Raw genomic sequence first — 57,671 nt, 5'->3', positions numbered from 1 at the left:
TTAGTGGAAGTTTGAGTTTGAGTCGGATATCTGCTACGGATATCACGCCGCTTTGTCCGTCTGCTACCAGTGCTTGTAGTGGGGGATCGACCTTGGGGGTAGAGGCCCATGTATATCAGGGGACGCTCAATTTGCCTACGGCTTGTAATGATTGGGTGTTGTCTACATCCTCATGTTGTCGCAACAATGCGATCACGAACTTGAGTGGGCCAGGCAGCAACTCCATTTATGTAGAGACGACCTTGGACAATACAGTGAGTCCTTGTAACAGTTCGCCTGTATTTGCTAGTGATCCCACGCCATTTAGTTGTACGGGGCAGCAGGTTACTTTTCAGCAATTGGCGAATGATGTAGACAATGATTCTTTAGTTTATTCTTTGACTGATTGTCAGACGGCTGCTGGGACCAATGTAACTTATGGGGGTGGATTTAGTGGGGCATCTCCTTTGGATGTGCCGATTAGCTTAGATCCAGCTACGGGAGAGATTAGCTTTACGGCTAATAATCCACAGATTGCGGTTATTTGTGTATTGGTAGAAGAATATCGAAATGGGGTAAAAGTGGGCGAGATTGTCCGCGATATGCAGTTTGTTATACAGAACTGTAACAACCAATTGCCTACGGTATCGGGTTTGGATGGAAGTACAACAGTATTTGACACTGTACTTTGTGCAAACAGTCCACTTTGTTTTGACATTTTGGGAAATGATGCCAACCTAGGAGATAACATCACGATGAGTGTGACCAATGCGATTCCTGGGGCCAGCTTTACGCAGCAGATGGTCAATGGAGAATTGGTAGGTACCTTTTGTTGGACGCCTACAGATGCTGATGTGGGGAGTCATACTTTTGCTTTATTGATTGAGGATGATGCTTGTCCTTTGCCTGGGCAGAATAGTAAGGCCTATACCATTAACATTTTGCCCAACCCCAATGACCCGGTCAATGCGGGGGCAGATGTACAGTTATGTTTGGGCGATACCACTAGTTTGACGGCTAGCACAACTACTTCAGCGGCTAATATAGATTACTTTGAGTGGACGCCTGATTTTACATTGGGAACGCCGAATCAGGCGAGCACAACGGCTTTTCCGACAGGGAATACTAATTATACGGTTATCTTACATTATGTAGATGGATGTAGTTCATCGGATCAGGTACAGGTTGATATTTTGGATGCTCCATTGGCGGGGATTACGCCAGCATATGCTTCAGTTTGTTCTGGGGCAAATTTCTTATTGACAGGAAAAACAGATGCTTCGGGTTATATCTTTGAGTGGTTTGATCCTTCAATGAATTCATTAGGTGCAGGAACTGTTTCTGCTGATGTATCTACGATTTCGGTTAGTGTGCCTGCGGCAGCGGGTATTTATGAATATACCTTAGCGGTAACTAATCCTTTAACAGGTTGTGTGCGTACAACAACTGCTCAGTTGGAAGTGGGGACCCCTCCTGTGATTGCTAACTGTGTAAACATTTATGTATCGCCTACGGGCACGGCTGCTGCTGCGGGAACGCAGGCAGATCCTACTTCATTGGAGAATGCCTTGAGTCTTGCTGCTTGTAACAATAGTGTTCTAAAGTTGGCGGTAGGTACATATAATATAGACAATCCTCTTTTCTTGAGTAGTTTTATGACTGTAGAGGGGGGATTTGATCCAGCAAATGCTTGGGAAAAAACTTCATTTGCTGGAGCAACGACGATTAATAGAACCACGGCAAATCCTGAGGGGGCTGTGGGATCTCAGCGTTTGGTTGCATTTTATGGAAATAGCAATACGGGTTTCCGTTTGCAAGATTTAACTATTACAACCGATGATGCGAACCAGCCGGGTATGTCTACTTATGGGGTGCATTTGACGGCTTGTTCAGATTATGATATTGTTCGGACGCAAATTCGTGCAGGTAATGCTGGTGATGGAGCTGATGGAGCTGATGGAGCTGACGGAGTTAATGGAGGCAATGGTGGAAATGGAGTAGATGGAGATGATGATGGTTGTGTTCAGCATAATGGAGGTGCTGCTGGATCTTCGGCTTGTTGTCCTGGTGGACAAGGAGGAGGAAATGGTCAGGCAGATTGTGGAAGTCGAGATGGTCAGAACGGAGCGCCTGGTGGCTGTGGAGCTGCAGCAGGTGGTGCGGGTAAAAATAATCAGTGTGATTTTTCTGGTTGTAGTAATGATAGTGATGGTAGCTGTTCTGGAAAAGAAATGGATGGTTGTGATGGAGCCAATGGGGTGAATGGTGTAGCGGGTACTAATGGGGTGAATGGTAGCTTGGGCAGTCACACTGGTGGTTTTTTTGTTACTGGTGCATCTGGAACCAATGGTACTGCGGGTACAAATGGTACTGGCGGTGGCGGTGGTGGCGGTGGCGCTGCTGAAGAAGGTTCTTTCTGTAACAATGGATCGGGTTCGTCTGGTGGCGGCGGCGGCGGCGGTGGCTGCGGCGGAGAAGCTGGTATTGGAGGAACTTCTGGAGGTGCTTCTTTTGGTCTATATCTCTATTTGAATGGTGCAAATGGTCGTTTGAGTCAAAGTAATGTTTTGGCAGGTTCTGCTGGTGCTGCTGGTTTGGGTGGTAACGGTGGTGCTGCTGGAACAGGTGGCGCTGGAGGAACTGGTGGTGCAACTGCTTGTAGCATTGGCGGTGGCGGAGATGGCGGAGATGGCGGAAACGGTGGCCTTGGTGGAGATGGTGGAGATGGTTTTCCTGGCGAGGCTGCTGCTATTCATCTAGCGGGTGGTTCTGCTTTAGCGACTAGTGTGGCTAATTTTGATCTTCTTAATCAGCCCGTCATTTTGGCCCAAAATGTAAACTGTATCAATACGCCAATGAGCTTTGAAGCTCTAGCGGCTTCTACAGGTACAGGGGTAACGAACTGGAACTTTGATCCTATTACAGGGGCTGCAACTCCAGTAACGAGCACAGATAACCCTGCTAACTTGGTTTACACTAACTTGGATCGTTATACAGTGGAACATGCTGGGGACAGCTACGAAGGATTTCACAATGTATCTTTCTTGGTTACTCGTCCAGAGATTGTAGTTGCTGGAGCTACTGCTTTGAGCACCGACACCTTCCAACTTTGCCAAGGAGATTTTGCAAGCTTTGAGAGTTTACAAAATGCGGATGTGTATAACTGGGAGTTTAACGGAGCAATTCCTAACCCAGGCAATGTAGCGTCTACATCCTTTACGCAGTTTAATGTAGCGGGCTTTTATACCATTACGCTATCTATTTTTACGGATTGTTGTGGATTATCTACAGAGGATACAGTTTATCTATATGTAGATCCAGTACCTGTGGTTACGGGTTCTGGCGATGTGGCTATTTGTAGTGGAGAAAGCACTACTTTGACGCTAACAGGCTTAACCGCTACGGATAGTGTAGTTTGGAGTCCGAATACTGGAATTTTGACGAGTACGGCCAATAGTATTACTGTAGCGCCAGCCACTACACAGAGTTATACGGCTACTATTGTATCTGTAGTGGATCATAGTGGAGTACAAGTGCTTAGTTGTCCTCAATCCGTAGATTTTGAAGTAACGGTTGATGCGAATCCAGTTATCAACTTTACGAATACGGATCCGCTTTGTAATAACAATGGTCAAATTGATGCGACGGCTACGGGCGGAACGCTATATGACTTTAGTTGGTCTACAGGGCAGAATAATGCTGGGGTGAGTACTTCAAGCCTATTGACTATTCCAACAGGAGTCTACTACCTAACTGTAACAGAGACCAGCACAGGTTGTACAACTGTAGATAGTAGTTACCTTTACCCTGCGCCTACGGCACCGATTGTCTTTTTGCAATCTAGTACACAAGCGGGTTGTTCTGCCAATGATGGTAGTGCGACGGTTGCTGGAACAGGTGGAGCTGCGCCTTATAGTTTCCTTTGGTCTAATGGAGGAACAACTGCGAGCCAAAGTAATCTTGCTCCTGGCAACTACTGTGTAACCATGACGGATAACAATGGGTGTGTATCTTCTATTTGTTTAGATATTGTTCGTCCAGACCAATTACAGATGGCTGTTGTCTCGCAAACTGGGCCTGCTTGTGGTACCCTAGGCGCTATCGAGGTAGAGGCCTTAGGAGGAACTGCAACTTATACTTACGATTGGTCAAATGGAGCAACAACAGCGGCTATTACTGGTCTAGCTGCAGGTACTTATGATGTGACTATTACAGATGCCAATGGTTGTACTGCAGATACAAGTTTAAATATCACAGCTAGTAATAACCCACCTGTGCTAGACCTTAATGAGGTAAGCGCTATTGCTTGTCATGGGGACAGCGCTACTTTAGCTACAGGAACAACACAGGGGACTGCCCCTTATACTTACACTTGGACAGGAGGGTCTTCTTTCTTGTTTAGTACTTCTGCAGATACTGTATATAATGCAGCTGCAGGAACATATGATTTGATAGTAGAAGATGCTGCAGGTTGTAGAGATACCGCTAATATTGTAGTGAGTGAACCTGCTTCTCTAGCTGTGAGCATTGTAGCAGCGGATGTCAATTGTAATGCAGGAAATGATGGTAGTTTAACGCCAACTGTTACTGGTGGTACTGCTCCTTACACTTACCTTTGGGATGACGCCAGTGCACAGACAACGGCTATGGCTAGTAGCTTGACTGTTGGTACTTATTGTGTGACTATTACAGATGCGAATGGTTGTAGCATTGTTGATTGTGGAACAGTGAGTGAACCTGCTCAAGCCTTAGGAGCTACTTTAACAGTGACTGATGCTAGCTGTAATGGGTTTGCAGATGGGGCAATTGCTGCTGCAGGAACAGGAGGAACAGCTCCTTATACTTATCTTTGGAATGATCCAGCTACACAAATTACGGCTACAGCAACGAGTTTAGTTGCAGGGAGCTATTGTGTTACGGTGACAGATAATAATGGTTGTGTCTTTACTGATTGTGGAATAGTCGCTGAGCCTACAGCAATACAAACAGTGATGGCTGGAACAGATCTAAACTGTGCTGGAGATAATAGTGGTACGGCTACAGTAACTGTAAGTAATGGTACACTTCCTTACACTTATGAGTGGGATGATGCTTTGACCCAAACTACAGCAACAGCTACAAGCTTAGCTGCGGGTACTTATACGGTAACTGTAACTGATGGAAATGCTTGCTCAGTCACTGATCAGCAAGTCATTACAGAGCCTGTCGTTTTAACAGCAACAGCAGCTGCAACAGATGTTAACTGTAATGCTGGAACAGATGGTACAGCAAGTGTAGTTGTGGCAGGCGGAACAACGCCCTATACTTATGAGTGGGATGATGCTTTGACCCAAACTACAGCAACAGCTACAGGTTTAGTTGCAGGTACTTATACAGTAACTGTAACAGATGGGAACGCTTGTTCCATGACAGCAACAACTACAGTTAATGAACCAACTGCCTTGTCCGCAACAACTTCTACTACGGCTGTCAATTGCTTCGCAGGAAATGATGGTGATGCAACTGTAGTAGTAACCGGGGGAACTGCTCCTTATATTTATCAATGGGATGATGCTGCGGCCCAAACTACCGCAACTGCAGCAGGTCTTGTTGCAGGAACCTACAACGTAACGATTACAGATGATCATGCCTGTGCCCTGGTGGCGACAGCAGTAGTTACTGAACCAGCTGCAGCCTTAATCGCTACGCTATCGGCAAATGATGCTGCTTGTGCGGGAACGGCAACAGGACAAGCAGGAGCTGTAGCTACAGATGGAACTGCCCCTTACAGCTATCTTTGGTCTGATGGCCAGACTACAGCTATTGCAACAAACTTGTTAGGGGGCAATTATTGTGTAACGGTAACAGATAATAATGGCTGTACTTTTACGGATTGTATTCTAGTCAATGACCCACTGCCAATTCAGTTGACCGCAACCGTTGACGCAGTCAGTTGCCATGCCGGTACAGATGGAGAAATTATATTGAATGCATCGGCTGGAACAGCGCCATATACCTATAATTGGAGTAATGGTGTGAATACAGCAACTAATAGCAACCTCAGTGCTGGGACGTATTGTGTAACGGTAACAGATAATAATGGCTGTACTGTTGATAGCTGTTTTGTGATTACAGAGCCTGCTGTTTTAGCAACCGCAGCCATGCTTGCAACGAACCCTAGCTGTTTTGCTGGAGCGGATGGAACTCTAGAAGCTACAGTAACAGGAGGTACTCAACCTTATAGCTATCTTTGGTCTGATAACCAAACGACAAACCCCGCAACTAATCTTGTTGCAGGAGCTTATACGGTGACAATTACAGATGCTAATGGTTGTGTAGTTGTAGATAATGGTACGCTTGTAGACCCAGCTCCCATTCAAATTAACTTTATAACTGTAGATGTAACTTGTTTTGGTGGAACAGATGGAAGTGCTAGTGCTTCTGCTGTTGGTGGGGTAACTCCTTATAGCTATAGTTGGTCTAATGGTGCAACAACTAGCCAAATTACAAACCTAGCAGCAGGTAGTTATGATTTGACCCTAACTGATGCTACAGGTTGTACAAATACCGCTTCGGTAGCTGTAGGGCAACCTACAACTGCAGTACAAGCGAATATCTTATCAATTACACAGCCTGGTTGTGCTGGAGATAGCACAGGGATGATTGATGCAGATGCACAAGGCGGCACGCCTAACTATACCTTCTCTTGGTCTACAGGGGAAACAACAGAGGACCTCTTTAATCTGGGAGCAGGTACCTATACGCTTTTGGCTACAGATAGCCGTGGATGTTCAGATACTGCAGTAGCTGTACTGTATCAGCCCGCAGCAATCGTACTCAACGTCCAACAATACTCCAATTACAATGGAGCAGCGATTAGCTGTCCAGGAGCCTCGGATGGAGGGGCACAGGTGACGGCCAGTGGAGGCGTATCGCCTTATGTATATGCATGGTCTGGTCCACAGGCGCAGAATGGTACACTTGCGACGAACTTGGCGGCAGGGACTTATGCGGTAACGGTGACGGATGCCTCTGGCTGTACGGCAATAGATAGTATTAGTTTGGCGGATCCTGTACCTTTGGATGCGACAATCCAGCAGGTGAATGTCTTTTGTGCCAATGATTGTGATGGACAGATTATCGCTACGGCCGTATCTGGCACAGGAACGCTAGGTGTTAATGGCTATGAATACCGAATATTAGGTCCTGGTCAAACGGGTAATGTATTCAGTAGCAATAATAACTTTACGGGCCTTTGTGCAGGGACTTACACGGTAGAGGTTCGTGATGGGAATAACTGTGTGTTGCCTGTATCGGTAACGATTACGGAGCCAACAGCCATACAGTTGAGTCTGAGTGATACAGATGTGTCTTGTTCAGGAGGTAGCGATGGAACGGCTACGGTAAGTGCAACAGGCGGAACGGCTCCATATAGCTACAACTGGGATAATGGGATGACTGCTGCGACGATTACAGGCCTATTGGCGGGTACTTATGAAGTGACGGTAACGGATGCGAATGGCTGTGATATGGTATCGACTACAGAAGTAGAAGAGCCAGCAGCGTTAACAGCGAGTATGAGTGGGAATGAACCTAGCTGTAATGGAAGTACAGATGGAACTGTAGCCGTAATGGTTCAAGGAGGTACGCTTCCTTACACTTACTTCTGGTCAGATGGCCAAGGAACGGCTACGGCCGTGGGCTTGTCAGCGGGCACACATAGTGTGACGGTAACAGATGGGAATGCTTGTCAGCTTGTAGAAAGCTATGTTCTAGGCGAGCCTACATTGCTGACAACCAGCATTACGACTAATGCGGCAGCCTGTGCTGGAGCGAATAGTGGAAGTGCAACAGCGGTACCGACAGGAGGCACGGCCCCATATACTTACCTTTGGTCAGATGGTCAAACGACAGCGACTGCGACGAACTTGGCGCCAGGTGCTTATTCGGTAGTGGTTGTGGATAGCCAAGGCTGTTCGGTAACGGATCAGGTTTTATTGCAAAATCCCGATCCAGTAGTATTGAGCTTTGTCTCAAGTGTGAATCCGAGCTGTCATGGAGATATGGATGGAAGTGCAACGGTAGTTGCTACAGGAGGGGCAGCCCCCTATAGCTATGCTTGGCCCAATGGCGAGATGACAGCTAGTGCTACAAGTTTAGCAGGCGGACAGCATACGGTAACGGCTACAGATGCGAATGGTTGTAGTACGACCTTAACGGTGAACTTGGTAGAGCCCGCGCTCTTGGTTGTCGATACGATTCGGACGACAGGGGTGAATTGTAAAGGGGGCTCAGATGGTACAGCGACGGCCTTCTTGACAGGGGGAACGCTACCTTATAGCTTTGCATGGTCCAATGGCATGACGGGTCAAAGTATTAGCGGTTTGGCCGCAGGTACTTATGTGTTGACGGTAACGGATGCGAATGGTTGTCAGACGCTTAGTCAGGTGATTGTCATGGAGCCAACAAGTGCTTTAGTAGCGACATTGAATACAGCAGATGCCCTATGTTTTGGAGGTGCTTCTGGTCAAATTACGGCCATTGTGAGTGGGGGTACGCCCAATAGTAATGGAGACTATACTTATGCTTGGTCGAATGGAGCGAGTACAGATGTAAACTCGAACTTGAGTATAGGAACCTATAGTGTGACAATCACGGATGGGAATGGCTGTTCCGTGGTCCGTACAGCAACAGTGAACGAGAGTTCAGGAATCACGAGCCAGATCGTGAATGTAACGGATGCCAGTTGTGCAGGTAGCGCAGATGGAAGTGCACAGGTAACAGCTTCAGGGGGAACAGGGACCTTGAGCTATCAGTGGTCAGATCCCTTGGGTCAGACGACGAATGTAGCGACGGGTCTATCTGCAGGGACTTATTATGTGAGTGTAACGGATCTGAATGGCTGTACGCAGGTAGATACGGCTGTAGTGGGAGAGGCCTTGGCCTTGAGCATTACGGTAGCGATAGAAGATGCCTCTTGTTATGGAGAGTCTACAGGTTCTATAAGCATAACGAACTCGAATGAGCCTTTGCAGGCGAGCTATTGGAGTAATGGCGTTGTAGGAACGAGCATTACGAATGTAGCGGCAGGCGAGTACGAAGTAGTGGTCCAGTCGATCAATGGTTGTGTGGATAGCTTTAGCTATGTGGTAGGCGAGCCTTCGGAATTGTCGGTGAGCTTGAACCAAGTACGGGCAGTAGATTGCTACAATAACAGTACAGGCGCCTTAGGTTCTACAGTAGAAGGCGGAATATCACCTTATGTTTATATCTGGTCGAATGGGTTGGCAACGCCAAGCTTAGACAGCATAGCTGCGGGCAACTATACGCTTAATGTGGAAGATGCGAATGGCTGTAAGGCAGATACGAGCATCAATTTGGCGAATCCGACGGAAGTAGGTATTGGCAACCTCAGTATTAGAGGCGTAGCCTGTGTGGATGATGCGAACGGAAGTATCCAAGTAGATGGAATTGGTGGCTCGACCCTATTGGGGGGCTACACTTACAGTTTGGATAGTGTAAACTTTACAGGAGGCAATCTTTTTGTTGGTTTGGAGTCGGGAATTTATCCTTTGTATATCCGAGACAATAATGGTTGTATGTATGATACGCTAGTAACAGTAGAGGCGGCAGATCCATTCTTCCTGACGAGCTTTGGTCCAGCCTTAGATTCAGGCGAAGTGGAGTATGTGTTGGAGTATGGAGATACGTTGACGCTATTTGCAGACTTGAATGATACGACTGGGGCGATTTGGGCTTGGACAGAGATTAACTCTGGGGCATTGGTGGATAGCAGTTTGACGACTTCACTGACGCCTTATGATGCAGGCATTTATCAGTTTACGGCCACGAATGCTTCGGGCTGTGTTCAGGATAGCTCGATTGTGGTGAAGATGGTTAAACCTAGAAATGCAGCAGCCCCTACGGCCTTTACGCCGAACAGTGACGGGAATAATGATCGTTTCTTTATTCAAGGAGATGAGAAAGTCGCTAAGGTTTTGGTGTTTAGAGTGTATGACCGCTGGGGCGAATTGGTGTATGAAGGTTTAGACCTTGATCCCAATGATCCTCAACAGGGTTGGGATGGTAGCTTTAAGGGCAAACCAATGAACTCTGGGGTTTATGCTTGGTACGCTGAGGTGATTTACATTGATAATGAATCGGAAATTATTCACGGTTCAGTGAATTTGCTTCGCTAGTTAGCGGAAGGAATTAAATAGATAAAGGGCTGTCGGATTTTCCGACAGCCCTTTTTTTTTGAGGATGCGCCCGAAGGGGGCATGCCATGCTGGGCGCTTTGGCCCTTGGGCCAAAGGAGTCCAGCCCCCAGGCGGAGGCTGCGGAAGGGAAGGCCAAGCTTGAAATGGAATATATTGAGGGGCAGACTAGGCTAAAAGCAGGGGAGGAGGTGGCTGCCGCCTACCGCCGGCCGGGCTGCGCTTGGCGCGAGCCTGCGAAGCTTGAAGGCGCTTTAGCGGCTTTTAGCTGAGCAGTGGGGCGGATTGGCCTAGGGGCCTGTAGGGGTGGCCGCAGGCCAGACCGAGGCGCAAAGCGCCGCAGGGCCGAGCAGGCTTGCGAGCCCCGAAAGGGCCCGGCCGCCAAAGGCGGCAGGCCCCAAAAAAAAGGAGTCAGAAAGAGAAAAGCTGTAAGTTCTTGCTATCTCTTATCTATCTTTGAGCCATGGGAAAGAAAAAAATATATTGCACAGTTACCAATGATCTTTTGCAAGATCAGCGTATGCATCGGATTTGTAGTAGTTTGCAGGCAGAAGGCTATGCCCTAACTTTAGTGGGGCGAAAGCAAAAGGATTCTTTGCCTTTGCCCAATAGACCTTATTCGCAGAAGCGCTTGAACTGCTTTTTTCAGGCAGGCAAATTCTTTTATTTAGAGTATCAGTTGCGCTTATTTTTCTTTTTGCTCTTTCAGCAGTTTGATATCCTTTGTTCGGTAGATTTAGATAGTTTGCCAGCGGGACACGCTGCGGCTCGACTAAAAGGCAAGCGCTTAGTTTTTGATGCCCATGAGTATTTTGAAGAAATGCCAGAGGTGGTCCGACGCCCAAAAATACGGGCTATTTGGGCCTGGATAGCCCGCTATTATATTCCAAAAGTTGATTTAGCCTATACCGTTTGTCAAAGTTTGGCAGATTTATTTGAAGCGCAACACGGCAAGCCCTTTGGCGTAATTCGCAACCTGCCTTTGGCCCAAGATAAAACAATAGAAGCAGCCGCTTATCCAACAGCTGGTCCCTTGATTCTCATTTATCAAGGGATGTTGAACGAAGGCCGAGGCCTAGAAGAGCTCCTGCAGGCTTTACCCAATTTTTCGGCCCAAGAGGTACAGCTTTGGCTTTTGGGAAAGGGCGATAAAATGGCAAGTTTGCAAGAACAAGCGCAAAGTCTTAACTTGGGGGAACAGCTCAAATTTTGGGGCTTTTTAGCCCCTGAAGAACTACATAAAATAACTCCTCAAGCTCATTTGGGCCTCAATTTACTCAAACATCAGGGACAGAGTTATTACTTTTCTTTGGCCAATAAGTTTTTTGATTACGTTCAAGCAGAAAAGCCTAGTCTCAATATGGCTTTTCCCGAATACCAACGACATTTAGCAGATTATGAAGTGGCCCTCTTACTCGAAGAGTTGAGCCCCTCCGCTATTAGCAAGGCTATTCGAGAGCTGCTAGAGAATCCTGAACGCTATCAACAATTGCAGGCCAATTGCCGTTTGGCTAAACAAGATTGGATCTGGGAAAAGGAAGCCCAAAAGTTATTAACCTATTACGAAGCGCTCTAATGCGCACTATCTACCAACACCCTTAGTGCTACTTTTATGGCTCGAATACAGCCCCTTCTGACAATACTATTTTTCAGTTTTACCACGGTTGCCAGCTTTGGACAGTCAATTGAAGATATTCAAAAGCGTCAAACTGCTCTCGACTGGGAGGGCGCTGAGGCGCAAGCGAAAGATGCTTTGCAAGCCCTAGAAGGCCCAGATCGCCTAGCTTATCTAGAAACCTTGGGCAACTTACCCTTGCCCAATAGACTTCCCTTTTGGCAAGAAGGCCTTAGGCTAATTGACAGCCTTAGTGATGGAGATAGTTTGCAAGTACTCTGGCGCTGGAAAACAGGCCAAACCCTTGCCTCAGAAGATATTGAAGCCGCTTTGCCTTATTGGGAAGGTCTAGAAAATACCACTTATTGGGGCCAAATTTTATTGCAACTAGCCGAAAAACGCCCAAGCTCTCCCATTTATCTCGAACAGGCAATCCAGTTCCTAAGCCGAGAAAAACATGCCCTTTTATTGGCTAAAGCCTATTTCTTAGAGCTGCAACGAACGGCCCAACCCTTTCGGAAAAAGTATTTGGCCGAAAAATCCTTGGAGCTATTGGCTGATCTGGGCCAACAAACCGAAAGCCTATTGCTAGAGGCCGAAATTTTAGCCCTGCAAGCCAGTTGGGAACCCGCAAAATCAGCTTTGTTATCCCTACAAGTGAGCCGCCAAAAACTCGAACAGGCCTGGGGCCAATTGCGCCCTTATAGCCCTTTGCGCAAACCGCTGCTCCAACTAGCCCAACAAATTTGGGAACAATCGGTGGCGCTTTATCAACAACAGTATAGCCAAGAGGCCCAAGCCCAATATTTTGAGCAGGGCTTGCGCCTAGCCCTAGAAACCCGAATCTGGAAGAAAAGAGCCATCCTTTGGCCCAATAGAGCCGATATTCGAGCCGATAGCCTGCTGCTAGAAGGACAAACAACTCCCAATTTAGCTATTTGGCAGGCCCGCTTAGCCGAGGAATCACCCAGCCGATATGCCGCAAGCTACGCCCCGCTGCCTACATTTAGCCTGGCCCAATTGCGCAGCAAACTCAGCGCAGGGGAAGAATTTTTACTCTATTATACGGCCGAAGAAGAAAGCTACCTTTTGGCCGCTGATGCCGAACAATTATTAGGCTTCTGGAAGCTGGGCCGGACCGAAGACCTTCGACAAGCAACGACTCAGTTAGCCGCCCTGCTGGCCCAAAAAACAGAGCAACCCGATAAGGTCTATTTGCAACAAGCACACAGCTTTTATAAGCGCTTTTTGGCCCTAGGACTAACCGAAACAAAATCAAAACTACAACTTTATTTGGATGGCCCGCTTTGGCAATTGCCTTTCGAGGCCCTTTTGCGCCAACCCGTTACCGAGGAAAAAAGCTATGCCGAGCTGCCTTATCTCTTTAAAGAACAGGAACTCAGCTATCAGTTTTTACCCATTGATAGCAGTCTGCAAAAAGCCAGCTTTGGCAAAAATGTGCTGGCCATCGATCAACGAGCTCCCGCTATGGGACTCTTGCCCAGCTCTGGTTTTGATGTGCTTTTCCAACGCTTTAGAGGCTCTTTTTACCGAGCAAAAGAAGGCAAATTGTCTGACTTTAAGCGCCTAGGAAGCTCCGCAGAATATAGCCTGATCCACCTGGCTTTGGCCCAAGAAAATATAGAAAGTCCCTACCTTTTTGGCAAAGATAGCCTTTCCGCTTGGGCGCTCAGCCAGCTGCCCCTCAAAACGGCTTTGCTCTATTTTGTGGCTTTGCCCGAACGCCAAGCCACTGCCGAAGAACTCATTTTCTGGCGCAATGGCTTTGCCCAGAATGGCCTTTCCTCACTTTTACTGAGCCGCTGGCCCAAATCTCCCGAAGCCGAGGAGGCTTTCCTCTCTATTTTTTACGATTTATTGGCCAAGGGCTACCATAAGGAAGAGGCTTTCCGCGAGGCACAACTCAGCCTACTTTTAGACCCCCAATGGGCCGCTCCTCACTACTGGAGCGCCTATCTCTACCTAGGCGATCGCCAAACTATGGCCCTAGGCAAAAGAAGCTTTTTTGAGCAATATTGGCTCTATTCTATTCTGGCTAGCTTCAGTTTGTTGGCCCTCCTGATCTTTGTTTGGCGCATCAATCGCATAGATTTAGGCCGAAATACAACGGTCAACGATTAGTTTATTTTTCTTTTTTTGGGGCCCGCGGCCAGCATAGCTGGCCGCCGCTATGCTTCGCGGCTCGCTATTCGCTCGGCCCTGCGGCGCTTTGCCGCCTAGGTCTGGCCTGCGGCCACCGCTGCGCAGCGCTGGGCCGCTCATCTTTTGTTCTTTCTTTTGGCCCTCTTCTTCGGCCTCCAAAAGGATCAAAACCCTAGGTTTTGATCCTTTTTTTATGCCTATTTGTTAATGAAAAGTTAAGTTACTGACTTAATGAACTTATTACTCAATAGCAATGAGCTAGGTTTTTACTAGCTCGACCTAGTATTTGCCAAGCTCGAGCTAGGTTTTTACTAGCTCGACCTAGTATTTGCCAAGCTCGAGCTAGGTTTTTATTAGCTCGACCTAGCATTTGTCAAGCTCGAGCTAGGTTTTTATTAGCTTGACCTAGCATTTGTCAAGCTCGAGCTAGGTTTTTATTAGCTTGACCTAGCATTTGCCAAGCTCGAGCTAGGTTTTTATTAGCTTGACCTAGCATTTGTTAAGCTCGAGCTAGGTTTTTGTTAGCTCGACCTAGCATTTGTCAAGCTCGAGCTAGGTTTTTACTGAGACTGTTCAGGATTTTGTGTATTAGAATAAAATTTGGGCCTTTTAATTTTATGAGGGTTTTAACCCTCATTCATACATCATTGCGCAGCAATACCACATATGGCTGTAGGTTTTAACCTACAGTTATTTAGGGGTATGTCCCTAAGTGCAGGAAAGGGCACACACAAAATTTTACACGGCATTGGCTGAGGGATGGAAAAGGGTGGCCCGCAGGGCCAGACCGAGCAAAAAAGCGCAGCATTTTTTGCGAAGGGCCGAGCAGGCCTGCGAGCCCTGACACAGCCCGACCCGAGCGAAGCGAGTGGGCAGCCCCAAAAAAACATAAAAAAAGTCCTGTCCAACCGAAGTTAGACAGGACTGCACTGTATTCACTACTTACTAAAATACTACTTATTCATCCAGCTGAGGGCTTGTTGCACAAAGTTGGTTAAGTCTGCGCCTTTGAGCATACCTTGTTGCAATTGGGCCAATTGATACAATTGTTTGGCTTTATCGGCATCTTTGCTTTCCAAAATGCTGCTAATTAGCGGGTGGTTGCTATTGACCACTAGGTTGAAAAACTCGGGCATATTGTTATTGCCGCCTTGGAGCATAGACATCTCCTGCATACGGCGCATAAACTCTGGTCGAGTAATCATGAGCGGGAAGCTGTCGGGAGAGAGGGCCTCGAGTTGGATATTCACTTGGCTGTTGCTCACGGCCGTGCGGAAAATCTCTTCGACCTCTTTGCTTTGTTCCTCATTGAGGATAGATTCCTGCTCTTCGTCTTTTTGGATCAATTTGTCGATGCTATCGCTATCTACGCGTACAAAGCGGGTATTTTCTAGCTCTTGCTCCAACTTTTGGATAAAGTGCGTATCGATTACGCTATCAAATTGGAGGACATCGTAGCCAGCTTGTTTAGCCGTTTGGATGTAAGCATCTTGGGCTTCTACTTGGTTGGCATAAAGGTAAATGAGCTGGCCATTTTTATCGGTTTGTTGCTCTTTAACGAGTTTTTTATACTCCTCGAGTGTAGAGAGTTTGCCCTCTGTGTTTTGCAAGAGCATAAACTTGCTTGCTTTTTTGGCAAACTTATCTTCGGAGATATAGCCATACTTAATGAAGATGTTCATATTCTCCCATTTGTCCTCAAAGGTTTGGCGTTCTTTGCGGAAAATCTCGTGGAGTTTATCGGCCACCTTTTTGGTGATATAGTCCGTAATTTTCTTTACGTTGCGATCACTTTGTAGGTAAGAGCGAGAAACGTTTAGGGGAATATCGGGAGAGTCGATCACGCCATGCAAGAGGGTGAGGAACTCGGGAACAATCTCTTTTACCTCATCGGTAACATAGACCTGATTGGCATAGAGTTGAATTTTATTGCGTTGTACTTCCATTTGGTTGCCCAATTTGGGGAAGTACAAAATACCGGTTAGGTCAAAGGGGTAATCGATATTGAGGTGGACCCAGAACAGAGGGGGCTCGCTAGTGGGGTAAAGCTCATTATAGAACGCCTTATAATCCTCTTCGCTAAGCTCATTGGGTTGTTTTTTCCAGGCTGGGCGAGGATTATTGATGATATTGGGAACCGTCTTCGTTTCGTAAGTGGGTTCGTCCTCTTCATTTTCCTTGGGCAGTTCGATTTGCTCTTCACGAGTTCCGAATTGGATTTCGATGGGCAAGAACTTACAGTATTTATCGAGTAGGCCTTGGATGCGTGCTTCTTGGGCAAACTCGTCATCTTCTTCATTGAGGTAAAGGATCACTTCGGTACCGCGATCTGTTTTTTCGATATCCTCTAGGGTATATTCGGGATCGCCTTCGCAGCTCCATTGAACGGCTTTGGCGCCTTCTTTATAAGAGAGGGTGCGAACTTCTACTTTTTTGGCCACCATAAAGGCCGAATAAAAGCCAAGGCCAAAATGGCCGATAATGCTGGCTTCGTCTTGGTATTGCTCCAAAAACTCTTTAGCTGAAGAGAAAGCGACTTGGTTGAGGTACTTCATCACTTCTTCTTCCGTCATACCGATTCCCTGGTCCTTAATGGTTAGGGTTTGGGCTTCGGGATCGGTGATAATTTGGATGCGGGGGTTATCTACCTTGCCGGGGACTTCGCCACGGTTGGCTAGGGTAAGTAACTTAGAGCTAGCATCTACGGCATTGGCGACAAGCTCGCGCAAAAAGATTTCATGATCAGAGTAGAGAAATTTCTTAATAATGGGGAAGATATTCTCGGTTTGTACCGAAATGTTACCTTTCTGCATGTTGTGTTATTTTTTAGTCGATCTAAACAAGTTTATTGATCCGAGTTGGATCTCAGCAGCCCTTTTTCAAAGCTTGTTCCAAGCCTATTTTTGCTGACAGTTTGTCAGTTTTTGTTTTTTTCTGTCAGCGGGTATTGGGCTAAGAGGGCCAAAATTTGGGGGTTGCCTTGGAGTTCTGCATGTTGTCGGATGCTCATTCCGCGTTGGTCTTTATGTTCGGGGTTGGCACCTGCTTCGAGTAATGCTTTAGCGAGTTCTTCATGTCCAAAAGTAACAGCAAAGGTAAGTGCGGTAGCTCCGTTATAATTTTCTTGATCTACTTTTGCACCGCCTTCAATTAAGTAATTTAGGGCTTCGGCATAGCCTTTAAAGCAAACCCCCATCAGGGCGGTATTGCCTGAAGCGTCTTGATGGTCCAAATTGGCTCCAGCGCTAATTAGGTGGGCCAAAATGTCAGTTTGTTCATAATAGGCGGCTAAAATGAGCAAATTATGTCCTCTAGCATTTTGGGCTGTTAATAAATTGGGTTCTTCTTTGAGCAAAGTTTGGAGTTTGGTCAACTCGCCTTGGCGTACGGCTTCAAAGGCGGCTTCTTTTTGGGCCGAAAGAAATTGAGTGCTCAATAAAAACAAGAAAAGATATAGGTACTTTTTCATGGCTAATTAGATTGGAAATAATGGTAAAAAGCAGCCCCTATTGGGGCTGCAGGCATTGGGATAAGATTACTTCATGAAATCTTTTTGGCTAAAGCCTAGGGCTTTGGCTAGGCGCATACCGTATTCTGCATCGGCCTTATAGAAATAGCCGATCATTGTTTTTTGGATATTTTTGTCTTTAACTTGACCGAGGTCGCCTGCTAGGTTGCTAATCAAGTTCTTTTGGTCCTTTTTAGAGAGGCTGCGATAGAACTCGCCAGCTTGGGCAAAGTCATTAGTTTTTGAGATTTTTTGTTGGCCAATTTTAGCTTGTTTGATCATTTGTTGATTGGCTCGGTACTGATTATCATCAGTGAGTTGGGCGCGGCTACTGGGTTGGTAGTTAACATCAGCATTTTCAAAGTTTTGGTTGCGACTGCTGGCGTAGCTATCTGAGTTGTAGTTTTCCACTTGCATTTTGGGGCGATTCACTTCTGATTGCAGGTAGTTGGGGCCTAGGCGGTGGCGATGTGTATCGAAGTAAGAGAACAAGCGGCCTTGGAGCAATTTATCTTCTGAGGGTTCGATACCTGGAATCAAGCTACCTGGAGAAAAGGCGATAGATTCTACTTGTTGAAAATAATTGCGAGGATTTTTATTCAAATACATCGTCCCGATTTTAATCATTTCGATTTTGTCTTCGGGCCAGTGTTTAGTAGCATCTAAGGGCCAAAAATCAAAGCTATGGATATCTTCTGCTTTGATGATTTGCACGTAGAGATCCCAAGCGGGGAAGCGTTCTTCTTCAATATCTTTGAATAGAGAAACGGTAGCATGTTGCCAGTCTTTGGCTTGTTGTTCGGCTGCTTCTTCTACGGTAAGGTTTTTTTCTCCTTGTTTAGAGATCCAAGTATATTTCACATAGACCATTTCTCCCTTTTTATTGATCCATTTGAAGCCGTGTACGCTACTTCCATTCATGTATTGATAGCCTTTTGGAATTCCGTAGTCAGAATAAAGGCGAGTGAGCATATGAGTTGACTCGGGAATATGAGAGAAGAAATCAAAAAAGCGGTTAGGGTCTTGTTTATTGGTTACTGGTGAGGGCTTGAGGGAGTGTACCATATCGGGAAACTTGATGGCGTCTCGGATAAAGAAAATGGGGAGATTATTCCCTACAATATCATAATTGCCCATTTCGGTATAGAACTTCACGGCAAAACCGCGAGGGTCGCGGGCAGTTTCGGGAGAGCCTTTGCCGTGAATTACGGTAGAAAAGCGAACGGCTACCTCTGTTTTTTGACCTACCTTTTGGAAGGGGGCGGCCATGGTGTACTCAGACATATCTTTACTGGCCTCAAAATAGCCAAAGGCACCTGCTCCGCGGGCATGGACGACCCGTTCGGGAATGCGTTCACGGTCGAAGGCAGCTAGCTTTTCAATGAGGTAAATGTCTTCTAAAAGAACAGGGCCGTATTCTCCTGCAGTTTTAGAGTTTTGGTTGTCGCCTACGGGGGCTCCAGTGTTGGATCGCAAGACTTCTTGAGCTTGGAGGTGGAAACCTAAGAGTAAGAAAAGCGCAATGCATAGTGGTTTACTCATCTTGAAGTAATTTTTATTTGTGAATAATTAGCGCTAAAGTAGAAGATGAGTATTATTATTTCAATTGATAATTGTGGGTTTTATATCGAAATATTCGATGTAGTTAAACTGTTCTGCAGCAGCTAATAGCCAGATTTAAAGGCGCTCCCTTTTATTGCAAACTATGGTTTAAGCAGCGCTATTCATTTTGGCTGAGGGATGGTAAGCAGTGGCCGAAGGCCAGACCAAGGCGGCGCAGCCGCCGCAGGGCCGAGCGAGTAGCGAGCTGCTGCACAGCCCGACCCAAGCGTAGCGAAGGGGCAGCCCCCAAAAAAAACTCCCCTCAACTAAAGTTGAGAGGAGTTTAGGGTAGGAATCAATAAGATGATTGCCGTATGAATAACTGCTTAGGGTTGCACCACTACTTTGTGGCTAATACGTTCTTGAGCAGTTTCGATTTGTACGAAGTAAACGCCGGGGGCAAGGTCATTGGTGTAGAGGGTTTCTACTTGTTTGCCGGGGGCGATTTGAATAGTTTGAGCGGGTAGCATTTGTTGGCCGAGTTGGTTGGTCAACTTAATATTCACTTCGGTCAATTGGCTAACTTCGATCTCGATATTGAGCTCGTCGTTATTTCCAACAGGGTTGGGGAATACGCGAGAAGACTGTAAGGGAAGGGCAGTAGTTTTGATGCCAGTAGCCCAGTCAGCTGTATTAAAATCGGCTGGGGCAGAAACAAAGTTTCCACAAACGTCATAGGCTGTCATTCCTTGAACGGTCCAACGGTATTGAGCGTTGGGGAGTAGGCTAAGCCAGTAGAACTCGTTAGCGGTAAAAAATGTCTCGGCGCTGATAGCGGTACCATTGAGTAGGCGTTCTACGGTAACGAGGTAATAGCTATTTGAAGCGTCGCCAGTCCAGCGTAGTTCCACTTGGTCGGGGCTACCGACTAAAGATCCGGCGTTGGGCCAGTCAATAGTGGGTGCAGCAGAGCTATAAAGAGGGCTGGGCGTATCAAATAGGTGATAACCTCTTGATACGAAATCAAGAAGGATGGCATCTTTTTGCTCATTAGAAAAAGAGGTAAGGCAGTTATCGGCAAAGTAGCTCATGAAGTTAGTCTCATCAGGATCGATCGCTACGCTATCTGGATCGTTGAAAATAGCAGTTTGAGGACAGTTTGCACGGTCAGAAGAGTAATCGGGGCGAGTATCGCAGAATCCATCGGCTGCGATTTGGCAGTTTTCGCCGGCTGCGCCACGAACTACTTTTTCTACTTGCATACCACCTACCATAGAGGGGGCTTTGCCATTGATTTGTTCATTGGCGTAGTTAGTACCTTCCCAGCCAAAGAAAGTGTGGGGCAGGGTAAAGAAGTGACCCAACTCATGAGTAAGAGTGGGATCGCCAGGTCCAACACCTGTTTTAAAAGAAAACACTACATCAAGTAGGCTAGTGTAGTAAGCTAGGAATTCGTCATTAGCTGTTACGTTACGTCCTATAAAGATATTGAGAACACCAGGTACTTTATATAGAGACATAAAGTAAATCGCTGTAGGGTTTCCTGAGCTGTTACCATGGTTATAGAGCAAACTATTGGGGATATAGTTCATATCGTAGATATAGAACTGGATATTTTGTCCACGGTAGTCGTCATTTAAGCGACAAACCGAGCCCAAAACGCGTTCTACATCCACATAACCAGAACCATCATTTTCTCCACAAACATGAAATTGTATCGGCACATAAGAAATGCTATCGTTAGCGGCACGGCTTGCCTTGAATACATTTAACTCTTGTAGAAGTTCTGTACGATTACGACGATGCTCCATTAGGCTAGTTTTGCGCTCTAGCTGTGTCTGAATAGTCGTTCCGCAACCAATGTGGTTGTGGCCTGTTTGCTGAGCCTGTAGGCCCGAAAATGCGCTACCCCCCAACAGGCTGAAGAGGAAAAGTAGGCGGAATAAAGATGTTTGCATAAATATAAGCACTTTAGGATTTTATTAAAGCAGGCCTGCAAAAGCCCAAAAGTTAGTTCGCTGCTAAGTCTTATCTTATAAAACGTAACAAAGTTAGGATAGGTTTTTTCGATTTTTTTAGCCCATTGCTAAGCTTTTGTAAAAAAAACAAAGCGAGCTTTAGAATCATCGAAAAAACTGTATATTAGCTGCTGTTCTTGGGCCTAAATTAAGGAATTCTTAATTATACCTTGAGCAAAAGCTTAGCAAAATTACATTATATAGATGTATTGACAAAATGCCTTGGCGCATTTAGCTAGCGAATAAGCTTGGTCAAACCACAAGAATTTCAGCAGAAGCAAAGAACGACAAGCGCTCTTTGCCTATTTAAAATATCCTATAAAACTTATATTCAATACAGTATGAAAAAAGTAACTGTAGTTGGAGCCGGAAATGTAGGTGCTACTTGCGCTAATGTTTTGGCTCACGAAAACATCGTGAACGAAGTAGTATTGCTAGACCTTAAAGGCGATATGGCCGCAGGTAAAGCCCTTGATAGCTTCCAACAAGCCCCCATCGATGGTTATAGCACTCGCATTATCGGTACTTCTGATTATAAATATACCGAGAACTCTGATATCGTAGTGATCACTGCTGGTATCCCTCGCCGCCCCGGCATGAGCCGCGACGACTTGATCGCAACTAACGCCAAAATCGTTACTGCGGTAACTAAATCTATCCTTGAGTATAGCGAAAACCCCATCATCATTGTGGTGTCTAACCCTCTCGATGTAATGACTTACGCCGCTTTCAAAGCTTCTGGTTTGCCCTCAAACCGCGTAATGGGTATGGCTGGTATCCTCGATACTGCCCGCTACCGCGCTTTCTTGTCTATGGAGCTTAACGTTTCTCCCCGCGATATCCAAGCGGTCCTCATGGGTGGACATGGCGATACTATGGTGCCTTTGCCTCGCTACACAACCGTAGCTGGTATCCCCGTTACAGAGCTTATCGAAGAAGATAAACTCAACGCTATCATCGAACGCACCAAAGGTGGTGGAGGAGAACTCGTTAAACTAATGGGTACTTCTGCTTGGTATGCTCCAGGTGCTGCCGCTGCCCAAATGGTTGGCGCTATCGTTCGCAACGAACAACGCATTTTCCCTTGCTGCGCTTGGCTCAAAGGCCAATATGGCGTAGAAGATCTCTACCTCGGCGTTCCCGTGAAATTGGGGAGCAACGGTATCGAACAAGTTATCGAATTGAAACTCAATGAGGAAGAAAAACAGTTGCTCGATACTTCTGAAAAAGCAGTACGCTCTGTCGTAAAAACTTTCGAAGGTATGGGCTTGCTAGAAGAAAAAGAAGAGGCTTAGTCCTTTCTTTATATCCATCCTAAAGGCTTAAGAGTGGTATTTACTACTTTTAAGCCTTTTTTTTGGGGCTGCCCCTTCGCTACGCTCGGGTCGGGCTGTGCCGCAGCTCGCTACTCGCTCGGCCCTTCGGCGCTATGCGCCTCGGTCTGGCCTACGGCCACTGCTATCCATCCCTCAGCCAGGCGGCTGCGCCGCCTGCAACACGCAATTTGGACCAAAAAAAAGCTGGCCTCAGCCAGCTATTCATTCAAAAATTCAAGTTGTACGCTATCATCTACCTTCAGCCCAAATAAAGAGGCCGCCTTGCCCGCATTTACCGCAATTTCCAACAAACCCGAAGAATTAAATAAGCAAAGTACTTCTCCCACGGCCTGCTCCGCATAATGCAAGCTCAAATCGCTAATCGGATCAAAACGCTTGAAGTAAAGCTCAAAGGATCGCCCTTCCGCAATCTCCTCAAAAAGCTCTCGATTTACATTGAGGACCACATTTTCATAGACATCAATATAGAGCACCGCTGCCCGAATATAATCTTTGCTCACTACCGCATTCAAACTGATGCGCTCCAAAAGTTCATCACTCTCTTCCCCAATTTCCTCCAAAGGTTGTTGCGCAATCAAATGGGCCGAAGCTTTGGCAAACAAACGCTGCATACTTAATAAAGAAGGCGGCTCATCACTAATGAGTTGGTAGATTTTGCTGGGCTTTTCCTTGAATAAAAGCGAAAAAACGCCATTATCTGGACCAATAAAATAGTGCTCTTTATGAGCAATAACCAAAAAACGAGGCCGCTCCTGATAAAAGTTGTGCACACTCACAATATGAATGCTCCCTTTAGGGAAGGCCCAAAAACTAGCGCCCAATAAATAAGCCGCTTGACCAATATTATAGGGCTGCACCTGATGTGAAATATCAATAAACTGCACAGCCTGCCCCTCCGACAAAATATGTCCTTTGAGTAGGGCCGCATAATGATCGCGGACACCAAAGTCGGTCGTTAGGGTAATAATTCCAGAGGCTTGCATAAAAAGTATTGGTTAAGCGCCACAAAATTAAAAGAAGTTTGCTAAAACATTCTTTTATTCTGGCCTACAAATAAGAAGCGCTTAAAGTTTTTCTCGAGTCTGATGTTGTTGTTGGATTTGTTGACGCATATCTTGGCCAAATTGATCGACAATTTTTTGCATTTGGGCCTCATAAGCAGCTTGTTCTTCTTCCGTATAGCTTTGCCAATCTGCTTGTTCGTAGAAAAGGGCGGCTTCGGCAGGTAATAAACCAACGATCTTCAAATAATCATTCTCCCAAGAGAGTTCAATTTCTCTAGCTTTTTGTTTTTCGTCTAAGGGCTGAATTTTTAGTTTGAGTTGCTCCTCTTGTTCTTCTAGGCAGTGGTAGCTAGCGGAGGGACCTTCTTTTTCAGCAGCAAAAAAGTAAATTCCTGCCCGATCAATTTTGAGTAAGAGGGCCGAGAAAGCACCCAACATCATGCGTTGTAGAGGGGCGGCTAGGGCCTGAAAGGCTGTAGTATCTTGAGTTTCTTTTTCGGCTAGTTTCCAATATTGCCCTTCTAAATTTAGGATCATTTTGGGCGTATGCCCCATTTTCTTTTGCATAATTATTTTGACTTTGTTTGATATCCAAAATATAGTCAAAAGCTTTTAGAGCACCAAAAAAGGTCTTCTCTATAAGCAGAGAAGACCTTCTATTTGGCCTAGCGATGTGGAGGGGGGGGCGTAGGCCAGACCGAAGCGCGTAGCGCTGAAGGGCCGAGCGAACAGCGAGCCCCGAAACGTAGCGCCGCAGCTTTGCTGCGGAGGCCCCAAAACAGCTTACTTAATAATAGCAGCTCCAGAAGTTTTGGGCAATTGGACGGCTGTAAGTTCATTATTGCCTAGGGCTTTGAGGCTTTTGAAGTGAGATTTGATTGCGCCGCCAAAAGTTTTAAACTCATAGTAGGGCACGCCAAATTCCTCGGCTGTAGCTTTAACAATTTTGGCAACTTCTGGATAGTGCACATGGCAAATATTGGGAAAAAGGTGGTGTTCCACTTGGAAATTCAGGCCACCGAGGAACCAAGAAACCAGTTTATTATCTCGGGCAAAATCAGAAGTTGTGGCGAGTTGGTGCATCGCCCAGACATTTTCCACTTCGTTTTGTTCATCGGGTTGAAAATGGTCGGTAAGTTCTACCACATGGGCCACTTGAAAGACCAGGGTCATAATCATGCTGGCGGTCATGTGCATAAAGAAAAAACCGAGCAGCAAAAAGCCCCAAGAGTAAGAAGTAAGCGCAATAGGCAGGGCGAAAAAGATGGCCCAATAGGCAATTTTTGTACTAAGCAGAATCCAGAACTCTTTGCTGTGTGTACTTCCCATAGCTGCTGTTTTTCCTTCTTTGGTATAGGCATTGAGGGCCACAAAATCCTTCCATAGAATCCAAGTAACCGTAGCGAGTCCGTATAAAATGGGCGCATAAAGGTGCTGAAAGCGGTGATAGGATTTGAGTTTGCCGTTGGGGGAAAGGCGGAGAAAAGGTTTATCTTCAATATCTTCATCAAAGCCGTAGATATTGGTGTAAGTGTGGTGCATCATGTTGTGCTGCACCTTCCAGGTAAAGGAGTTTCCGCCCACCAAATTGAGGGTATAACCCAAGAGGGCATTGATTGTAGGATTTTTGGAGTAGGAGCCGTGGTTGGCATCGTGCATAATATTCATGCCGATACCGACGAGGCCGATTCCCATAACGATATAGGAGATCATGACGGCCCAGAGGGGTAAAAAGTTGGCTAAAATTAGGGCAAAGGGAATGAAATAGAGTCCCAGCATGACCGTAGTCTTGAGGTACATTCGGCTATCGGCATTGCGATCAATATTTTTGTCGCGAAAGTGCTGATTGACCCTTTTGCGTAGGGTCGGAAAAAATTTAGCCTGATCAGCTAGGCTAAAACGGATGGTTTTTGGCATAAATCTGTTTCTTTTGGTCCTTTTCGGTACCAGTTCAAAAGGATGAGAAGGCGCCAGCTTGCGCCTTTATCTATGGATGTATAAAAAGGGAGATCCCCCCAAAGAAGTTGTTAAAACTTTTAAGAAATAAATCAATTTTTATATATTTAAGTACATTATGTGATCTAGGTTAAGACTGAAAATATGCCAAACGCTTTAATTTTTATCATTTTATTTATGCTCTTTAGTTGCTTAGCTTGTGAGCAAGATAAGGAAAAAAAGAGGGGGGAGCAGTCTATAGAAGAAAAAGCTTCTTTATCGGTAGTAGATAGTAAACCAAAGGTTGACAGCGGATTAAAACGGGGCGATTTGTTTAGGGTCGAGGTGCAAAACCTTAGGTTACGGGAGCATCAGCAATTGGATGCTAAGGTTTTGCGTCATTTGGCTGAAGGCAGTGAGCTTTATTTTATGGGGCAAATTTCTAAAGATAGTGTGACAGTACAATTAAGAGGAAAAAAATATCATGCGCCATTTTATCGTGTGAAAACAGCACTTGGTTATTTGGGCTGGGTACATGCTGCAGCAATAAAAAAGCAGGATCCCGATTTGAAAGGGAGTTAGGTTAAATGAAAAAAGTCATCTCTGGAGGAGATGACTTTTTTAGTTAGACAGCCTTGTGTAATTACTTTTTAGAGTTATCGAGTTGCTTCAAGAGTTCTTCAACAGCTCTTTTTAGTTGTTGATCTTCTTGTTTACTTTGATAATCGGGAGCTAGGCGGACAAGAATATCAGGCATAGCGGGGATGCGCTCCATATTTTCATCATTGGCTTTGGTGTACCAAGCTCGGAAAGGCATACGAACATAAGAACCATCTTGTAGTCCATAACCGCCAGTAGAAATGACTGCACCAAAAGTAGGTTGACCGACTAGGGTTCCCAAGCCTAAGTTTTTGTAAGCATGCGAGAAAATCTCGGCATTAGAGTAGCTACTTTCATTACAAAGAGCAATGCTCCCTTTGGTCCAAGCGGCAAGAGGTAAGCGTTCGCTATAGGGGTAATAGTCGCTAAAATCTTTATGTTCTTTTTTCAAATTTTTGGCTGCCCCTCTAGGAATGGTATAAGCATGTTGGCGAACGGAGAGCACGGCCATCAGGTAATCTGTAGTCCATCCACCGCCATTGTAGCGGACGTCAATGACAATTCCTTTTTTTCCATGGCCAGCGGCCATTAGTTCTTGTTCAAAGCGCTCGAAGCTACTCCAGCCCATGGCTTTGATATGGATATAGCCTAATTCTCCTTTAGAGTATTTATCGGTAAGGGCTTTACGGTCTTGGACCCAAGCCTCATAGCGTTCATTGTTCAGGGAGCGTTTGGGCCAGATGACCAATTCGCGGACTTCCCCAGCTTCATTTTGGACCTCTAGTAAAGTACGTTTGTTAGAGGTTCCTTCTAAAAAGGCATAGAGGTTATCTTGAGCGCCAATTCTCTTCCCATTAACAGATAGAATCCGTTCATTGGCTAAGATTTGGCTTTCTGGGCGATTAGCAGGGCTTTCGGGAAGTACCGAACGAACTTTAGCGCCGGCTTTTCCATCTTGCCACAGTTCTAGGCCCAGTAAACCTGTAGCTTTTCGTTGGAGCATCTTTGGATTGTCGCCTCCATAAAGGCCCATATGACTAGCATCTAACTGTCCAAGCATTAGGTTGTACATCCATTGGAAGTCTTCTTTGGTAGAGGCTTTTAGGCAAAGTGGGCGATAAGTTTCTTTGAGCTTTTTCCAGTTGTAGCCATGAAATTGAGGGTCGTAGAAACCTACTTCTAGCGCACGCCAGCCTTCATCAAAAATTTGAGCTAAAACTCCTGCATAATCAATTTCTAAAGAAGAGCGGAAGCTCAGGCCTGTGAGTTTTTGATTGGAAAGTTGAATATAGGCCAGCTTTCCTCCTGATACTTGGCTAAAGAGGTATTTGCTATCTGCAGAAAGTTGCAAATTATAGGGTCTTTGGCTGCCAGGAATAGCTTCTTTGTTTTCTTTGCCATCCCAGCGCACCGTATAAAGCGCACGATCTTTTTCAAAGTTTTTACCGCTATTTGCGCTGCTGAGATAGAAGATATGTTTATTGTCTGGCGCCCAACATATCCCACTTTCGCTACCAGGCATGGCCGTTACTTGTCGGCTACGGGCATAGATTTGGTCAAAATCAATAACTACTTTTTTTGCAACAGAAATGGGACTTTTTTCATCTTCTTCAGACCAAATTTCTAGCTCTTTCCATTCGGTGGTTTGACGGAGATAGTCTTCTTTTTTGAGCCAAACAAACCAAATATCGCTATCGCCATTGTTACGATTAGAGCTAAAGGCGAGTTTGCTTCCATCAGGACTCCAGGCTGGGTTGTGGTCTTTACGAGGGTGCATACTCACATTAACGGGAGGAATAGAATCATTGGCAGCATGAATAAAAATCTCTTCATTAAAGTTCAGATCTTCTAATGAATAGGCCAGCCAATAGCTATCAGGTGACCAGCTCAGACCGCTAGGTGTAGCCCAACCATCCAACAACTTTTTATTCTTAGATAATTTGCCCAAGCTATCAATTTGGGCCACCCAAAGTTGACCAACACCCAATAAATAGGCTAGTTGTTTACGATCAGGAGAAAGCCAATAATTTGTAATATCTAAATCGAAACTTTGGACCAACTGCGTTTTTACCTTTAAACTGCGATAAAGATCTGTTTCTGCCGTATCTGTAGATTGTACGCTGTAAAGAGCATATTTTCCAGTTTCATCACTACGATAAAGTACTGTTTCCTCATTGAGGTAAATGGGATCTCTTTGACGGCTGGGTCCCTGAGCTAAAGCTCTTCCTTGGGTAAGCTCTTTATGCTGCGCCCCAACGAAAATATCGCCATGCACCTCATAAGCAATGCGCTTGGCGTTAGGAGAGGGGCTGTAGTTTTCTACACTGCTGTAGTTTTTTTTGATAAAGGGATCAAAACGGTAATCACTAGCAATTTCTACCTTGATTTCCTGTTTTTTCCCTTCCGTTTTGCCCCAAAAAATTTGGTCGGCCTGCTGATATACCATATACTGTCCATCTCGGCTAACTGAAAAATCTAAAATCCCCATCTTCTTTTCTTGGGTTAGCGATTTTTCTTTCTTTGTGGCCAGATCTTTAAGGTAGATATTGTATCGACCAGATTGGGCGGAGATATAACAGAATCGCTGATTATCTATCCATTGCCCATTGAAATCATTGCCCTTAAAGTCTGTAATTTGCTCAAATTGATCAGCTTTAATATTATAGGTCCAAAGGTCTCGGTTGGCAGGCCCTCGATAGTCTTCTCTAGCTGTTCTACAAGCTCCCCGAACCAATAACAACTGCTCCTTATTGGGCGATATCTGAGCCCCTACAGCATCACTATTTAAGATGCGCTGAGGCTGCCCTCCCTCAACGGGAATTTCATAAACGCCATAACTGCGCTCTATTTTAATATAGGTCCGACTGCTGGCAAATAAAAGCGTTTTATCATCTTTCCAACCCAAAAGTTGGTCATTGCCCGAGTAGTAAGTTAGCTGCTTGGGCCGCCCAGCCTGCGCAGGCATGACATAAATATTGTTGTTGCCCTCTCGATCCGATTGAAATGCTATTTGCTTCCCATCAGGAGACCAAATGGCTTTGCTGTCATAAGCTTGATGAACGGTTAATCGCCTAGGTTGTCCATCAGGTAAAGACATTCGCCAAATATCTCCCTGATAGGAAAAAAGGAGTTCTTGCCCATCAGGACTAAGACTAGCTTGCCGCAAAAGAATGCGGTCTTGCGCCCAAACTCCTTGGGCCAATAGCAGCAATATTGCTGAAAGTAATGAGACTCTCATTTGTTGAATTTAATGGTGATGAAAATAGAATTAACTAAAAGGAGTATTTATTTTCAGCTTTTTTCGACTAAGACACAAAAAAATCCCCCCACGACCTAAATCGCAGGGGGATAATCTTATAGCAAATAAATTTTTACTTTAGCTCAATACTAACGACTTCCCAAGCTTGACCATTTTGGTCCAAAATACCATTGGGAATCCACTTTAGTTTTGGATCTCTAGGTACTAAGCTCTGGTTGTTACTCAACTTGACCTTGAGCCGACGCCCAGTAACACCCAAATCTGTATTCTCATCAATTAAGGGGCGCAAGAGCGCATCATTGCCATCCAATAGAACCAGGTCTAACTCTTGCTGGGCAAAATCCCCCTTATTCACTTTGGCCACAGAACAGAAGAAACCATGACGAGTGCTTTCTGGCATATAGTCCTGAATGTCCAATTCCAATTCTAAATCTACAACAGGCTCCTGAATATATTCCTTGGCCAAGTCCTCAAAACTAGCGGGCAACTGACGATGATGCCACTTTTTGACAATTGTTCCATTGTGCAAAAGCAAAAGCCCTGGACTAGAACGAACAATCGTCTTGACCAATTTTTCATCACTTTGCGTAAAATCAAAGGCAGTGCCCAATTCATGGCGAAATGCTTCCAAATCATCATTGTAATCCCCATCGGCATCCGCATCTTTGATGTAGTAATAGAGCGCATGGGTCGGAATCCCTTGCTGCTTTTCCGCCGCCACACTAAGAGCCGAAATTTTTCTAAATCCTTCTTTAGATGACTTAGTCAAATCATCAGCAACGACTAAAAAACTATAGCCCTGACTGGCAAAACTGTGCTGCTTAGAGGCATCCATTTCTGCTACTTTAGAATCACAACCTTTCTTCAAGACTTCCTCCTGAGTTTTGTCATTTTGCGTTTCCCAAATCTTGTTGCCATCCGCATCTTTGGTCTTCCACAGATAGCTGTATTTCTCCGTTTCCGTGGCTATTTGCTGGTTGTTGACCTTTACTTCCTCTCCCGTATCTTTATTTTTATAGGTGTAGGTAAGCAAAACTTCAGGTTGGTCTAAAGCACAGATTTCGCGCTCAATAACAATGTTTCGACCTTCCGCAAAAGGACGGAAATCTACCCAAGGCAAACCAAAGTAAAAGTTGAACAAACTAGCCACTGTTACCGCTACGGTCCAAAAAGAAGTGCTGATTAACCGCCCTTTTCCCTGCTCCGGAATCACATATTGCAGGTTTTCTGTCCTAACATAAAGAAAAACAGTCATCAAGGTCAAAAGGATATCTTTCCCAAAGGTTTCTATGGGCAAAAGTTTCATAAAATCACCAAAACAACCACAATCACTCACCCGAATGTTGTTCTCATTAAAGGGGACCCACTGCCCCGTCGCAAAGGGCGATACATCCTGTGGAATATAACCCGTGAGGTAGTTGTAACCTGTGAGAAAAGTGAAAAAGAGCATCATCAAAAAGCTCAAACTCGTGGTCCATTTCTTTCCATGCCCCAAAATCAAATTGATCCCCAATACCACTTCTAACACAATCATGATTAAGCCAAAAGGAACCACAAAAGGCTTCATGAAGGACAAAACAGGCAACAAAAGCGTAAAATAATCCGCCATTTTATAAGCAGTTCCCAAAGGATCTACCACTTTTACGGCCCCCGAAAAAATGAGCAGGCCGCCCACAAAATACTGCACAAACCAAAGCGGCAAATGCGTCCGCACAAATTGACGCTTTTTAGAAAGTCCCAACCCCAAAGTAAAGGTCAGCACCAAAGCAACAATACCGATATAAAGAAAAAGAGTATATACTGTCATAATGATAAACAGATTGATATAAAATAGTTTTTCTACTGTTTTTGGGCCTCCGCAGCAAAGCTGCGGCGCTACGTTTCGGGGCTCGCTATTCGCTCGGCCCTTCAGCGCTACGCGCTTCGGTCTGGCCTGCGGCCACCCCTGCACATCGCTAGGCCGTAAAGCTGCGGCCTAAAGGCCTTGCTTTTTGAACCGATTTATTCCACTTCTTCTTCACGCAAGCGAATCAAAGCAAAAAGCGCATAATTGGCAATATCTTGATAGTTGGCATCCAAACCCTCCGACACCAAAAGCTGCCCTTTGTGGTCCTCAATTTCTTTGGTCCGCAAAAGCTTCATCAAAATGAGGTCCGTCAAAGAACTAAGGCGCATATCTCGCCAAGCTTCGCCATAGTCATGGTTTTTGCGCAGCATAAGGTCCTGACAACGATCGGCCTGCTCCTGATAAAGCGCCTCTACTTGCTCGGTAGACAAATACAGCCCAGCAGATAAAGGCAATTCTAACTGAATAAGGGCCATAAAACTATAATTGACTAGGGCCAAATATTCGCCAGCAATAGATTCGCCAACCTTTTGGGTTTGCTTTTCTTCTATAGAGCGAATGCGCTTGGCCTTAATATACAATTGATCGGTCAAGGAACTAGGGCGCAAAATTCGCCAAGCGGAGCCATAATCTCGCTGTTTTTTGATAAATAAGGCCTTACATTGGGCCAATTCATGAGCGTACTGTTGGGCAGTGGTTGGCTTTTCCAAAGTTACAACTATAAGTTTAGTTAATTAAATAAAGCGGGAAGAGATCTGCAAAAAGCTGCATTTAGTCCTCTTCATAAATGTTATTTTGCTCTTCTTCGATATAGCGGAGGCGTTGTTGGCAATATTGGAGTAAGAATTGCGCACGTCGGCTCTGCTTATTGAGGTCTTCTAGGGGAAGTTGGCCTTCAATGGCTTCCAAAATTTCTTGGAGTTCGACCAAGGCGTCTTCGTAGGAGTTTGGCGTCAGTTGTTGTTCCATAATAATTTGATGGTTGAGAGAAGGAGGATAAAAGATGGCGGCTTGTTGGGCCGAATGGCCCTGGGGCCTTGGCCCCAAACGGCTTAGGGATGGATAGCAGTGGCCCTTTAGGGCCAGACCGAGGCGCTTTTAGCGCCGAAGGGCCGAGCGAATAGCGAGCTGCGGCACAGCCCGACCCGCCTGCAGGCGGGGAAGCCCCAAAATAACAGTAAAAAAAGAGAGCTCGCATTATTTAGCCGAAAAAGCTAAATCATCCTATTTTTAAGGAGTTTAATTTGTTGGGCAATAAAATTATAAAGAGGATGCAAAAAATTATACTTGCTTGTTTACTTTTTTTTTCGACTTCGGGCCTTTATGGGCAATCTTGGATGCTTTTGCGGCAAGAGCCCATCCAATTAGCATACAAAATCCCGTACAATTGGTTTGTGGGTGGGCTAGAAAAACAGCCAGATTATTGGCGGAGTTTGAATACGGCGCCCAAGGGGGATATCAATTTTTTACTTTTGTGTAGTGAGGAATTAAGGGCGGAGGAATTGGAGCAAAAAGCGGTTTGGAATTATCATTTTGAGGGCCAAGATAGCAGTGCTGCCGATAGTTTGCAGGGAGAATTTGGCCTTTGGCAAAAGCGGGGGCATTGGCGAGAAGATCGCTTGGAAATTGTTCGTTCTTGGGCTTGGAAAAAAGGGAAGCGGCATTATTTGTTGTACATTTGGGGCCGAGAAGATAAAATGAAGGCCTTTGCTCATAAAAAGCTGCCCAAAGTATTAGCATCAATATCCTTTTTAGATGATTAGTTGTGAAAATCTCGTATTGAAGTATGGCGATAGAACGCTTTTAAAGCTTCCTGAATTTCAGTTTGAAGAAAAGGGATTTTATGTGCTTTTGGGCCGTAATGGAAGTGGGAAAAGTAGCTTTTTGCGCCTTTTGGCGGGCATGGAATCGCCTTATGCTGGACAGCTTTTTTTGCAAAATAAAGCTTATTCGACTTGGAGCCGTATAGATTTTGCGCAGGAATTGGCACTTTTGCAAAGCAAGCAGCAGAGCACGGCTTTTATGCGGGGCGAGGAGTATGTGAGTTTGGGCCGGCACCCGTATTTGGCCTGGCATGGCTTATTGAGCAAAAAAGATCGCTTTCGGGTGAAAACCGTGATGCAAGAGCTGGAAATAGAGCAATTGGCAGAGGCAAAAGTTGGACATTGTAGCGATGGCGAAAAGCAATTGCTCGGCTTGGCCCGTGTTTTGGTCCAAGATACTCCCATCTTATTATTAGATGAAATATCGGCCCATTTAGACTTTATCAATAAAAAGCAAAGCTTTAGACGATTGAACGCCTTGGCTCAGGATAAATTGATCATTTTGGTTAGCCATGAGTTGGCCTTAGCCGAAGCCTTTGCCGATTATATTTTGGTTTTGGAAAACCAAGGCTTATTGGCGCTTTCTCCCCAAGGCGCTAGTCAAAAACTAGAAGAAATTTTTGAACAAACCTCCCCTTATCATGCAAAAACTTAATTTACTTTTTATTCTCCTGCTTACTTATGCTTGTCAGTCAGGACCTCCTGAAAATAAAATTGATCAGGACATATCTAGAAGCCTAAGAAGCATAACAACTCCAGATCAAGTACTTGAAGTCGATTTAAATGGCGATGGACAAAAGGAAAAATTGGGCCTTTACCAAAGTGCAGAAGGGCTTTATTGGGAGACGAATAGCGGGCAACGCTTTGACTTACCCTTAGAAGATAAGGCAGAGGCTTTGCTTCTTTGGAAAAATTTAGGCGATTTGGATGGAGACGGTGGTGAGGAATTGGCCTATGTGCCCAATTATGCAGATAATTCTTCCATTAACTATTTTCAGATTGTCTCTTGGAAAAAAGGTTGGCAAACGCCTTTCCGCTTTGAAATTCGAGAAGATCAGTTGCAGGAGGATCATCCCTTTGTTTGGGCCAAGGAAAAAGATCGCTTTCTTTTTCGCTTTGTCAATGAGCAAGGCTTAGAAGAATATCAGGAAGCTGTTTTGGACCAAAGTAGCGAGCCCGATAAGCAATTGCCTTTGGAAAAACGCTTTGTCTGTAATGGCGATATGGTCAATTTGCCCGCTTTTGAACTAAAGGTAAATTTGACGCCCAGCGCCCAAAAAATATTGGATGAAAGCGCAGAAGAATTGGTCCTTAGCGTTTTGCTGCAAAATGAGGCCAGCCAGCCCTTGAGCCCCGCCGCCAAAGAATATTGGGATGAGGATATGGAATATCTGCTCTTGCTTCAAAAAGAAATGCAACAAAAAGACACTCACTTTAATGTAGATAATCTGGAGCTGCCCAGAGCTGCCATTGAGGCCTGCCAAAACCTAAATCTACAAGTAGAAGTTAATATCTATACGGCTCGAAAGACCTCAGAAAATAATCTCTTTTCTATTGACCCACTTTTTGGTGGGCTGCTAAAATTGAGAACAGAACGAAAAATTCTTAAAGGTCGAGAGATTTAAACGCAAAAAAGGCCCAGAAGCTAGCTTCTGGGCCTTTTGCATGTAGTCAAGTTACCTAATTAGCCGCTTGCTTTTTGGGGAGTAAAAAGAGCAGCTCATAGAGCAAAACAAAATAGAGGACCACAAAACCCAATGCCTTGATGCAATAGGGAATAATAAATTGATTGCGAATAAAGGCTGGGAAAATATCAGTAGGCGAAAGCGAACTGAAAATAAAGCAAAAGAGCAGCAAGCTCAAGCGAAACTTTTTAGGTAGGGCCGAACGCAAATACCAAAGCGCCGCCGCCGAAATAGCAATGATGAAGGTAGCAGATTCCGCCCGATGATTGAAAATAATCACCCAAATCATAATGGCCGCCAAAAGAAGGGGGGCAAAACGAGGCTGATAAAAACTTTTCCAACGCAAAAGCGGCAAAAGCATCAATAAAACCCCAACCAAAAGGACAGGCTTTTTGATTTCATCGCCAAAGCCAAACCAACTGTGTAAAATGCCCATCAGCGAAAAACCATAGGAAATGCCATGGTCTTCGGCCAACATTCGTCCCCAGTTCTGATATTGCCACCAAAGCTCATCTAGGCCCGTATAAAGCGCAGGGGAGAGGCTATAAAACAAAACCCAGAAAACCGAATAGGCAATAAATTTCCCCTTTTTAGGTGTACTGAAAAAGAGCATGAGAGCCACAATGCCAAAGAGTTTGATATAAACGGTAAGCCAAAGTGCCCCCAAAGCCCAAAAAATCTGTTCTCTACGCAAAAGGGCCAAACCCGCCAGTAAAAGTCCCGCAATAAGGGCATTGGTCTGGCTATTCTGGGTGCTGCTCACTAGCTCCATAAAGACAAAGGCCATAAAAAAATGAGCGCTGCCCTTGGGCAATCGAATTTGCCGAATGCCCCAAAAGAAAATGCCGACATTCACCATATTCCAGAGCGCTAAACCAATGGGAGTGGGCAAAAAGGCCCAAGGCGCCATCAAAAGGGCAAAGAATGGACTGTACTTAAAGAGGTCCGCAGTTTCTGTGGGATACCAATCGTACAGATCTTTATGCGCCAACAAATGCCAAAAAGACTGCTTGAAAATGAGGTAGTTGTTGTAGGGCGTCGATTCAATATCGTGCAAAATGGTATTTCCCCTCAAATAATAGAGTTGCAAACTCACGCCCAAGGCCATCAACAAATAAAAGAGAAGCCATAGCTTGGGCGAAAAGGGCAAACGCTCCCAAAAATTGGGTTTGGTCATGACTTAGGGTTGTTGCGGCTGAAAACAGCCCAAGGTTTCATAAAAACGATAATCAGCTATATCAACAACTAAATGATAGATGCCATTGGCGGGCAAATTTGCCGGTAAATCAAAGCGAATTAACTGCTCTTCTCCAATTTCTAGCTTTTGCTCTGCAAGCAATTGGCCCAAACTATTATAATAGCGCAGCTCGAAAACACTGCCAGGAGCCCCAACCGCCAAACGCAAACTATTAGCCGCCTGCAAGGGCTTATCCCGAAGCTGCAAAACGCCCTCTTGCGTAATCAATAAGGCCGTTTCAGATAAAGAAATGTAGGCCGTGAAGAAGTTGGGTATCCCAAAACCAATAGCCGTATCTGGCTCCGAATTTTGGCCCGCCCACTCTATAGCATGGCGAATTTCCCAGTTGTTTTTTTCTGGAAATGCCGACCAAAGACTACTGGCCATACCCGCCAAAATAGGCGAAGAAAAAGAAGTCCCATCTGTTGAACTAACAGAGTACCCATTGAGCCCCGCTACCATAGCACTTCGCCCCTGAGCCACTACATTGGGCTTGATGCGACCATCAGCCGTGGGCCCAAAAGAACTAAAGCCCGCTTTTTGACCATTCGGACGAACCGCTCCAATAGATAAGACATTCTGCGCATCGGCAGGGGCACCAATGTATTTCCAAGGCCCATTGCCCTCATTTCCCGCACTATTGATGACTAAAATTCCCTTTTCTACAGCCACATCTGCGGCCTGCGAACAAAGCGCCGTCTTGCCATCCATATCTTTGTACTCATAACTCATGCTCTGGTCATTAAATGAGGTATAGCCCAAAGAGGAGTTGATGATTTCTATGCCCAAACTATCCGACCTTTCCGCCGCCGCAGCCCAATTAAATTCCTCAATTCTAAATTCACCTCCCACATCTTCGGTTTTGAAGAGGTAGTAGTTGGCCTTGGGGCCCGTCCCCTGAATCAAATAGGGCAGATTGGCCGCCATACAAGACAAAACGTTGGTCCCATGCGTGCTCTGCTCATAAACAAATTCATCGCCTTGCACAAAATCATGCGTGCCCCAAATCTGATTGTTCGCAAAAAGACTATCAAAAGCAGGCATCCGATAAACATTCAAAAATCCACCATCAAAAATGGCCACTTTACGCCCTTGCCCCTTCACATTAAGTCCATGCAAAAGATGCCCCCCCAACATCGCAATCTGATTGAGCGAATAACCCAAAGGATGCTCCGTTTTATTATAATCTTCTTGCTTGAAATGCTTGTGCCATTTAACCTCTTCTAAACGACGCTTTTTCCCCAATGGCATGATTTCTCGAACAAAGGTTAATTCCCGAATGGCCGCCAATTTAGCCGTGTCCTCTACATGAATCGCCAAGGCATTCAACCATTTAGAAGCCAACCAATACTCCACACCTAAGGCCGTCACAGCCTCTACATACTGTGGATTAAGCGGCAAATCACGCTCATCAATACTGATGCCCGCAATCGCTCGGCGCTCTAAAGCGTCTGGACCAAGATATTCCCAAGGCCGCAAAACACTATAAGGATTCTCTTCCTTATCCGTAAAAAAGACCGCATAAAGGTTGTGATTAAAACTCTGGGCCTTTGCGCCAACTAAGACGAAGAGCAAGAACAAAAGACTAAGACTGCTTTTTTGTATCATGGTTTTTCATTTTGGGCAAAGGTAAAAGGAACTGATTTAAAAACCTATTTTTTGGGGCTGCCCCTCCCTTCGGTCGGGTCGGGCCATTCCGCAGCTCGCTGCTCGCTCGGCCCTGCGGCGGCAAAGCCGCCTTGGTCTGCCGCCTGCGGCGGCCCTGCTCCAGCCCCTCAGCCAAATAGACCTGCTCCGCCCACCCCAAATTAGCCAAAACTCCTGCCCATAATTTCATCGCTTTTACCCCCAAAAAAACAATCTACTTGGCTCTGGCAGATTGCTTTTTTTTGTTCCTCCCAAAGGTTGCTAACGCTTTAAACTAAATTGTTTTACCTAAACTTTTTTGTTTTCAAATTGATCCTTTAAGCAGCAATTTTTAGCCCCCTCAAAGCCGCCCACTATCGAACTTAGAGGGACTTATACACAGAGATATGCACATGCCGTTCCCAAAATGGGAATAACTTTATTTTTTAAATTAAGTCCCTGTTTATCGGCTTTGCAGCCCCTCCACTAATTTGTTCACTTGCAGTTTAAGGGCTTTTTTCAGACCTTTGCAGAGAGCGCAAATGAAGCTTTATCTCCTGCTCTTTGCCTTACACCAAAATGTTTTCTAAGCTTTAATAAATCGCCCAATAAATGTCTGTAATAGAGCCCATTCTCCAAGAAAATGACCAGCGTTTTGTCCTTTTCCCCATTCAACATGATGCCATCTGGGAAATGCGCAAACAGGCCCTTGCCTGCTTCTGGACCACCGACGAAATTGATCTTGCTGCCGATCTACACGACTGGAAAAAACTATCGGCCAATGAGCAGCATTTTATCAAACATGTGTTGGCCTTTTTTGCCGCTAGCGATGGCATCGTAAACGAAAACCTAGTGCTCAACTTCTACCGCGATGTTCAAGTAGCCGAAGCCCGCTCTTTTTACGCTACGCAAATCCAAATCGAAGATATCCACGCCGAAACCTACAGCCTCCTCATAGATACCTACATTCAAGATAGCACCGAGAAAAACGCCCTTTTTAATGCCATGCAAACCCTGCCTTGCGTTCAACGTAAAGCCAAATGGGCTATCAAATGGATCGAAGAGGCTCCCTCTTTTGCCCACCGCCTAGTCGCTTTTGCCGCCGTAGAAGGCATTTTCTTTTCAGGCAGTTTCTGCTCTATTTATTGGCTAAAGAAAAGAGGCATTATGCCCGGACTAACCTTCTCGAACGAGCTCATTAGCCGCGATGAAGGTATGCATTGCGATTTTGCCTGCCTACTTTATTCTATGCTGGAAAATCCCATTCCCGCCGAAGAACTCCGCAGCATTATTACCGAAGCCGTTAGCCTAGAACAAGAATTTGTGACGGAAGCCCTACCCGTTTCGCTCATTGGAATGAACGCCCAATTGATGTCGCAATATATCGAGTTTGTGGCCGATCGCTTACTCGTTTCTTTGGGCCAATCTAAGGTTTATGGCAGTAGCAACCCCTTCCCCTGGATGGAACTCATCTCGCTACAAGGAAAAACCAACTTCTTCGAAAAAAGAGTGGGCGATTACCAAAAAGCTGGCGTAATGGCCGAAAGAGAAAAACAAACCTTCTCTTTGGATGAGGATTTTTAGCCAAGCGCTAAAACAAGCGGCGCAGCCGCTGGCCTAGCGATGTGCAGCAGTGGCCGAAGGCGGCAGACCAAGGCGGCTTTGCCGCCGCAGGGCCGAGCGAGCAGCGAGCTGCGAAACGTAGCGCCCGCCGAAGGCGGGAGGCCCCAACATAACAAATATTAAAAAACAGACTAATGAGCGCTTAGCCAGCAAGACTAAGCGCTTTTTTAGCCAAGCCAAAATAGATAATGATGCATTTGATGCAAGTGACCAAGCGAGACGGCCGCAAAGAAGACGTCAGTTTTGATAAAATTATGCGGCGGATTTATTACCTCTGCGACGGATTGGACAATCGCTATATCGATGTGATTGAGATTTCTAAAAAGGTCATTTTGGGCCTTTATGATGGGGTCTCTACCGAGGTGCTGGACAAGCTAGCGGCAGAAACTGCCGCCTCTATGGCCACCGAACATCCCGATTATGCGATCTTGGCCGCTAGAATTTCGGTTTCGGATCTACACAAGGGAAGCTCCGACTCTTTTACCGAAACCATGCGCCGCCTCCACCAATATATCGACCCCAAAACAGGCGAAAATGCTCAAATGATCGCCGATAATTTTATGGCTTTGGTGGAAAAACATAGCGAGCAACTCGATGCGGCTATCGTGCACGAACGCGATTATGACTATGATTTCTTCGGTTTTAAGACCCTAGAACGCTCTTACCTCATGAAGGTCAATGGCAAAATTATCGAGCGCCCACAGTATATGATTATGCGCACGGCCTTGGGCATTCATGGCGAAAATATTGAGGCCGCCTTGCAAACCTATAAGCTGATGTCAGAGCGCTGGTTTACGCATGCTACGCCCACCTTGTTCAATTCTGGAACGCCCCGCCCGCAGCTCTCTTCTTGCTTTTTGCTGAGCATGACGGACGATTCTATTCCTGGCATTTTTGAAACCCTTAGCCGCTGCGCCAAAATCTCGCAATCTGCTGGTGGAATTGGCCTAAGCATCCATAATATCCGCGCCAAAGGAAGCTATATCAAAGGCACGGGCGGCAACTCGAACGGCATTGTGCCCATGCTTCGCGTCTATAATGATACCGCCCGCTATGTGGACCAAGGCGGCGGAAAACGCAAAGGCGCTTTTGCCGTTTATCTGGAGCCTTGGCATGCCGATGTTTTTGAGTTTTTGGACCTCAAAAAGAACCACGGTAAAGAAGAACAACGCGCCCGCGATCTCTTTTATGCCCTCTGGATTCCCGACCTCTTTATGCAAAGAGTAGAACAGGATGCCGAATGGACCCTGATGTGCCCCAATGAATGCCCCGGCCTGTACGATAGCTATGGCGAAGAGTTTGAAAAACGCTATTTGGCCTATGAAGCCGAAGGCCAAGGCCGCCAAACGATTAAGGCTAGAGAGCTTTGGATGAAAATCCTAGAATCTCAAATCGAAACGGGCACGCCTTATATGTTGTATAAGGACCATGCAAACCGCAAATCAAACCAGAAAAACTTGGGCGTGATCCGCTCTAGTAACCTCTGCACTGAGATTATGGAGTACAGCAGCCCCGATGAGGTGGCCGTCTGTAACCTAGCCTCTATCGCCCTTTCTAAGTTTGTAACCGAAGATGGCCAATATGATTTCCAACGCCTTTATGAGGTAACCCGAATCGTTACCCGCAACCTCAATAAGGTAATCGACATCAATTATTACCCTATCCAAGAGGCCAAAAATAGCAATATGCGCCACCGCCCCGTCGGGATTGGCGTGCAAGGCTTAGCCGATGCCTTCTTGATGCTCCGCCTGCCTTTTGAAAGTGAAGAAGCCCGTCAACTCAACCGCGATATTTTCGAGACGATTTATTTTGCGGCCATGACCGAATCTTGCCAAATGGCCAAGGAAGAGGGCGCTTATTCCACCTATGCGGGCTCGCCCATCAGCCAAGGACAATTCCAATTTGACCTTTGGGATGTGACTCCCTCAGATCGCTGGGATTGGGAAGCCCTCCGCCAAGAAATTTTGGCCCATGGAGTGCGCAACAGCTTATTGGTTGCCCCTATGCCTACCGCTTCCACCTCTCAAATTCTCGGAAATAATGAGTGCTTCGAGCCCTATACCTCCAATATTTATAGCCGCCGCACCCTTTCTGGCGAGTATGTGGTCGTCAATAAACACCTACTCAAAGACCTAATTGAACGTGGATATTGGACCCAAGAACTCAAAGAGATGTTGATCGCCGCCAATGGTTCGGTCCAAAATATTGAGGGACTGCCCCAAGATATTAAGGAGCTCTACAAAACGGCTTACGAAATTAAACAACGAGCCATTATCGATATGTCCGCCGATCGTGGCGCCTTCATCTGCCAGTCGCAAAGCCTCAACCTCTTCGTCGAGAGCCCCAACTTTGCCAAACTGACCTCTATGCACTTCCACGCCTGGAAACGTGGCCTGAAAACGGGCATGTACTACCTCCGCTCTAAAGCCGCAGTAGATCCCATTAAGTTTACCCTCAGCGCCAAGTACCAACAGAAGTTTGTGGGCCAAAATGGCAGCAATAACCAAGCTTTAGCTGGCCGCACCGCCGCCCAAATCGAGGAGGCCAACAGCCAAGAAGGCGTAGCCTGTAGCATCGACAATCCCGACGATTGCTTGATGTGCGGCTCTTAAAATTTAAAATTAAGTAGTTTGTTTGTAGCAGTTGCTCTTTCGGGAGGAACTGCTCTTTTTTTGGGGCTGCCCCGCCCTGCGGGCGGGTCGGGCCATTGCGCAGCTCGCTGATCGCTCGGCCCTGCAGCGGCAAAGCCGCTTTGGTCTGCCGCCTTCGGCGGCCCTGCTACAGCCCCTCAGCCTGCGGCGGCTTTGCCGCCTGTAGGACGCAAGGGACCAAAAACATTCCCCTAGCCATCAAAAAAAAACTACTTTTGTACATTCTATAATGACTGTTATCGCTTAAAACAACAGAACAAATGTCTAAAGAAAAGATCGCCTTTGTCAAGGCTCATGAAGGCAAACATATTGAAGGGAATATCAGTGGCTTGGGGGCTTGGCTCAATGCTCGAATTCTTTCGATCAATGAAAAAACGGGTATGCTCCAACTAGAGTTTGAGGTCCGCCCAGATATGCTCAACCCCATGAGTAGCCTACATGGAGGCGCAATCTCAGCCATTTTAGATGAGGCCATGGGGATGCAGCTCTTTGTGCTTTCAGAAGATACGGCCTATTATGCAACCAGCTTACAGGTAGATTTTGTGCGGGCCGCTTTTGAGGGCCAAAAAATCATTGCCCAACCCGAACTCATCCGAATTGGTAAGCGCTCCGCCAATATGCGTTGCCTTATCCTAGATGAAAAAGGTGAAGTTTTGGCCCACGGCAGTTCTAATTATCTCCAAATTCCTAGCAGCTAGATGCGTTTCCTCCTTTTTATTATCCTGTTGCTGAGTTTAGGCTATCAGGCCCAAGCTCAGCTCCCTTATGTCCGTATAGATAGCCTGATCCTCTCCGATATCGAGGGCGGAAAGCTGCGGAGCAAACCCAAAACGGTGGCCGCCTATCTGCCCTTTAGTGTAGGCGATAGCTTTCGACTTAATGACTTGCAAGAGCAGCTGGATTTGGCCCAACAAAGTCTACTCAATAGCCGCCTATTCAAAACAGCTGTGGTCCGAGTGAAAGAATGGGAGGGTAAAAGCATTGTTCTAGGCATCGAACTAGATGAAAACCTAGGGATTTATCCCATCCCCATGCTCGAACTAGCCGATCGCAACTTTAATGTTTGGTGGAAAAGCTTCAACTTCGATCTCCGAAGGGTGAACTTAGGCCTTTGGGGCCTTTGGCGAAACCCTGGCGGCTATAATGATATGCTGAAAGTGATTGGGCAGGTCGGCTATAGCCCTAAGGTCGAATTGGTCTATGTCTTGCCTCCCTTGCGCAATAAGAATGCTTGGGGCTACAGCATAGAGGGCCTTTGGTCCAATAATAAAGAGCTAGCCTATGGCGTAGCCGATAACAAACGCCTATTTTATCGGGATCTCGATCGAAGAGGACCACAGTTCGACCGCCTGCGTTTTCGATTGGGCCTTTATTTCCGCCAAGATGTATGGAGCCAACACCAACTGACTTTGGGCTTCCACAATTATGGGGTTAGTGATTCTATTTTTGCCCAAAATGCCGATTTCCTCTTGGGCAAAGCCCGACAAAGAGATTTTCGCCTGCGCTATAGTTGGTCCAAAGACCGCAGAGATTTCCGAAACTACCCCTTTAAGGGCTATTACTTACAAGCCGAGACCGAGAAAAAAGGACTGGGTCTCTTCAATGAACTCAACCAATGGACCCTAGGCACTAAGTTGGCCTATTATCATAAATTTGGTAACGATTACTGGAGTGTGGGCGGCCAATTGAGTGGCAAACTGAGCCTCGCTAGACAAAAGCAAGCCTTTTTTGAACAAGAAGCCCTAGGCTTTGAGGAGGAATTGGTCCGAGGCAATCAATATTATGTAATTTATGGCCAAGATTATCTGCTCTGGCGCAGCGATATCAATGTCAAATTGATGGAATGGGGAGCAGAGGAATCCCCTTTTATCGCTCTCCACCTGCGTTATCATTTAGATTATGGCTATGTTTGGGATCGCTTTTATCAAGAACAAGGCAGCCTAGTCAATCGCTCGCTTTGGGGTACTGGCCCCGCTATCGACCTTGGCCTACTGCAGTATCGCTTTGTGCTTCAATTTGAATATAGCCTTAACCAATCTCTAGAAACCGCCTTCTTTTTTCGCCTAAAAATGAATCTCTAGTCTTATGCGTATTGCCCTTTTTAGCCGCTTCCTAAAAAAGGAACAACAGCAGCTGGTTCAAGAGGTCTTTGATGCCCTCGCCCGCCGCCCCGAATGGGAACTCTACATTTATCAAGAGTACTATGACTCTTTTATGGGCCGCATCAAAATCAATAATTCGTTCTATTGTTTCCAAACGCATGAGGATTTTCGCGCTGCCGAACTCGATTGCTGTATTACGCTGGGCGGAGATGGGACCATCCTAGAAGCTGTGACTTATGTCCGCGATACAGGCGTTCCTATCTGGGGCCTCAATATGGGCCGACTAGGCTTTTTGGCCATGATCGAAAAGCACCGAATTGAAGAGAGTTTACAAGCCTTTGAGCAGGGCGCTTTGGTAGAAGATAAACGAGTGCTTTTGCAGCTAGAGTCTTCTAGTCCCCTCTTTGGCAGCGCCAATTTTGCCCTCAATGATTTCGCTATTCTCAAGCGAGATACCTCTTCTATGGTCATTATTCACACCTATGTGAATGGCGAATTTCTCAATTCTTACTGGGCCGATGGGGTCATTGTGGCTAGTCCCACGGGCTCTACGGGCTACTCGCTGAGCTGTGGGGGACCCATTATTTTTCCCCGCTCTGGCAATTTTATTATCACGCCCGTCGCCCCCCACAACCTAAATGTCCGCCCTATTGTCCTTTCCGATGATGTGGTTATCTCTTTTGAGGTGGAGGGCCGAGCCGAGCATTTCCTTTGTACCCTAGATTCTCGCTACCGAGCCATTCAGGCTAGCTGCCAACTGGCTATCCGCAAATGTGATTTCCAAACGACTTTGCTCCGCCCCGATGATCGCAACTTCCTCTACATGATCCGCAAAAAGCTGCATTGGGGGACCGATTCTCGGAATGATTAGGGGCCTCCGCTGCGGCTTCGCCTTGCGGCGGTTACTCCCTTTGGTCGTCGAACTGCGGCCTAAAGGCCTTGTTGTCGTTCTGCAGCTCGCTGCTCGCTCGGCCCTGCGGCGGCTTTGCCGCCTGGGTCTGCGGCTGCGCCGCACTGCTGCACATCGGTTACTCCCTTTGGTCGTCGAACTGCGGCCTAAAGGCCTTGTTGTCGTTCTGCAGCTCGCTGCTCGCTCGGCCCTGCGGCGGCTTTGCCGCCTGGGTCTGCGGCTGCGCCGCACTGCTGCACATCGGTTACTCCCTTTGGTCGTCGAACTGCGCCCTAAAGGGCTTGTTGTGGCCATTTGGCCTTCGGCCAAGGCGGCCAAAGGCCGCCTATTGCTTAGGCTTAGCATAAGGCAGGCGCTGCAACTGCTCCGTTTTATGGTAGCTATCTAAACCCGAAATACAAACGGCCTGCATTTTCTCCAAATCAATTTGTCCAGTTTCCTCATCAAAGGCGGCTTGGGGCAGCTCCACATATTCTATGGCCGCAACAATCAGATAGGTCCCATTTTTTATGATGGGGATTTCCTCTTCTAGCCGCAAGCCTATTTTTAACTGGGCCTCTTGGACAAAAGGAGCTGGAAAATCAGCAATGTATTGGGGGTGCAAGCCCGTAGCTTCAAATTCTGATACCCCATCGGGATAACGGGCCGAGCTATGATGCGCCTGCTCATAGATGCCCTGATGCACCTGATTGAGACTAAAGTATTTTTGTTCCCGAATATTGCGCAGACTATGACGGATCACTTCCGCTGTAAAGGGCCGAGAAATAAGGCCAATTAAAGGGGGATTAGCTCCCAAGTGTACCGCCGAGCTAAATATAGCCAGGTTCTCTTGCCCCTCAGCCGAAATACTACCCACCAAATTGGCCGATTTAAAACCCGATAGATGGTTGACAAAGGTGGTGCGCTGCCGCTTGGGCAGCTTGGCAATCTCTTGCGCCTGAAACGTTTTGAGCATAAGGTATTACTTTTAAATAATTCTAGGGATGTTTAAGCGTTCCTACAGGCCCGATAGGGCCGCAGGCTGAGGGATGGACAGCAGTGGCCGTCAGGCCAGACCGAGGCGCTGAAAGCGCCGAAGGGCCGAGCGATCAGCGAGCTGCGAAACAGCCCGACCCGACCGAAGGAAGGGGCAGCCCCAAATAAAAAGGCCTCAATGAACAGACAACAGCTAAATGTAAAAAATGTTAGGCCAAAATGAAGCTGAACGCCATATTTGGCGCCTAAGCGCTTATCGCTAAACTATAGTAGGGGAGGGCCAGAAAAAAAAGATCGGACAAATTAAATAGGGCCGGAGCTAAATGTAATGATGCAGATGCCTCTGGCCTGGGGCCGGAGCTAAATGTAATGATGCAGATGCCTCTGGCCTGGGGCCGGAGCTAAATGTAATGATGCAGATGCCTCTGGCCTGGGGCCAGAGCTAAATGTAATGATGCAGATGCCTCTGGCTTGGGGCCAGAGCTAAATGTAATGATGCAGATGCCTCTGGCTTGGGGCCAGAGCTAAATGTAATGATGCAGATGCCTCTGGCTTGGGGCCGGAGCTAAATGTAAGGATGCAGATGCCTCTGGCCTGGGGCCGAAGCTAAATGTAAGGATGCAGATGCCTCTGGCTTGGGGCCGGAGCTAAATGTAACGATACAGCCGCCTCTGGGGATTCCCCAGAGCTAAATGTAAGGATGCAAATACAGCAAAAGAGTTTTTGTCTACCTCTTTGCTGGATTCATTAGTCTACAAACAAAAACGCCCACTACTATGGAGTAGCGGGCGTTCATTTTTATAGTTGAATCAGCTTATTTGGCTTCTTCTTTTTTGGGAACTACTTGAAGTTGTAGCTCCTCCCATTGTTCGGGCGTGATAGCTGCGGGAGAACCCATCATGGGGTCTTTGGCCTGTTGGTTGAGCGGGAAAGCAATCACCTCGCGGATATTTTCCTTATCGGCAAAAATCATCACCATACGGTCAAGGCCGGGAGCGATACCACCATGGGGGGGAGCGCCGTATTTAAAGGCCGAGATCATGTGGCCAAAGCGTTCGTCTACCACCTCGCGGCTATAGCCAACGATATCAAAGGCCTTGTACATAATGTCGGGGCGGTGGTTACGGATAGCGCCAGAAGAGAGCTCGATACCATTACACACAATATCGTATTGGTAGGCGAGGACATCGCCATAATTGCCAGAAGCGGCGGCTTGATCTAGGGCCTCCATTTCGCCCTGAGGCATAGAGAATGGGTTGTGTGAGAAGTCCCATTTTTCGGCTTCCTCATCATACTCGTACATGGGGAAATCCACGATCCAGCAGAAGGCCAGGGTATCTTCATCGGCCAAGCCCATTTGTTGGGCCACCCAAACGCGGACATGTCCGAGGGCTTTATTGACCAAATTGCGATCGCCAGCCATCAAAATAACGGCATCGCCAGTTTTGGCGCCCATCTGCTCGGCAATAGCGGCAATTTCTTCTTCGCTTAGGGGTTTGGCCACAGAGCCTTTGACCTCATCCTCCTTATATTGTAGGTAACCGATACCAAAAGCGCCTTTTTCCTTGGCCTCTTTTTGGGCCTTGTCAAAGAACTTGCGAGATTGATCGGCACCGCCTTCCACCAAAATAGCTTTGACCACTTGCTTCGTCTTAAACATCTCTTGGTAGACCTTAAAGTCAGAATGCTCAAACAAAGGGGTAAGCTCCTTCATCTTCATCTCGAAGCGGATATCGGGTTTATCAGAGCCGTACCATTCCATCGAGTCGTTGAACTTGATACGAGGGAAGGGAAACTGCTGCATTTTCTTTTTGGTCACCTTGGGCAAGAGGTATTCGTACATCTCTTCCAAGAGGGCAAAAAGCTCATCTTGCTCAATAAAGGCCATTTCCATATCTAGCTGATAGAACTCGCCGGGAGAGCGGTCTGCACGGGCATTTTCATCGCGAAAGCAGGGCGCAATCTGGAAATACTTATCAATACCAGAGCACATCAACAGCTGCTTATACTGCTGAGGGGCCTGAGGGAGGGCATAAAACTGCCCGGGATAAAGGCGAGAGGGCACCACATAATCGCGGGCACCTTCGGGCGAAGAAGCCGTGAGAATAGGCGTTTGGATTTCCAAAAAGCCTTTTTGGGCCAAAAAGGTACGGATCTCCATCATCAACTTAAAGCGCAATTTGAGGGCTTCTTGTAGCTCGCTGCGGCGCAGGTCAATAAAGCGATACTTCAGGCGAAGGTCTTCATTGGGTTGCTCATGCAATTGAAAAGGGAGTTGTTCCACCAAAGAATCGATGGTCAATTCTTGTACTTCCACCTCAATTTCTCCGGTGGCCATATCGGGGTTCACATCTTTTCCACGAGAGCGCACAATTCCTTTCACGAGGATAACGCTTTCGGGCTTGAGGCTGCGGGCGAGTTCAAAAGCCTGGCCTTGTTCCTCAGAAAATACCAATTGGGTCTTGCCGTAATGGTCGCGAATCGTAATAAAAGACAGCGATTTACTGAGGTGGCGGATATCGGCCACCCAACCCGCTAGGCGCACCTCTTGCTCTAGGTGGCTAGCATTCAACTCATTACAATGATGTGATCTATATTTTGACATCTCTTGACATTCTTTTCAAAGTGTAGAAAAACGGCCGCAAAATGCGTTTTTTTTGGGCTTTTTTCAAATCTGTCTGGGCTTAATGCGCAACAAAAATAAAAATCGGCTGTTTTCGGGGGATTTTTTGGGGCCTCCGCCTCGCTTTGCTCGTCGGCGGTTACTCCCGTTGGTCGTCGAACTGCGGCCTAAAGGCCTTGTTGTCGTTTCGCAGCTCGCTGCTGTTTTGGGGCCTCCGCCTCGCTTTGCTCGTCGGCGCTACGTTTCGCAGCTCGCTATTCGCTCGGCCCTTCGGCAGCAAAGCTGCCTTGGTCTGCGGCTTTGCCGCACTGCTTCACATCGCTAGGCCAGTCGCTTCGCTCCTCTAGATGCACCAAATTAGGCGATGTTGATGGGGGAGGGGCAGGGCTTCTAGGGCAAATTCGATTTGGCCTTTTGGGCCTTGGTATCGGGCGCTAAAACGGCTGGGCAATTGGACCTCTTCTAGGGGGTAGTCAATAGACAGATGTTCTCTAAAATCGATACCGTCTCCGCCCATAGCTTTAAAGAGGGTCTCTTTGGCCGACCAGATATTGGCTAGGGCTTCTTCATAATAGGGCAGTTCTCGGAGGGCTTGTAATTTGGCGGGCAGAATAAACTTTTCGGCAATGCGGGCCAGTTGGGGCCCTCTTGGTCCTTCTACATCTAGGCCGGGCCTTGGACCACCAATCGTCAGGGCCGAAAAGCCCTTACAGTGGCTAATAGAGATCGCTTTCCCATTTATAAAGGGGCGGCCATTGATATCTTTTTTTAAAGATAAAAGCGCAGGCTGTCCAAAAACCTCTTGCAGCAGCAATCGGCTGCTACAGTAGGCTCGGGCGGCTTGCGCTTGTTGAGGAATTTGAGGTCGTAGGGCTCTGGGCAGAGCGATTTTCAGCTCTGCCAAAGGTTCTGTTTGTTCCCAGACCCAGAGTTGGGAAATTCCCGACTTTCGTTCTAAAGTAATAGGCATTTATTCTAGCAAATTGGGATAGGTTCTAAATTGAACAAAGTTAAATTTGATGGTTTTGCTGCCATCTTCTTCTTCTAAAACAACCCTTTCCGTAGTGCTTGCTATGCAATGCAGGCCTTCGGCTTGCAGCTTGCGAAGCAAGCAGGCGGTAAAGGTCATTTCGCCCATAAGGTGGACCACTTTAGGGGCGAGCTCGATGACTTTATTCTTGTAGGTTTCTGCCATCTGTTCCACTTCCTCGCTGCTAGCTGCAGGGGGAATATTGGGGAAGGGAAGATCCTGAAGCTCTCCATAGGATTGGGCTGCACTTAGTTGTTTGCCGCTCCAGCGGTTGCTTGGATGATTAGATAAGTTAAGAAACATAATAGATACTTTTGTGTTTTAGTCCATCTTTAAATATGCTTTGATATTTAGTTTGACTAAATCTTGGGCTTCAACAAATTTATTATTCATGGCCTTGCCTTGTAATTCGATGCGTTCTAAGGAGGCGCCATCTAGTTTATCGCCGGCTAAAATGGCGACTATTCCTGTGGCATGTAGGCCTAAACCTTCTTTAATTGCGGCCAATTTATAAATAGCGTCTTGGGCTGTTGTTTTAATGGTTCTGTTTGAGATTGATTTAGAGCTTTTACACTCAATAATGTAGAGTTTGTCTTCTAGGATAAAGACAACATCTAGTTCGTTGTCATTATCAGTTTCTTTTAGGTGTTTGAGTGTTCTGTATTTAGAGCTAATTTTAAGGCTTAGGGCAATTTGGTCCTCAGATAGCTTAAAGCTAGATTTGATTTTATGGTAGATGAGTTCTTCCCAAAGGGCGGCATTATCTTTATGTTGGATTTTATATTTTTTTAGGGCTGCAGCTTTTAGGTTAAAGTCATTTTCCTTCAGGCATTTCCAGTAGGCATTCATTTCTTTTGCGCTACAAATGGGTTTTTCAGCTTGGATATCAAAGCCATAGCTAGTGAAATACTCTTTGAGCGTATAGTTAAGGCTAATTTTTTTCTTTTGTCCTGTCATTTTATGGATAGACTTTCCGCCTAGGGGCATATAATAGCTGCCCAGTTTTAGGGATTTATCTTTTTGGACATGATTTTTAAAGCTGTCTTGGGCGGCCATGGACATCATTTTTGTGCCGCCAGTGAGGTGGAGCCAGAATTTTTGGGGCTCTTTGTTTTTTTCTTGTTTTAGCTGTTGACTTAAGTCTTTTTGGGCTTGGGCGTAGGATTCAGCATCGACTTTCCAAAGCTCATATTCTGTTTGTTTTAGGCCAAGGGCTTCGGTTAGGTGGAAATGAAACTTATTCTTTGTTGTATAATCGCTTCCGATTAAAATGTAGCGGTTGATTTGGGTGTTTTGGGCTTTGAGTAATTTGACAAAAGAAAGGTTGGGCAAAGCCTGTTTGGAGAGAAGAAGAACTATAGTATTCATATTTTAATTTTTCTAAAAGCTACGCAAAAAAAGCAAATCTTTCAAAAGCGGGGGGAAGGCAAGTTCAGCGCTGGCTTGTCTGGCCTATATGGAAAGTGTTTATTTTTGTTGGGAAAAGGCATAAAAAAAGGCCCAAAACAAGGGTTCTGGACCAAATTCTTATTGCGATGGGGCTTTAGCCCCTAGCAAATTTATATAAATGCCGCATTGGCTGAGGGATGGACAGCAGTGGCCCGAAGGGCCAGACCCAGGCAGCTTTGCTGCCGCAGGGCCGAGCGAGTAGCGAGCTGCGATACAGCCCGACCCGCCCGCAGGGCGGGGCAGCCCCTAAAAAAATAAAAAATTACCAGTCTCCATCGGCACCACCGCCGCCAAAATCGCCACCGCCAAAGCTGCTATCGGAGTAATCCGAGTAATCGGAATAGTCAGAGTAGTCGCTATAATCAGAATAATCCGAGTAGTCTGAATAGTCGCTATAGTCGGAATAGCTGCTAACGATGGTCGTATTTGTACTTTGGCTATCGGAATAGTCGGAATAATCTTTATAGCTTTTGCTTTTAGTTTTGTTGGGGTAATTTGTTCGACCTTTGTGGCTGTAGTCTCGGCTGCCATTTTCTCTTAGGCCACTTCTGACTGCCAGCGAGAAGACGAGAAGGAAGAGCGCGAAAAAGATAAAAGTGAGGAAAGTACTTATGTTTGAGGCGGTTTTCTTTCTTCTTTTAACGGCTTTGGGTTTATCCTCATAGCTTCTTGGGCTGGGGGTAATATTCCGTTCTTCAATGAGCTCTTCTGTCTTGTTAATGCTGGGTAGGTTTGGCCTTTTGTAGAGGCCTTTTTCGAGCAGGGCATTGGTGGCGGAGGCAAAGCCATCAAAGAATTTTCTTTGTTTAAAATTGGCGACCAGCTGTTCGTCGACCACTTTTTGGCAGAAGATATCAGGGAAGCGACCTTCTAGGCCGTAGCCCACTTCTATGCGAGTTTTTCTTTCGGCTTTAGTGGCGAGAATAAGCAGGCCATTGTCTTTGCCTTTTTGGCCAATGCCCCAGCTTCGGGCCAGGCCGTTGGCGTATTCCTTAATGCTTTGGCCTTGGAGGTTGGGGACTGTAACGACAACGATTTGGATTTGCCCTTCATTTTGCTTGTGGACCTCTAGGAGATATTGTTCGAGGAGTAGCTCTTCTTCAGAGCTTAAAAAACTGCCCAGATCTGTAACATATCGGATGGGATCTGGGGCCGAGGGATATTGGGCAAAAAGAGGGGATAAGGCCATAAAAAACAGCCAAAGCGCAAGAGAGAATTGTTTCATATTTTAGGGGGATTGGGAATTACCAGCTGCCAGAAGCTCCGCCGCCAGAAAAGGAATTATCAGAAGAAGAACTATCGGAATAGTCCGAATAATCAAAACTATCGCTCGCCTCACTATCCGAATAGTCAGAGTAGTCGCTATGGTCTCTATACCATCTTCTTCGCCGTCTAAACCAATAGCTGTCTTGCTTGCCTTTGCGGCTATAATCATGATGATTAACCTGAGGGGCTTTACCCGCTCCCCAGCCGTATAAGATGAAAAAGGCAAAGAGGGCCGCAACGATAAGCAAAAGATAAAAAAGTATTCGCCAAATCAGATTCGCCTCTCTCAATTTTCTGGTCGATAAGCCTATTTTTTCTGGAACAGGCGCATCAAATCCACCTTTATACAGCAATTCTTGCATGCCTTCCAATAGTCCAAAGTAGTATTCTTCCTTTTTAAAGGCTGGACTCAATTTGTCTGCAATAACTTTTTTGCACAGCTCATGAGACAAAGGCTCGGCTAAATTTGACCCCACCTCAATCCGCAATTGATGCTCGGCTCGACTAACCAAAATAAGTAGCGCATTGGCCTTTTCTTTTCCCAGCCCCCAATTGCTCGCCAAATTATAAGCATAGGCTTCTACCGTAGAGCTCCCCAAATGCTTAACGACCACAATCAAAGGATCCACTTCTTGAGCGGCTGCAACAAGCTCCAAATAACGCTGCAGGGCATTGCGCTCCTTTTTGGCCAATAAATCAGCATAATCATAAACGTATTGCTGTGCATCGGGCCGCTGATCAGGAACTTGCGCCCCCAAATGAAGGGCAAAAAAGAGAGTACAAAAAAGGATTATGTTTTTCATAAGGATGTCTGTGTTTTACCAAAAACCATCAGCGCCACCACCACCAAAATCACCACCGCCAAAACTACTGTCCGAATAATCGGAATAATCAGCGTAATCAGAATAACTTGGCCGCTGCTTTTTCTGCTCTAGCTTGGGGTAGCTGCTCGCTTTAGGCTTAATTGTTTGCTGTTTTTTAGGCTTTTTTTGCGGATGTTTATGTTTTCTTTTTCGTTGTATACCTTGTTTTAAAGGCGCTTGATAAACCTTTTGAGGCACTTTGGGGGCTGGCGAAGGACGCTTTAAGGCCTGATAAACCCCCAGAATAATAACTATAAAAATTACCGAAAAAAAGAGAATGGCCATAATCGTTAAGGACCGATTCCAACCCTTATTGGGATAGCCATTAGCCGGTAATTTAAAGCCTCCTTTAACCAAAATACTTTGGCTGCCTTCCCAAACTCCCTTAAAATAATCGCCATCCTTTAAGGCGGGCAAAATCGTCAGATCCAAAATCTCTTGGCAAAGCAAATCAGGGTACTTTTCCTCCAAACCATAACCCACTTCCAAACGCGCCTGCCGCTCCTCCTTTGCAATCAGGAACAAAAATCCATCATTGCGCTCTGCATCACCAATTCCCCAGCTTCTCGCCAGCCCATTCGCATATTCCTTGATGTTTTGGCCCGCCAAATTCGGGACCGTAACCACCACCAACTGGATCTTTTCCCGATTCCTCGAATAGGCCGCCTTCAAAAAAACTTCCAATTGCTGCTCTTCATCTGCAGTCAACAAATTGGCATAATCTACCGCATATTCAGCAGGCTGCGGCGGCGCTGGATATTGTCCATAGATTGATATGTTACAACATAATAGTAAACAAAATATTAAATATTGTAAGGTTTTTTGCATAATTTTATAAAACTAAAGCAAATACAAAAAAATAGACTTATGTTGGTGTTTTGGGGCCTCCCGCCTGCGGCGGGCGCTACGTTGCGGGGCTCGCTCTTCGCTCGGCCCTTCGCCAGCAAGCTGGCTCGGTCTGGCCTTCGGCCACCCCTTCACATCGCTAGGCCATTTGGCCTTCGGCCACTGCTCCACATCGGTTACTCCCTTCGGTTGTCGAACTGCGCCCTGAGGGCTTGTTGTGGCCAAATGTCCCCGCTTTTTTCTGGCCCAATCCCTAGCCCTCTGGGCAATTTATTCCTAAAATAAAAAATATATGTTACCCAAAAGTATTTTAGAGCATACCTTAGTGCTTGATATTGAAACCGTTTCTGGTGCAGCTAGTTATGCGGACCTTAACCCTAGCATGCAAAAACTCTGGGACCTCAAAGCAGAGGCTTTACAGCGTCGCTTAGCCGAAGAAGAAAAAATGAGCCCAGCAGATTATTATCCCGAAAAAGCAGGTATTTATGCCGAATTTGGCAAAATAGTTTGCATTACGGTTGGTGTATATATAAAAAATGAGACGGGCCAATATAAGCTCCGCCTCAAGTCGTTTTATGGAGATGACGAAAAAGCATTACTCCAAGATTTCTCCGCTATGCTCAGCAAGTATTTTCAGCGCAAAGGACAGCAGTATATTTGTGGCCATAATATCAAAGAGTTTGATATGCCTTATATCTGTCGCCGCCTGATTGTACAAGGCTTACCCTTGCCCGCTCCCCTTCAAATTTATGGCAAAAAACCTTGGGAACTCCACCATTTTTTAGATACTATGACGCTCTGGAAATTTGGGGATTATAAGGCCTATACTTCGCTCAAATTGCTTTGCGGTATTTTTGGTATTCCCACGCCCAAAGATGGTATTGATGGCAGCCAAGTGGGCCGAAGTTATTGGGAAGATGGCGATTTGGACCGTATTGAGGTCTATTGCAAAAAAGATGTTTTTGCTACGGCTCAAGTGCTATTGCGTTTTATGCTAGAAGATCCTTTGGCCCTCATTTTTGAAAGTGCCGATAGTTAGTCAAGTTCTGGTCGCTTAGGCGCTTTCTTAAATTTAGCGTACTTGTCTTTCTTTGTTTTCTTTTGGGTTTGTCCTTCTACTACAATCACAATCTCGCCCCGAACTTTATCGGGTTGGGCCTTAAAAAAGGCTTGTAGCTCGGCCAAATTACCTCTATGAAAGCTTTCAAACTTTTTAGAGAGTTCACGGCAAACTACGGCTTGGCGCTCTTCGCCACAAACTTGGGCCAATTGCTCCAAACATTTTTCTAAACGATGGGGCGATTCATAAAGCGCAAAGGTATTCGGCAAATCGGCTAGATAATCTAAGCGGGTTTGCCGCCCTTTTTTATGTGGTAAAAAACCCTCAAAATGAAAACGATCACAGGCGAGGCCAGCACCAACAAGAGCGGGGATAACCGCCGAGGCCCCTGGCAAACAACTTACGGCCAAACCTTCTGCCACACAGGCCCGCAATAAATAAAAACCAGGATCAGAAATTCCAGGAGTGCCCGCATCAGAAATAAGGGCCACACTTTTGCCTGCTTTGAGATCATTGACAACTTGTAGGCTACTTTCTTGCTCATTATGAGCATGATGAGCGTAAAGTGGCTGATCAATGGCATAATGCTGCAAAAGTGGTCGAGAACTGCGGGTGTCTTCGGCCAAAATATAATCTACTTCCTTTAGGATGCGAACCGAGCGATAGGTCATATCTTCTAGGTTGCCAATAGGTGTAGGGACCAAATAGAGCATAATTTTATGATTTTGGCCCAAAATACAGCTATTTGACACAAAATAAGCGCTTAAAAATCGTTTTTATCTGTACTAAATCTAAATAAAGGGTTATATTTGCTCTCGATAGTTGATCCTATTTGTATACTGACTATTGATAAGATGCAAAAGTTACAGATTCCACAAGCCATAGAGCTACCCAAGCAGGGTTTTTTTGAGTTACCTATTATTGAGTTTCAGCTCAAAAAAAAGTGTTGTAAAAAATACAAGAAGAAAAAAGGCAAACGTTGTAAGAAGTGCCCCGAAAACTAGGCCGCTCGTTTTTTTTAAGGTTTAAATTCTAGTCATAACTTTACCCCTTAGCGCTAGCTAGCATTTGCTATCTAGCGTTTTTTATTGCCCTTTTTGAAAGCTATTCATGGCTTGGCCAAATTCATTGAAGGCCTTGAAGAGGGGCTGTTGTTTTGGGCAGTTTTGGGCCATTTGTTCCTCAATTAGGGGGAGTTCTAGCTTAAGGAGTTCTTGTAGAGAGAGTTGTTGGTTTTGTTTGGCTTGAATACTGGCCAAAAGTTCAGGGCTTTGACTTTGTGCAATGCTTAGGCATTGTCCAAAACTAAGGGCAGCAGAAAGCTGTGGGTGATGTACAATTTGCTGTAAAAGATCGGCGGGATGCTCTAAACTAGAGTCGCTTTTGATTTTGGCCAAGCTGACATTTGCCTCTTGTAGAAATAGGTTTAAACTATCTTGAAAATGAGTAAGGCAATCGCAGCTTTTTTGGGCCAGAGTTTCTACTGCAATTTGGGCGCTATCGGGTAATTCTTCTAGGCTTAGTGCTATTGGGGCACTGTCAATTTGTAGTTGTCGGCTGGTTGGCCTCATTCGTTTGATGGGGGCCGGGGGTGGTTTGGGAGAGTTGCAGGAAAAAATGAGGAGAAGAAATAAAATTGAGTAGTTGTGTAGATTCATTGCTGAAGATTTGATGGTCCAAATTTCAGGGGTTATTTTGCTTGTGCGCTAAACTACCAAATTTTATTTTATTGAATGCTGTTTAAGCTGTTTGGTTACTTAAAAAAATAGGGACTCGAACTAAAAAAAAAGTTCGAGCCCCTGATCTTAGAATATTTTATTCGCCTATCTTTTGGCTCATTAGGCTGTTCAATTTTTTGGCTAACTCTTGTTGTTCGGGGCAATGTAAGCGAAGCAAAGCGGTAGAGAGCGCTTGCATTTTTTGGTCACTGCTTCCACCAGGAACAGAAGCGCCAGAAAACTTTTGGAGGTCCTCCGAAATTTTGGCAAAAACTTCTGCTGAGGGAGCGGGGCTATCGGCATTGCAGTTTTGGTACTGCAGAATAATTTGTTGTTGACTGCTATCTATTGGGCCTGTAGTTGGGAGTTGGGTTAGGGGGCCTTCTTGTTCGAGTAGGCAGGCACATTGTAGTTTGGCGGCCCCATCAAAAAACTGTTGACTTTCGGGATTGAAGTTTTGGAAGCTGCGGAGCAGTTCTGCTTCTGCTTCGGGAATTTCATTTTTTGATGTTGTATTTTGGCAAGCCCAAAGGCTGAAGGCCGAAAGCAGAAAGAGCATTATTTTGTTCAAAACAAAAAATTCTTTTTTGGGGGGGGGGGGCGGCAACGCCGCCCTGGCCGTAGGCCAAATGGCCTAGCGATGCGGCGGGGTGGCCTTTGGGCCAGACCGAGCCAGCGGAGCTGGCGAAGGGCCGAGCGAATAGCGAGCCCCAAAGCGTAGCGCCGCAAGGCGAAGCCGCAGCGGAGGCCCCAAAAAAACTAAATCTTGATTTTTACCCATTTTTGGCTGCGGAGATACCAAGCAGAGGCGGCCAAACAGGCGATCCAGTAGACCGTTTCGGTCATCCAGGCCCATTCTAGGCTGGCGCGGAAAATGCCCACCACAATATAGGCGTAGAGCATATAGAGTAGGACCGAAGAGACCTGGATGAGTAGGGATTGTTTGGTGGCGCCAGTACCCACTAGGCCGTTAAAATAGATGGTACTGAAGCTATAAAGCGTGATTAGGGTAACTAAAACCCAGACTAATTTGCTGGCTTCTCGGATGAGGACGGGATCGTCGGTGCCGATGCGCAAAATATAATCGGGGGCGATGACTACAGAACTAGTGACGGCCATAGTAACCATAAAACAGAGGATGGCCGTTTTGTAGATGGCCGTCATCACAAAGCGCGTTTGTTC

41 protein-coding genes (2 of these 41 only partly in view) are annotated in these 57,671 nt (G+C 46.1%); 15 read left to right on the top strand and 26 right to left on the bottom strand.

The window, feature by feature from the left end; translation table 11 throughout:
* The 3 genes from PPO43_RS03490 to PPO43_RS03480 form a co-directional block, all read left to right on the top strand.
* Window positions 1–10,157: the 3' portion of a gliding motility-associated C-terminal domain-containing protein gene (locus tag PPO43_RS03490; RefSeq protein WP_272620417.1), read on the top strand. 226 nt of this gene lie to the left of the window's left edge; only the last 10,157 of its 10,383 coding nucleotides appear in the window; its start codon lies beyond the left edge, outside the window; it ends in the stop codon at window positions 10,155–10,157.
* Window positions 10,158–10,638: 481 nt separating this feature from the next.
* Window positions 10,639–11,751, top strand: a complete 1,113-nt coding sequence (locus PPO43_RS03485) for a glycosyltransferase (RefSeq protein WP_272620416.1) — start codon at window positions 10,639–10,641, stop codon at window positions 11,749–11,751.
* A gap of 36 nt (window positions 11,752–11,787) precedes the next feature.
* Window positions 11,788–13,932: a CHAT domain-containing protein gene (locus tag PPO43_RS03480; RefSeq protein WP_272620415.1), complete on the top strand. Its 2,145-nt coding sequence runs from the start codon at window positions 11,788–11,790 to the stop codon at window positions 13,930–13,932.
* A gap of 974 nt (window positions 13,933–14,906) precedes the next feature.
* Here the strand turns inward: PPO43_RS03480 and htpG are convergent.
* From htpG to PPO43_RS03460, 4 genes are all read right to left on the bottom strand, one after another.
* Window positions 14,907–16,766, bottom strand: coding sequence for a molecular chaperone HtpG (htpG, locus tag PPO43_RS03475; RefSeq protein WP_272620414.1), 1,860 nt, complete (start codon window positions 16,764–16,766; stop codon window positions 14,907–14,909).
* Window positions 16,767–16,870: 104 nt separating this feature from the next.
* A complete protein-coding gene (locus PPO43_RS03470) occupies window positions 16,871–17,422 on the bottom strand; it encodes an ankyrin repeat domain-containing protein (protein WP_272620413.1) in 552 nt (183 codons plus the stop codon).
* A 66-nt stretch (window positions 17,423–17,488) separates the two neighbouring features.
* Window positions 17,489–19,003 carry a catalase gene (locus tag PPO43_RS03465; protein WP_272620412.1) on the bottom strand — a complete coding sequence of 505 codons (1,515 nt, stop codon included), beginning with the start codon at window positions 19,001–19,003 and terminating at the stop codon, window positions 17,489–17,491.
* Between the two features lie 386 nt (window positions 19,004–19,389).
* Complete coding sequence (locus PPO43_RS03460; protein WP_272620410.1) at window positions 19,390–20,961, bottom strand: zinc-dependent metalloprotease; 1,572 nt, start codon at window positions 20,959–20,961, stop codon at window positions 19,390–19,392.
* 401 nt (window positions 20,962–21,362) lie between these two features.
* Here PPO43_RS03460 and mdh point away from each other — a divergent pair, with 401 nt between their 5' ends.
* The gene (gene mdh / locus PPO43_RS03455) at window positions 21,363–22,316 is read left to right on the top strand and encodes a malate dehydrogenase (RefSeq protein WP_272620409.1); all 954 of its coding nucleotides are present in this window, start codon (window positions 21,363–21,365) and stop codon (window positions 22,314–22,316) included.
* Between the two features lie 239 nt (window positions 22,317–22,555).
* On the opposite strand, the gene PPO43_RS03450 is transcribed toward mdh, so the two are convergent.
* The 3 genes from PPO43_RS03450 to PPO43_RS03440 all read right to left on the bottom strand — a co-directional run bounded on the left by PPO43_RS03450 (window position 22,556) and on the right by PPO43_RS03440 (window position 25,279).
* Window positions 22,556–23,341 (bottom strand): SAM hydrolase/SAM-dependent halogenase family protein, encoded by a 786-nt coding sequence (locus PPO43_RS03450; protein WP_272620408.1) that lies wholly within the window; start codon window positions 23,339–23,341, stop codon window positions 22,556–22,558.
* A gap of 81 nt (window positions 23,342–23,422) precedes the next feature.
* Complete coding sequence (locus tag PPO43_RS03445; protein WP_272620407.1) at window positions 23,423–23,929, bottom strand: hypothetical protein; 507 nt, start codon at window positions 23,927–23,929, stop codon at window positions 23,423–23,425.
* Between the two features lie 216 nt (window positions 23,930–24,145).
* Window positions 24,146–25,279, bottom strand: coding sequence for a fatty acid desaturase family protein (locus tag PPO43_RS03440; RefSeq protein ID WP_272620406.1), 1,134 nt, complete (start codon window positions 25,277–25,279; stop codon window positions 24,146–24,148).
* Window positions 25,280–25,462: 183 nt separating this feature from the next.
* On the opposite strand from PPO43_RS03440, the gene PPO43_RS03435 reads away from it, so the two are divergent.
* Window positions 25,463–25,879, top strand: a complete 417-nt coding sequence (locus PPO43_RS03435) for a hypothetical protein (protein WP_272620405.1) — start codon at window positions 25,463–25,465, stop codon at window positions 25,877–25,879.
* A 61-nt stretch (window positions 25,880–25,940) separates the two neighbouring features.
* On the opposite strand, the gene PPO43_RS03430 is transcribed toward PPO43_RS03435, so the two are convergent.
* From PPO43_RS03430 to PPO43_RS03415, 4 genes are all read right to left on the bottom strand, one after another.
* Window positions 25,941–29,135, bottom strand: a complete 3,195-nt coding sequence (locus tag PPO43_RS03430) for a S41 family peptidase (RefSeq protein ID WP_272620404.1) — start codon at window positions 29,133–29,135, stop codon at window positions 25,941–25,943.
* A 133-nt stretch (window positions 29,136–29,268) separates the two neighbouring features.
* Window positions 29,269–30,963 carry a MauE/DoxX family redox-associated membrane protein gene (locus PPO43_RS03425; RefSeq protein WP_272620403.1) on the bottom strand — a complete coding sequence of 565 codons (1,695 nt, stop codon included), beginning with the start codon at window positions 30,961–30,963 and terminating at the stop codon, window positions 29,269–29,271.
* 194 nt (window positions 30,964–31,157) lie between these two features.
* A complete protein-coding gene (locus PPO43_RS03420; RefSeq protein ID WP_272620402.1) occupies window positions 31,158–31,712 on the bottom strand; it encodes a DUF1599 domain-containing protein in 555 nt (184 codons plus the stop codon).
* A 61-nt stretch (window positions 31,713–31,773) separates the two neighbouring features.
* Complete coding sequence (locus PPO43_RS03415) at window positions 31,774–31,971, bottom strand: exodeoxyribonuclease VII small subunit (protein ID WP_272620401.1); 198 nt, start codon at window positions 31,969–31,971, stop codon at window positions 31,774–31,776.
* A 302-nt stretch (window positions 31,972–32,273) separates the two neighbouring features.
* Here PPO43_RS03415 and PPO43_RS03410 point away from each other — a divergent pair, with 302 nt between their 5' ends.
* Genes PPO43_RS03410 through PPO43_RS03400 form a run of 3 tightly spaced genes read left to right on the top strand, consistent with a single transcriptional unit; the run spans window position 32,274 to window position 34,450 of the window.
* Entirely contained in the window at window positions 32,274–32,765 is a 492-nt protein-coding gene (locus tag PPO43_RS03410) for a hypothetical protein (protein ID WP_272620400.1), read from the top strand.
* The gene (locus PPO43_RS03405) at window positions 32,758–33,480 is read left to right on the top strand and encodes an ABC transporter ATP-binding protein (RefSeq protein WP_272620399.1); all 723 of its coding nucleotides are present in this window, start codon (window positions 32,758–32,760) and stop codon (window positions 33,478–33,480) included. The genes PPO43_RS03410 and PPO43_RS03405 overlap by 8 nt, the downstream gene beginning before the upstream one ends.
* On the top strand, window positions 33,467–34,450 hold the full coding sequence (locus PPO43_RS03400; RefSeq protein ID WP_272620398.1) for a hypothetical protein: 984 nt from the start codon (window positions 33,467–33,469) through the stop codon (window positions 34,448–34,450). Before PPO43_RS03405 ends, PPO43_RS03400 begins: the two co-directional genes overlap by 14 nt.
* Before the next feature lie 55 nt (window positions 34,451–34,505).
* On the opposite strand, the gene PPO43_RS03395 is transcribed toward PPO43_RS03400, so the two are convergent.
* The gene (locus tag PPO43_RS03395; RefSeq protein ID WP_272620397.1) at window positions 34,506–35,687 is read right to left on the bottom strand and encodes a glycosyltransferase family 87 protein; all 1,182 of its coding nucleotides are present in this window, start codon (window positions 35,685–35,687) and stop codon (window positions 34,506–34,508) included.
* Window positions 35,688–35,690: 3 nt separating this feature from the next.
* Window positions 35,691–37,355 carry a S8 family peptidase gene (locus tag PPO43_RS03390; RefSeq protein WP_272620396.1) on the bottom strand — a complete coding sequence of 555 codons (1,665 nt, stop codon included), beginning with the start codon at window positions 37,353–37,355 and terminating at the stop codon, window positions 35,691–35,693.
* A 630-nt stretch (window positions 37,356–37,985) separates the two neighbouring features.
* Here PPO43_RS03390 and PPO43_RS03385 point away from each other — a divergent pair.
* From PPO43_RS03385 to PPO43_RS03365, 5 genes are all read left to right on the top strand, one after another.
* The gene (locus PPO43_RS03385; protein ID WP_272620395.1) at window positions 37,986–38,957 is read left to right on the top strand and encodes a ribonucleotide-diphosphate reductase subunit beta; all 972 of its coding nucleotides are present in this window, start codon (window positions 37,986–37,988) and stop codon (window positions 38,955–38,957) included.
* Between the two features lie 239 nt (window positions 38,958–39,196).
* On the top strand, window positions 39,197–41,608 hold the full coding sequence (locus tag PPO43_RS03380; protein ID WP_442985471.1) for a ribonucleoside-diphosphate reductase subunit alpha: 2,412 nt from the start codon (window positions 39,197–39,199) through the stop codon (window positions 41,606–41,608).
* Between the two features lie 299 nt (window positions 41,609–41,907).
* The gene (locus tag PPO43_RS03375) at window positions 41,908–42,345 is read left to right on the top strand and encodes a PaaI family thioesterase (protein ID WP_272620392.1); all 438 of its coding nucleotides are present in this window, start codon (window positions 41,908–41,910) and stop codon (window positions 42,343–42,345) included.
* On the top strand, window positions 42,346–43,728 hold the full coding sequence (locus tag PPO43_RS03370) for a BamA/TamA family outer membrane protein (RefSeq protein WP_272620391.1): 1,383 nt from the start codon (window positions 42,346–42,348) through the stop codon (window positions 43,726–43,728).
* A 4-nt stretch (window positions 43,729–43,732) separates the two neighbouring features.
* Window positions 43,733–44,620 (top strand): NAD kinase, encoded by an 888-nt coding sequence (locus PPO43_RS03365; protein ID WP_272620390.1) that lies wholly within the window; start codon window positions 43,733–43,735, stop codon window positions 44,618–44,620.
* Window positions 44,621–44,984: 364 nt separating this feature from the next.
* Here PPO43_RS03365 and PPO43_RS03360 read toward each other — a convergent pair whose 3' ends face one another.
* The 8 genes from PPO43_RS03360 to PPO43_RS03325 all read right to left on the bottom strand — a co-directional run bounded on the left by PPO43_RS03360 (window position 44,985) and on the right by PPO43_RS03325 (window position 53,693).
* A complete protein-coding gene (locus tag PPO43_RS03360) occupies window positions 44,985–45,614 on the bottom strand; it encodes a flavin reductase family protein (protein WP_272620389.1) in 630 nt (209 codons plus the stop codon).
* An 834-nt stretch (window positions 45,615–46,448) separates the two neighbouring features.
* Window positions 46,449–48,239 carry an aspartate--tRNA ligase gene (gene aspS, locus PPO43_RS03355; protein ID WP_272620388.1) on the bottom strand — a complete coding sequence of 597 codons (1,791 nt, stop codon included), beginning with the start codon at window positions 48,237–48,239 and terminating at the stop codon, window positions 46,449–46,451.
* A 361-nt stretch (window positions 48,240–48,600) separates the two neighbouring features.
* The gene (locus PPO43_RS03350; RefSeq protein WP_272620387.1) at window positions 48,601–49,227 is read right to left on the bottom strand and encodes a 4'-phosphopantetheinyl transferase family protein; all 627 of its coding nucleotides are present in this window, start codon (window positions 49,225–49,227) and stop codon (window positions 48,601–48,603) included.
* Window positions 49,228–49,590: a CRISPR-associated protein gene (locus tag PPO43_RS03345; RefSeq protein ID WP_272620386.1), complete on the bottom strand. Its 363-nt coding sequence runs from the start codon at window positions 49,588–49,590 to the stop codon at window positions 49,228–49,230. It lies immediately after the preceding gene.
* 18 nt (window positions 49,591–49,608) lie between these two features.
* Window positions 49,609–50,655 (bottom strand): Card1-like endonuclease domain-containing protein, encoded by a 1,047-nt coding sequence (locus PPO43_RS03340; protein WP_272620385.1) that lies wholly within the window; start codon window positions 50,653–50,655, stop codon window positions 49,609–49,611.
* Between the two features lie 343 nt (window positions 50,656–50,998).
* Window positions 50,999–51,961 (bottom strand): TPM domain-containing protein, encoded by a 963-nt coding sequence (locus PPO43_RS03335; protein ID WP_272620384.1) that lies wholly within the window; start codon window positions 51,959–51,961, stop codon window positions 50,999–51,001.
* A gap of 19 nt (window positions 51,962–51,980) precedes the next feature.
* A complete protein-coding gene (locus PPO43_RS03330; protein ID WP_272620382.1) occupies window positions 51,981–52,805 on the bottom strand; it encodes a TPM domain-containing protein in 825 nt (274 codons plus the stop codon).
* Between the two features lie 15 nt (window positions 52,806–52,820).
* On the bottom strand, window positions 52,821–53,693 hold the full coding sequence (locus tag PPO43_RS03325; protein WP_272620381.1) for a TPM domain-containing protein: 873 nt from the start codon (window positions 53,691–53,693) through the stop codon (window positions 52,821–52,823).
* Window positions 53,694–54,003: 310 nt separating this feature from the next.
* On the opposite strand from PPO43_RS03325, the gene PPO43_RS03320 reads away from it, so the two are divergent.
* Window positions 54,004–54,750 carry a 3'-5' exonuclease gene (locus PPO43_RS03320; RefSeq protein ID WP_272620380.1) on the top strand — a complete coding sequence of 249 codons (747 nt, stop codon included), beginning with the start codon at window positions 54,004–54,006 and terminating at the stop codon, window positions 54,748–54,750.
* On the opposite strand, the gene rsmI is transcribed toward PPO43_RS03320, so the two are convergent.
* Window positions 54,747–55,484 (bottom strand): 16S rRNA (cytidine(1402)-2'-O)-methyltransferase, encoded by a 738-nt coding sequence (gene rsmI / locus PPO43_RS03315; protein ID WP_442985470.1) that lies wholly within the window; start codon window positions 55,482–55,484, stop codon window positions 54,747–54,749. The genes PPO43_RS03320 and rsmI overlap by 4 nt on opposite strands.
* A 96-nt stretch (window positions 55,485–55,580) precedes the next feature.
* Between rsmI and PPO43_RS03310 the strand changes: the two genes are divergently transcribed.
* Window positions 55,581–55,775: a hypothetical protein gene (locus PPO43_RS03310; RefSeq protein WP_272620378.1), complete on the top strand. Its 195-nt coding sequence runs from the start codon at window positions 55,581–55,583 to the stop codon at window positions 55,773–55,775.
* Window positions 55,776–55,856: 81 nt separating this feature from the next.
* Here PPO43_RS03310 and PPO43_RS03305 read toward each other — a convergent pair whose 3' ends face one another.
* The 4 genes from PPO43_RS03305 to PPO43_RS03290 all read right to left on the bottom strand — a co-directional run.
* On the bottom strand, window positions 55,857–56,342 hold the full coding sequence (locus tag PPO43_RS03305; RefSeq protein ID WP_272620377.1) for a hypothetical protein: 486 nt from the start codon (window positions 56,340–56,342) through the stop codon (window positions 55,857–55,859).
* Window positions 56,311–56,451: a hypothetical protein gene (locus tag PPO43_RS03300; RefSeq protein WP_272620376.1), complete on the bottom strand. Its 141-nt coding sequence runs from the start codon at window positions 56,449–56,451 to the stop codon at window positions 56,311–56,313. Before PPO43_RS03300 ends, PPO43_RS03305 begins: the two co-directional genes overlap by 32 nt.
* Window positions 56,452–56,586: 135 nt before the next feature.
* Complete coding sequence (locus tag PPO43_RS03295) at window positions 56,587–57,060, bottom strand: hypothetical protein (RefSeq protein ID WP_272620375.1); 474 nt, start codon at window positions 57,058–57,060, stop codon at window positions 56,587–56,589.
* A gap of 188 nt (window positions 57,061–57,248) precedes the next feature.
* A protein-coding gene (locus PPO43_RS03290) for an MATE family efflux transporter (protein WP_272620374.1) crosses the window boundary here: on the bottom strand, window positions 57,249–57,671 show its 3' portion. The gene runs 900 nt beyond the window's last position; 423 of the gene's 1,323 nt are visible here — the last part of the coding sequence; its start codon lies off the right edge, out of view — the gene reads right to left on this strand; it ends in the stop codon at window positions 57,249–57,251.

The organism is Saprospira sp. CCB-QB6, assembly GCF_028464065.1.
In the GTDB taxonomy this organism is placed as follows: domain Bacteria; phylum Bacteroidota; class Bacteroidia; order Chitinophagales; family Saprospiraceae; genus Saprospira.
This window is presented reverse-complemented; position numbering and strand designations above follow the sequence as displayed.

What these genes read in the sequence shown, in the direction of transcription:
- PPO43_RS03485 (WP_272620416.1), top strand. Translation starts at nt 10,639, where the DNA reads ATGGGAAAGAAAAAAATATATTGCACAGTTACCAATGATCTTTTGCAA.
- PPO43_RS03480 (WP_272620415.1), top strand. Translation starts at nt 11,788, where the DNA reads ATGGCTCGAATACAGCCCCTTCTGACAATACTATTTTTCAGTTTTACC.
- htpG (WP_272620414.1), bottom strand. Translation starts at nt 16,766, where the DNA reads ATGCAGAAAGGTAACATTTCGGTACAAACCGAGAATATCTTCCCCATT.
- PPO43_RS03470 (WP_272620413.1), bottom strand. Translation starts at nt 17,422, where the DNA reads ATGAAAAAGTACCTATATCTTTTCTTGTTTTTATTGAGCACTCAATTT.
- PPO43_RS03465 (WP_272620412.1), bottom strand. Translation starts at nt 19,003, where the DNA reads ATGAGTAAACCACTATGCATTGCGCTTTTCTTACTCTTAGGTTTCCAC.
- PPO43_RS03460 (WP_272620410.1), bottom strand. Translation starts at nt 20,961, where the DNA reads ATGCAAACATCTTTATTCCGCCTACTTTTCCTCTTCAGCCTGTTGGGG.
- mdh (WP_272620409.1), top strand. Translation starts at nt 21,363, where the DNA reads ATGAAAAAAGTAACTGTAGTTGGAGCCGGAAATGTAGGTGCTACTTGC.
- PPO43_RS03450 (WP_272620408.1), bottom strand. Translation starts at nt 23,341, where the DNA reads ATGCAAGCCTCTGGAATTATTACCCTAACGACCGACTTTGGTGTCCGC.
- PPO43_RS03445 (WP_272620407.1), bottom strand. Translation starts at nt 23,929, where the DNA reads ATGCAAAAGAAAATGGGGCATACGCCCAAAATGATCCTAAATTTAGAA.
- PPO43_RS03440 (WP_272620406.1), bottom strand. Translation starts at nt 25,279, where the DNA reads ATGCCAAAAACCATCCGTTTTAGCCTAGCTGATCAGGCTAAATTTTTT.
- PPO43_RS03435 (WP_272620405.1), top strand. Translation starts at nt 25,463, where the DNA reads ATGCCAAACGCTTTAATTTTTATCATTTTATTTATGCTCTTTAGTTGC.
- PPO43_RS03430 (WP_272620404.1), bottom strand. Translation starts at nt 29,135, where the DNA reads ATGAGAGTCTCATTACTTTCAGCAATATTGCTGCTATTGGCCCAAGGA.
- PPO43_RS03425 (WP_272620403.1), bottom strand. Translation starts at nt 30,963, where the DNA reads ATGACAGTATATACTCTTTTTCTTTATATCGGTATTGTTGCTTTGGTG.
- PPO43_RS03415 (WP_272620401.1), bottom strand. Translation starts at nt 31,971, where the DNA reads ATGGAACAACAACTGACGCCAAACTCCTACGAAGACGCCTTGGTCGAA.
- PPO43_RS03410 (WP_272620400.1), top strand. Translation starts at nt 32,274, where the DNA reads ATGCAAAAAATTATACTTGCTTGTTTACTTTTTTTTTCGACTTCGGGC.
- PPO43_RS03405 (WP_272620399.1), top strand. Translation starts at nt 32,758, where the DNA reads ATGATTAGTTGTGAAAATCTCGTATTGAAGTATGGCGATAGAACGCTT.
- PPO43_RS03400 (WP_272620398.1), top strand. Translation starts at nt 33,467, where the DNA reads ATGCAAAAACTTAATTTACTTTTTATTCTCCTGCTTACTTATGCTTGT.
- PPO43_RS03395 (WP_272620397.1), bottom strand. Translation starts at nt 35,687, where the DNA reads ATGACCAAACCCAATTTTTGGGAGCGTTTGCCCTTTTCGCCCAAGCTA.
- PPO43_RS03390 (WP_272620396.1), bottom strand. Translation starts at nt 37,355, where the DNA reads ATGATACAAAAAAGCAGTCTTAGTCTTTTGTTCTTGCTCTTCGTCTTA.
- PPO43_RS03385 (WP_272620395.1), top strand. Translation starts at nt 37,986, where the DNA reads ATGTCTGTAATAGAGCCCATTCTCCAAGAAAATGACCAGCGTTTTGTC.
- PPO43_RS03380 (WP_442985471.1), top strand. Translation starts at nt 39,197, where the DNA reads ATGCAAGTGACCAAGCGAGACGGCCGCAAAGAAGACGTCAGTTTTGAT.
- PPO43_RS03375 (WP_272620392.1), top strand. Translation starts at nt 41,908, where the DNA reads ATGTCTAAAGAAAAGATCGCCTTTGTCAAGGCTCATGAAGGCAAACAT.
- PPO43_RS03370 (WP_272620391.1), top strand. Translation starts at nt 42,346, where the DNA reads ATGCGTTTCCTCCTTTTTATTATCCTGTTGCTGAGTTTAGGCTATCAG.
- PPO43_RS03365 (WP_272620390.1), top strand. Translation starts at nt 43,733, where the DNA reads ATGCGTATTGCCCTTTTTAGCCGCTTCCTAAAAAAGGAACAACAGCAG.
- PPO43_RS03360 (WP_272620389.1), bottom strand. Translation starts at nt 45,614, where the DNA reads ATGCTCAAAACGTTTCAGGCGCAAGAGATTGCCAAGCTGCCCAAGCGG.
- aspS (WP_272620388.1), bottom strand. Translation starts at nt 48,239, where the DNA reads ATGTCAAAATATAGATCACATCATTGTAATGAGTTGAATGCTAGCCAC.
- PPO43_RS03350 (WP_272620387.1), bottom strand. Translation starts at nt 49,227, where the DNA reads ATGCCTATTACTTTAGAACGAAAGTCGGGAATTTCCCAACTCTGGGTC.
- PPO43_RS03345 (WP_272620386.1), bottom strand. Translation starts at nt 49,590, where the DNA reads ATGTTTCTTAACTTATCTAATCATCCAAGCAACCGCTGGAGCGGCAAA.
- PPO43_RS03340 (WP_272620385.1), bottom strand. Translation starts at nt 50,655, where the DNA reads ATGAATACTATAGTTCTTCTTCTCTCCAAACAGGCTTTGCCCAACCTT.
- PPO43_RS03335 (WP_272620384.1), bottom strand. Translation starts at nt 51,961, where the DNA reads ATGAAACAATTCTCTCTTGCGCTTTGGCTGTTTTTTATGGCCTTATCC.
- PPO43_RS03330 (WP_272620382.1), bottom strand. Translation starts at nt 52,805, where the DNA reads ATGAAAAACATAATCCTTTTTTGTACTCTCTTTTTTGCCCTTCATTTG.
- PPO43_RS03325 (WP_272620381.1), bottom strand. Translation starts at nt 53,693, where the DNA reads ATGCAAAAAACCTTACAATATTTAATATTTTGTTTACTATTATGTTGT.
- PPO43_RS03320 (WP_272620380.1), top strand. Translation starts at nt 54,004, where the DNA reads ATGTTACCCAAAAGTATTTTAGAGCATACCTTAGTGCTTGATATTGAA.
- rsmI (WP_442985470.1), bottom strand. Translation starts at nt 55,484, where the DNA reads ATGCTCTATTTGGTCCCTACACCTATTGGCAACCTAGAAGATATGACC.
- PPO43_RS03305 (WP_272620377.1), bottom strand. Translation starts at nt 56,342, where the DNA reads ATGAGGCCAACCAGCCGACAACTACAAATTGACAGTGCCCCAATAGCA.